The sequence below is a fragment of the Mycoplasma sp. 4463 genome, from assembly GCF_048381515.1.
Lineage (GTDB): Bacteria > Bacillota_I > Bacilli_A > Mycoplasmatales > Metamycoplasmataceae > Mycoplasmopsis.
The window spans coordinates 1-51,306 of record NZ_JBLWID010000002.1 but is presented as its reverse complement, the minus strand read 5'-3'; the positions used below and the strand labels follow the sequence as shown (position 1 = coordinate 51,306).

The following is a 51,306-nucleotide window of genomic DNA, read 5'->3' as shown; positions in this document are numbered from 1 at the left end:
AAAACACCCCAACATCATTGAGGTGTTATTATGTCTAATTAAACCTTCTGTCCATTTTTAGTGTCCCAGTTTATTTTCTGTCTACTTTTCTTGTCCTAGTTTAACTAAATTTGTGATAGTAATTTTTATTTTTCTGATAAAAGTGACTAAATCGAACAAAGAGTATACTTTGTTTGTTTCATATTAAAATATTTTTACGAAGGAATTAAAACTGAAGTAGCTGATAAACTTATTTCATAGATTTTCTTAGAAGACTCCTCAATTTCCTTTCTAGAAATTGCTTAAGAAGATTTTAACTTATTCAATAAAGTCTCACATATTGATTTGATTTCTCTAATTTTGCTTGCCATTTGTGAGGTAATGTGTCTATAACACTATTCTCAGGTAATTGAGAATAAGCCGATTGGAATACTCCAGTAAATTGTGTTCTTTCTTCATCTGTGATTTTATCTTCTGGTTCTGTTGAAGAACATGATACGGCAAATCCTGTGATAGTCATAGTAGGTGCTAAATTAAGTCTTGCAGACTATATTTTCAGCAATTTTAATATCCATTTTGTATGTTGTTCAATACTTTATTAGAGGGTAAAAAATATGTTTTAACTAAAAGTATTGATATTACATTTTTTATTTTATTTAATAAAATAAAAAAATATAATTACATTAATAAAGCAGGTAGAAATGATAGAAATAAAAGCAACATTAAATGATTCAGGAAGAACAATCTTAAAACTTATTCAAAAATATTTCCCTAATTTAAGTAAAGGATTTGTTGAAAAGTTATTTAGGAAAAATGAAATTAAAATAAATGGATTAAGAAAAATTCCAAAAAATCAAATTGTAAATGAGAATGACGCTATCACTGTTTATGGTTTAAGTGAATCTGATTTGCAACAAGAATATGAAGTTAAAAAATCAGCTCCAGTTAATTTGAAAGTTTTATATGAAGATGAAAATATTTTAGTTTTAAATAAAGCGACTGGAATTTCAGTTCACGATGAAGATGATTCATTAGATGAACAAGTTTTATCATATTTAAACTATGTACCTACTGATAGTTTTAAACCGACGCACGTTGGTCGTTTGGATAAAGAAACAAGTGGGATCATCACTTATGCTAAAACTTATGAGGCCGCTAGACAATTGAATGATAATAGTGAATTCATCATTAAAAAATATATTTTCATCAGTGATATTAAGTTAGATAACTTTTCTGAACATAAACCTTTTGTAGTTAACAATTGAATTTACAAAGATGAATCAAATAAAAAAATGAAAGTTGCAAAAAGTAATAAAAGAGACGCTAAGCAAGCGACAACTTTATTTTATTCAGAAAAAAATCGAAAAATTGCACAAATTAAAACAGGTAGAAAGCACCAAATTCGTGTGACTTTATCAAATTTAGGTTTTCCTATTCACGGTGACAAAAAGTATGGTGGTAAAAAAGAAACTAGATTAATGTTACATTCATATTATGTTAAATATAAAAATATGAAGAATAATTTAAGTTATTTAAATGATTTAGAGTTATATTGCTTACCTAATTGAAAGAAAGGTTAATTATGGAAAAATTAGATATTGAAAAATTAAACCAAATAGTTAAATCATTAATGTTTGAACCTACTAAAGAAGTTCAAGAACAAATTTTGTTAATTTGAAAAGATATTCAAGATGGAATTAAACTTCTTGACAAACTTGATTTATTAAATGTAAAACCAATGGAAAGAATTAATGAGCAGTCTATTTTAGAACTCCTACGTGAGGATATTGAAGATATGAGTTATTCAGTTTCAAAAGAAAACATTTTAGATAATGCAAAAGAAAAAGATAGTGACTTTATTTTACTTACAAAGGTGGTTAAATAATGAGTAGAGAATTTTTAAATAAAGGTAATTTCGAATCTGCGTACAATGAACTTCAAAATGATAAAAATAATGCAGTTAGCTGCTTATATGAAAAATCAGAACAAGTTTCAAATTCAAACAATCTACTCAATGGTGTTGTTTTAACTATCAAAGATGTTTTTGCAACAGAAGATAAAATCACTAGAGCTTCAAGTAAGATTTTAGAAAACTTCAAACCTTATTACAATGCTACTGTTGTTGAAAGACTTTTACAAAATGGTGCAATTCCGGTTGCTAAGGTTAATAATGATGAATTAGCTTTAGGAGGTACAGGAACTCATAGTGCTTATGGTTTAATAGTTAACCCCAAAGATACTAAACGTTATGTTGGTGGTTCTTCATCAGGTTCAGCTGCAACAATGACAAAAAATATAGGGATTGCCTTAGGTTCAGATACTGGAGATAGTGTTAGATTACCTGCTTCATTCAATGGTTTAGTAGGATTTAAACCATCATATGGTGCGATTAGTAGATATGGAATGTTTGCTTATGCTTCATCATTAGATACAGTTGCTTACTTTACTCATAATGTAAATGATGCAATCATTACTGCACAAGCTGCTTTTGGTAAAGATGACAAAGATATGACTTCAGTTGACGTTCAAATAAACAATGCAATCAAAACAAAACCAAAATCAGTAGTTGCTCTTGATTTTAGTTCATTAACAAAAGATTATGTGAATGCAAGATTTAACCAGTTACTCGAAAAATTAAGAGAGCAAGGGATAGAAGTCAAATTAGTTCAACCAAATTTTGATATTTTAAACACAATTTCTATTGTTTATAAAATCATTTCTTTCTCTGAAGCTAGTTCAAATTTATCTAACTTAAACGGAATAGCTTTTGGTTCAAGGGTTGATGGAAACTCTTGAGAAGAAGTTATGTTTAATACAAGAAGTCAAAAATTTGGAAAAATGGTTCAAGAGAGATTAAGTTTAGGAAGTTACTTTTTATATTCAGAAAATCAAGAAGAAATTTTTATTAAAGCTCAAAAAGCTAGAAGAGTTATTGCTAAATACTTTGAGGACTTGAAAACACAAGGCGATGTTTTAATCTTTCCGGCTTATGTAGGTATTGCTCCATTATTTGAAGATAAATCAAAAAATGGTGTTATGGACTTTATTTTAACTGGTGCAAATTTATCAGGTCACCCATCAATAACAATTCCATTAGGTGAATATGAAAATATGCCATATAACTTAGCTCTTGAAACAAAATTATATTCAGATGGAAAATTATTAGGTTATGCAGAATACTTTGAAGAACTTATAGGAGATTTAAATGAATAATTTTGAAACTATTATAGGAATTGAAATTCACGTTGAATTAAAAACTAAAACAAAAATGTTTTCACCAGCCGGAATCGACTTTAATGCAGAACCTAATACAAAAGCACACCAAATTGACTTAGCTTACCCCGGAACATTGCCTCAAGTTAATAAAAGAGCAGTTGAATATGGAATCAAACTTGCAAAAGCACTTAATATGCAAATTGATGATGAATTACATTTTGATAGAAAAAACTACTTTTATCCAGATTTACCAAAAGGTTATCAAATTACACAGTTTTTTAGACCAATTGGAAGCAATGGTTATGTAGAAATTCAAACTTCAGATGGATTAAAAGAAATCGGTATCGAAAGAATTCACCTTGAAGAGGATACTGCAAGACAACACCACGATGATTTAGTTACAAAATTAGATTATAATAGAGCAGGAATCCCTTTAATTGAAATTGTTACTTACCCAGTGATTAGAAGCAGTGAGGAAGCTGCATTATATGTTGATATGATTAGAAAAATTGTGCAATTTTTAGATATTTCTGAAGGTAAGTTAGAACAAGGAACCTTAAGAGCCGATATTAATATTTCGCTTAAACCTTATGGTGTAGATAAATTCGGAACAAAAGTTGAAATAAAAAATATGAACTCAATTTCTAACATCAAAAAAGCAATTGATAATGAAATTAAAATTCAAAAAGAAAAACTTCTTAAAGGCGAAGAAATATTACAACAAACAAAACGTTTTGATGATCAAACTAACACAAACGTGGTTATGAGAACTAAAACAGGTTCTGTTGATTACAAATATTTTGCAGATCCAAACATTCCAATCATCAAGTTATCTCAAGCATTTATTGATAATGTTAAATTAAATGAGCTTCCAAACCGAAAAGTAAAAAGATATAAAGATGCAAATATTGCAGATATTTACATTAACAGTTTAATTGATGATATACCATTATCTAATTACTTTGACTCTATTTATTATGATAACAAGGAAGCTTTATCAAAAATTTTCTTCTCAGAAGTAGTTTCATTAGCAAACGCACAAAATAAACACGTTATTGATCTTGATATTAAACCTGAATATTTAGTTCAAAGTTTACAATTATTAAATCAAGAAGTTATTTCAAGTAAGTCGCTTAAAAAACTTATAACACTATTACCAAGTTATAAAGGTGACATAAATGACTTATTAGATGCGCACAAATTGAAACAAATAACAGATAAAAATATTATTGCAAGTTATATAGACACAATTATTAAAAATAATATTTCAATGTTAGATGAATATGAAACTAGACCTGAAAGAGTTATTAAATTTATACTTGGTGCATTAATGAAAGAAACTAATGGACAAGTTAATCCACAGTTGTCAAATGATATTGTTTTAGAAAAAATCAATGAGTTTATTAAACAAAAAAACTAATACAAACACTGATTATAATAAGTTAATAAAACTTAAAAATGTAACTAAAAAAACTAAAAAAACCTTTCATCAAAACTTAATTTTTCCTGAAAGATTTACATTTTTCTCAAAGATTTATGAGTTTATAATCAAGAAATGCTTGATTAGATTTTTCGCAAGCATACTGATTTGAGTTAGAAATGAATCAGATCATAGAAAACGTTTAAAAGTCGTGGATAATGTATATAGTAAATTCACAAGTAGTGAATATAACTTTATTTGATTGTCCACTGCATTTTACTTATTAATATCATTTGTCCCTGTAATATATGTGGTTTTCTTGTTAAACATATTTTTCGGTTTTATTCCAGGGTATAACAATCTAGTTGGAAGTAATTTCCAAGATAACTTCATAACAATTATTATGTCAAGATTTATCCCTGGGTCACAAAACTACTTACAAAGCATTCAAATGAAAGATCAAGGTACATCTGCTTTCAATTTACAAGCATTGCTACCTAACATTTTCCTATTTTTATCATCACTATATATATCAAGCACAGGATATGGAAAGTTAATTTCAGCAAATAACTACATTTACAAACACAATAAAATTGGTTCATATTGAGGTAATAAAATAAAAGGATTATTCTTAGTTTTATTTGTATCAATATTATTCTGATTTTTCTCAACGATCGATATCATCATTGAAACAAAAATAACAGAAAAATATAATGGAACGATTTGATTAAACACATTTGTTTATATATTAATTTCATTTGTTTTTGTGTTTGTAATGTTAGTTGGTTTATTCAAACTTATTCCATCATTTAAGTTAACTATTAAATCCGTTTATAAAGGAGCTATCTTATCAACCACTCCAATTGTTTTATTAGTATTATTGTTTAAAACAATTAATCAACACATTAACTATGACAAATATGGTGGTCCTGTAGGGTTCTTCCTTACAATTGCATTCTTTATAAACTGAGTTGTTTATTTTATGTTCTTAGGTATTGCTTTCAATAATGCATACTATAAAAACTACATTAGTGAGAGAACAATCACAAAGAGAAATTGATTTATTTAACCAGTATACACTGGTTATTTTTATTACAAAAGAGTATAATTAAAATATGAGAAAAATGTTAAAGCTAACTAATGACTATAAAGATAGAATTTTAGAATTCCTTTATACACAAGATAAATACCTTAATATGATGTTAATTGCAGATATTGAAACATTTGGTCTAGAAGGCGAAAATATTGATAGTTACATTGATTATGTAAATGAAAGACCTGTTTTAATTTTTTATAGATTCCATGATACATTGTTAATTTTCGGAAGAAAATTAAGAGGTAAATATGAAGATTTAGAGAATATTGTTAAAAAATATAATATAAAGAACTTTGTCTATCAAAAAGAACTTTATAACGAATTAAATAATGCATTATCAGTAATTATTGGAAATAATATTGTCCCTACTTATCAATATGTTTTAACTTTAAATAAAAAAGATTTTAAGAAACCAAGCAATTTAAAATCAACAATGATTAAAATTTCAGATCTGGAAAATATCATTGAAAGTAGAAAATTAATTCCTGAATTTACAGGACTATCATCGCATACTCTTGATATTAAACACTTAAAAAGATCATTTGAAAAAGGTGCATATTGAGGATATGTGCTAAAAGATGAAAATGAGAAAGTTTTATCACATGCATCGATTAACTGTCAATCAAAAGATGCGGTTATGATCGGAGGTGTTTTCACAATTCCTGAAGCAAGAAAGAAAGGCTATGCAAAGGATTGTGTAATGAACATTTGCGAAAGAATACTATATATAGAAAAAACACCTGTTTTGTTTTTCAGCAACAAAATTGCAGGTGCTATGTATTATGGACTTGGCTTCAAAGATTATGATAAGATCGCATTAACAAAAGTTAAACCTACAATCAAACAAAAATAATTACTTTTATCCCTAAAAATTGTGGAAAAAAGTTTTTTTGTATTATAATATTGTTATTACAAGCTTTTAAAAGGAGACATTGAAATGACTAAAAAAGAATACATTTTAGAAGTTGCAGATCGTGCTGAAATGACACCAAGAGATGTTGAAAGAGTTTTCGATGCTATGGTTTTCGTTCTTAAAGAACAATTAATCATGGAAGATAAAGTTAGATTATCACATTTAGGAATTTTTTCAACAACAGTTAAACCACAAAGAAAAATGGTAAACAAATTCAAAAAATCAGAAAATGATGCTGATTTTATTGTGGTTCCACAAAGACGTGTTGTCAAATATACACCTTCAAAATACTTACGTGAATTAATAGATTTTAAAGCTTAATTTAAAAATGTTAAATATCCAGGAAATTCTAAAAATAACTTTTTAGAATTTCTTTTTATTTCTTCATATTTGACACTACTTTTATTTTTAAAATATTGTAATAATTCTGGAACAGTTATTTTGTAGAACTCATCATATAATGAAAAGTACACAATAGCAAAAGAAATGCCTTTATTGCTATGTATAAGGTTTAAATATTCTATTTGATGTTTCTTAAATAATTTTTTAGTGAGTGAATTATTATTTGTACTCTTGGCTTCGAAACAAATAAATTGACCATTATACATACCTATGTAATCCACTGTTGATTTCTTAATTCTAAATGAACCCAAGACATTATTTTTAGTCTTTGATTGGATATTTTTTATATCAAGAGGAGTGCTCTTTTTCTCAATGAATGCAATGTTCTCTTGTCATAAATAAGCTATAGTGTTGTTGATTATTTTTTCTAAAAACATCCCTCTATTTTTATTATTTGAACTCATTTGCATATTCTAATTTCTCCATTCTTAATTCAAGTTCAGCTATCCTATGTTTTATAAAGTCAGATGATCTAACTTTCTCTAATCTTTTCATTTTTAAGAACATTAATCTGGAAATATAAATGTATATAAATGGATAAATTATGTAGTATCAAAATTGATAATAAAACTTATATGTAACATTTGCTTTTGATAATAGCTGGATGAAAGATTGTGCTAACTCAGCAAATGGAACTGCTATAAAAGTTATTGGTAAAGTTAAGGTAAAGAAAATAATTAAAAACTGAAATATTGGTGTCAAAATAATTGAGTAAACATAAGATATTAAACTGATTTCTCTTATATATGCACTAATTATGGATATAGAAATGAATCAGGGTATGAAATAACCTACAAAAAAGTTTGCTGCTTTTTGCTTTCGTTTTTTAGGTTTTAAAAATTTATCCAAATCTACATTTAACATAACGATAGTCAAAATATATGATAGTCAATAACCTAAATTCATAACACTGTAAGGTCTAAAAGATAAGAATAAAAATGCTATTACGAATAATGGACAACCGACATTCAATTCTTGATCTTTTTTAAATATTTTTCAAAAATGAATGACAAGTATAAATAAATAAGTTCTTATGATTGACACTGATTTCTTGCAAAATAGAAAATAAATAGTAAGTACAAGAATTTGTAATATTCCATATTTATCAAATTTTGAAAATATCATTCTAACGAATATGTAAATAGTACCCAAATGTAGACCGCTAACAATCATTAAATGAACTACTCCCATTTCTTTTAAGGTAGTTAATGTTTCGTTATTTGTAGATGTGTTTATACCAAAAATTAATGGGAAAATAAAATCAGAATATGCTTTATTTTTGTTTAGAAAATGATTATAAAACATATGTCTTAAACTGGATCAATTATTAACAACAATAACTTTGTTAGGTTTAATTAAAAAATCAATTTCATTAGCCAGCAAGTAATTTGATTTTTCTTTAACTTCCTTCAATGTTCCTCAAATAAATATTTTTGAATAGATAGTTATTTGGTCTTTAGCAGATTTTAATTCAGACCTATTGAGTATGAATTTGTTCATAAATTTATCCTCAACATAAAGAGCTTTATCCGACATATCAATCACTGTGTAAGTTTCGGAGACACCTTTATTACTGTAAAATCAGGCATTTATAATAATATGTTTAAGATTAAAAAATATCAAAAATGTCAATAATATTGCTAACAAAATTACGAAGTCATTTCTTTTTAAAATAATGGAAAAAATAAAGAGTGGAATTAAATATACTAATAAAATTAAATCAGAAGTGACTAGCAATAAACAAAATACAGATAAAATTAAAAAGAAATTAAACCATCTTAAGTTAATTCTATAACCGTTTGTAAGTATTCTATAGTACGAGTAGAAATTCCTTTTATATCTAGCAATTCTCGTCATGAGTGTAAACTTTCATTCTTTTCGCGATGTTTATAAATTAACTTTGCAACTCTTGAGTTTAAACCTAATCATTTTAAAGTCTCAACATCTTTGATTTCTTCCCATTTTATTTTGTATTTTCTTAAACCGACATTAATGACACTAGATGTAGTTGCTAAATCATCTAAGTTGTAACTGCTTATATCTGAACTTGTTTTAAGCTTTACTTTATTAAAAACATCTCTATATGATAAAGGCTTATCTGATTCAAATGTAGCAGGAAATAATACATTACCAGCTACTGTATATTTATAAATTTTCTTTTGCTTATTTAGTTCGTCATCTATTTTCTTTGTTTGTTTTATTTCTGTAAATTTAACAACACTTATGAAAATACCTGAGCTTAAACAAATAATTACTAATAATATATTGAATCAACTAATCTTTTTCATACATATATTTAGTAAATTTCTTCAAAAATGTACAAAGTAGTAAAAAAGTGCATAAAAAAACACTCAAAGAGTGATTTGTTAACAATTGGCGGGGCAGAGAGGATTCGAACCTCCGCTGGTGTTGCCACCACTACAGTCTTAGCAGGACCGCCTCTTCAGCCTCTTGAGTACTACCCCAATAATTAAAAATATTATAATATAAAAAATAGATTTTCTTAATTCAATTAAAAAAATATTTCAACTTATCAATTATGCTTCTCTAATTCCGTTAAAATAAAAAAATCATGAAAAAAGAAATTACATTATTCGAAATGTTCGCAGGAATAGGTTCGCAATACAAAGCATTAAAAAATATATCTAAGAAATTGAATTTTACAGTTAAATCACTAGGAACATGTGATTTTTATATTGATGCGATTGTATCGTATTTAAGTATTCACTACGGTATATTAGAACCAGAAAATAAGTTGACTAAAGAAGAAATGCTTGATAAATTAAACAAGTATCTTTTTTCTGCCGACTCCAAAAAACCAGTTAATAAAAAATACTTTACGAGAATGCCAGAAAATAAATTAAGAAATTTATTCTCTTATCTTTATTCATATGTTGATAATGACTATATGAGTGAAAGATACGGCTTCAGAGAGAGAGAGAGAGAGAGAGAGAGAGAGCGGCACAGACATTACTGTTTATAATACTTTACCTAAGAGTATAGATATTTTTACTTATTCATTCCCTTGTCAAGATTTATCACAGCAAGGTAAACAAAGAGGAATTAACGAAAATACAAGATCAGGGTTATTGTATGAAATTGAAAGAATTCTTAAAAATAATTTAGATAGATTGCCTAAGGTCTTATTATTAGAAAACGTTAAAGCATTGGCTTCATCTAAATTCAAAAACGATTTTCTCAAATGAATAGATGCATTGGAAACATTGGGTTATAAAAGTTATTGAAAAGTTTTAAATGCAGTTGATTCAGGTTCGGCTCAAAACAGAGAAAGAGTTTTTATGGTTTCTATTTTGGATGGGAAGATTTTGAATTCATTCAAAAGAATGAAAAAAACTTAATGCTTAATCAAATCATCGATGAAAATGCTGTTCATATCGATCTGACAAAATTATTAACTTTATACAAAAAGACACCATTTACGTTAACCAAAAACAAAATCAATAAGTCTAGATTATTGGGGTACACTAATTTCAATAGCGAATCTTACATTTATAAAACAGATCACAAAGGTCCTACATTGACTGCTTCTGGTGCAAATGCAAGACTTAAATTTTTATTAGAAGAAGACAAATTAGTTTTAATGAATTCAGAAGAAGCATATCTATATATGGGATTCGACAAAGTTGATGCATTAAAGGTTCGTCAAACCGGTTTAGTTAATGAAAATAAAATGATTTTTACAGCCGGAAACAGCATATCCGTTGAAGTTTTAGAAGATATATTTAATGAAGTTATTAAAAAATATTTTTAATTATTATGAATTTTAAATCTAGTGAATTTGTAAATTTAAAAAAACAAATTAAAATTTATAGCATTTTAAACGTATTTTCTAAAGAAAACAGCAAAAATCATTTTGATGCAAAAATCTATTGTTTTTTTGATTCAAATGGACTATTAATTTATTGATACATAAAATTTCTTGCAGGTACATCCTTAGATTTAAAAACTACTGCAAGATGATTTAAGGATAAAACCACCACATTTAAATGTAGGGAAAAATTATTTTCACTTATCGGTAACAGTTTAAAACAAGAACCTAGAGAAAACAAAAATGATAAAAATATCTTATTTTTAAATAATCAGGAACTGGCCGCTTTGAATTATTATGTTAATTTTGATTATAAAGGAACTTTTAACAACTTAATTGGTATATTAAAAGGTAATAATCCAGCAGGTAGTTATTTAAAACCCAATAGTTCCGAAGTAAAGTCTAATTATGAAAATCTAAAGAATAATCCACTTATGTATTTGGACATTATTAAAGACAATTGATATTACAATAGTTTTAAAAGGTTTATAGCAAATGAAGATGATTTTAATAATCTACTTAGCACTTTAAAAAATGAAAATGATTTTATTAATTACTTCAAAAATAGTGGTAATAATTCATTTTTACCTATTCAAGATTTAATTCATACAATTGAATACGAAAATAAAACAAAAGGTCTTAATGATGATGAAACTAGAAAGGCATTTAGAAATAAAATCCAAAGAGTCAAAAAATCACTAGAAACATTATTTAAAATTCAAAATGAAATAGAAAATCAAATTTCAAGAACTAGATCAAAAGTCCAAAAAATCCCTACTGAATCAATTCAATCATTTAATTTAGAAGAAAATACAATAATTGAAAGAGCTCATATTTATCCTGTTTACAAAATAAGGGAAAGAATAAGAAATGAAACAGAAAAATTATTTTCCAAAAACATTGTTGATTCAAGAGATAAATTTAAAACAGATGCATTAACGATGATTTCTGATGTAAATAATTTGTTAAATTTATCACCTGATATTCACAAAATTTATGATAAACAGAATCTTATTTATTGAGACACAAGTGGAAAGTTGTGCTTTATTCGCAAGGATAAAATTTCGAATGATAGTCAAGAAAAGTTAAGTAAATCATTTAATCAAATTAGAAATTTAACACCTGAAATGAAGAAATATTTACAAATGTATTTTGATGAAATAGCAAGTACTTATATTCATAAAAAAGATTAGCTTATGTGTGGAATAAAAGCTAAAAATGTATAAAATTTATAACATCTATAAATATAAGGAGTTTGTATGGAAAAAAAATATGAAAAATTAGCTTCTAGATTAGAAAAATATATGTCAATTGAAGCTATTTCTAGATTTGAAGAACCAGTTGCAGATGAATTAAGAAAAAACATTAAACCAGGTTTTGAAATTTCACGTGATGCATTTGGTTCAATTATTTTCTTCAAAAAATCTAAAGTCGCTAATGCACCTAAAGTTATGTTAGCTGCTCACATGGATGAAGTTGGTTATATGGTTAAATCAATTGCTGAAAACGGAAACATATTAGTTACAACAATTGGTGGTGTTTGACCATCTGTAGTTATTGGAACAAAAGCAGTTGTAGTTTCATCAAAAACAAATGAAAGATTTTATGGTGTATTCGGACACACAAGTATTCACATTATGGATAGAGACAAAATCTCAGTCGCACTTAAAGAATCAGACTTATTTGTTGATTTAGGTTTCAAATCTAAAAAAGAAGTTGAAGAAGCACACATTCAAATTGGGGACAAAATTTTCTTATCTGGAGAAACAATTCATTTTGCAAATAACATTATTGGTGGAAAAGCAATGGACAATAGAGCAGGTGTGACTGCTTTAGAATTTATTGCAAATAATATTGCTGATTTAGAATTAGGATGTGATGTTTACTTAGTGGGAACAGTTCAAGAAGAAGTTGGAACAAGAGGTGCTAAAACATCAGTTTCAATCATTAATCCAGATGTTGCTTTCGCTGTTGACACAGGTGCTGCACACGATACAACAGGTGCAAAACCTGGGACACCAGTTTTAGGTAAAGGAGTAAGTCTTCTAGTTAAAGATGGTGGAACATTGCCAGATCCAAAATTAATTAATGTATTAACAAATATTGCTGCTACAAAAGAAATTCCAGCTTACAAATATGTTGCAGAGGGTGGAGGAACTGATGCGGCCGAATTACAATTTGCTCCTGGTGGTGCTGCAGTTATGACAATTTCAATTCCACAAAGATACTTACACAGTCCAATTGGATTAGCTTCACTTGTTGATATTCAAGCTACAATTGATTTAATGACTGAATTTATCAAAGCATTTGATAAAGAAATGTATGAAGAAAAATTAGCTTACAAATAGTATTGAATTTAGAAATTAAAAGTAGATAGAAAAGCTATCTGCTTTTTTGCTTTAAATTAGTTTTTAGACAGCTTGATAAGGCTATCATTTAGAGCTAAAAGTAATATAATATAGAAAATTTAATAATAGACTCAGGAGGTACGAGATTATGGCAAAAGTATTGTTCATACTTATAATAATTGTTTCAATTATTGTTCTTTTACTTTTAGTCTACTTGCTTTCTGTGAACTTATTTAAACAATCATTACAAAAATTTAGTATACGCTCAAAAGATGCGATAACTAAACAAAATCATCAAAATCAATCTTTATATTCAAAAGTTAAAACAACAACTTATTTTAATCACGAGCTTGAGAATATGCTTAATTCGTTGATCGAAGTGAAACAAAGTATCGAAACTATAAATCAAGAAATTTCAGTTAAACTTTCTGAACTTGATGAATTGCTAGTTGAAAAACAAAAAGTTAAATCTTACAAAAAATATAAAGCAATTAAACAACAACAAAAAGAAGTTTCTAGAAAACAAATAGAATTTAACAAAATTTCAGATGACTATTCAAAGAACTGAAACAACATTGATGAAATCACTTCAACAATCCTGGAGATTAGGGACTTTTTAAATGGCAAGCTTAAAAGTTATGAGAAAGCAATACCAAATCAATATGAAAATCTTCAAAACAAATTAGCTGAATTATCAATTCAAATTACATTAATTGACGATCTTAAAGTTAAAGCAGATTTCTTAAGAGCTCTTGAAAACATAACAAAGAGAAAAGAAGAATTGGAGAACTATACAAAAATCATTTTTGCATCAAAAAATATTGAGTATTCACTTTTTGAATCTCTACCAAAAGTGCTTGAGCAAGCTATAAAAGATAAAAATAACGAGCAAATTAAAGGTAAATTAATAGAGTTAAAGGATAAAACCACAGCACTTCAATCAGCTATTAAAGGTAAAAATACCGCTGAAACTTTAGATGCAAATATTAAGTCAGTTTATAGAACTTTTTACAAATTAGTCAACCTTGTTAATTCAATGTTTTCTATTAAAGATTTCATTGATCAAACAATTCCAATTATTCGTGATTTATATTCTAAATTGAATAAAACTCACAAAAACATACTTGCACCAAATAGTATTCAACAAAAAAAATATGAATCAGTAAAGAACGCATTTGACAAAATCAAACAATCTTTTGAAAATAAATCATTAAAAAACATCCAAACATTAGTTCAAGATTTAGTTGTTAAATATGAAAATTATGAAAAAACTAATGTAGTTATTGAATCAAAATCTAAAGAATTAAAAGAACTAAATGATAATTTCCAAATTCAAATTGATGAAGCTATTGATACCTATTTATCTTGCATTTACCATCCTGAAATCCCAAATGATCCAAAAATAAATAAATTAAGAACTGAATTAATTTATTTATATGAAAGAAATTTCAAAAAACAAAAGTCCTGAAATAAAATTAAGACAATTTGAGACGAATTCATTAGTAAATTAACTACTTTAATTAAAGTGATTTCGCTCAACGCAAAATACAAAGAAATCTATAACAATATAAGATTAGAACTTCAAAGAAATGACTCATTTATAAATAATCAAGAAACTTTTGCTAATTACATTGATATTAGCAAAAGTATTGAGAATGTAATTAAAGAAGAAAATAATTATAAAAATGCTTATTTAGCACTTAAAAAGTTTTTAATAAAGGAGAAATATGTACAGTAAAATTTTGATTCGTTACGGCGAGTTAGTGCTGAAAAAGAAAAACAGAAAACAGTTTATTAATCAACTTGCAATTAATATTAAACACATTGTTGGTGTAACTCCAGAAGTTGAATTTGACAGAATGTATTTACCTTATTCAGAGGAAAATATGAATAACTTAAATTATGTATTCGGAATCAGTTCATACTCACCGGTTATGGTAGTTGAAAATGATATGGAAGTTTTCGCAAATGCAGTTTTATCATCAATTAGACCTGATTCAAAAACTTTTAAAATTGCTGCTAGAAGAAATTACAAAAAGTTTGAATTCTCATCAGATCAAATTAATAATTACCTAGGTGGTGTAGTCTTAAAAAACACAAATCTTAAAGTTGATGTACATAACCCTGACCAAACTTTTTATGTTGAAGTTAGAAACGGAAAAACTTACATTTTCTCTGATTACACTAAAGGTTTAGGAGGTTTACCTGTAGGAGTGTCAGGCAAAGTTCTTCACCTTATTTCTGGTGGTTTTGATTCTCCAGTCGCTGCTTGACAAATGATGAAAAGAGGACTCAAAGTTGACTTTTTAACCTTTATCACACCTCCTCAAACAGATATTAGAACTGTAGAAAAAATTACAAATTTGGTTAAAGTTTTAAATAAATATCAAGTAACATCAAACTTATTGATCGCAGATTACTCACACTTAATGAACTACATTTCATTTGTTTCAAAAGAATCATACAAAATCACTTTAATGAGAAGAAGTTTTTACCGTATAGCTGAGCAAATAGCACAAAAATATAATCAACAAGCAATTTCAAATGGTGATAATTTAGGTCAAGTTGCATCTCAAACAATTGAATCATTATCAACAATTGGAGAAGCGACAAGAATGCAAATTTTACGTCCATTATTAACATACGACAAAAATGATATTATTGATATTGCTAGAAAAATCGGTACAGAAAATATTTCAATTATTAAAGCTAATGAAACTTGTGAACTATTTGCGCCTAAAGAACCAGTTACAAAGCCTACAATCCAGGAAGCTTTAAGACTTGAAAATGAACTTGAAAATATTAAAGAACTAGAGCAAGAATTGCTAAATTCAAAAATCGAATTAGTTAAATTCAAAAAAGAAATTTAAGCTGTATAGCTTATTTTTTTATGCAACTTAAAACTTTTTATTTCTATGCCATAGACCTTTTAGTTTCATACATAAAAAAATAAATTATTTATAATAATAAATAATTATGAATACACTACTTAACAAAAATATTAATAAGCAAAATTCAAAAGTTTCAAGAAAAGAAAATTCACAATCATTTTTAGGCTACAAAACTGGTGACGTTGCTTCAGCAAAAATAATTACATCAGGTTCAAAGTTTATAAAACTTCATGACAAATATGGTAATTCATTTTTGATTTACAGAAAAGACATTACAGATTTTACACATCATCAAATGTCGGATTTATTTTCAATTGGCGACATTATCAACTTTATTGTTTTAAATTTTGATAACAATAAAAAACAAGGTTTAGGTTCATTTAAGAAAAATCATCCAAACCATCAAGGGAAAGACTTTTACAAAAGAGAAAAATATTACAATGAACTAAAAGCGACAAAAAATGGATTTAGAAATTTAATTAATTACACAAATAGTTATTTTGTTGAAAATAAGAAATACGACAATAAAAATAATAATCACAAGAATAAGTAGTTAAATGCAAGTAATTTCAATTAAGAAAAATTATTTTCAATCTCAACACGAGTTGCAAATTCAACAAAAGCAAGCTTCAGAAGTAATTGATAAAATTAAATCTTTAAATTTTGACGGTTCATCATATTTAGGTTTTGATGATATTGCATTAAACTTTGGGCTCAACGGTGTAGATAAAATAATTCAATTTTGCAACAATATATATTCAACAAATATTTCTAAGTTAATTATTTGAACTTCTAAAACAATTGAACTTTCAATTAAAGCTGCAATGGAATTTATTTTTGGACAAATCGATATTAATAAGGATAAGAAAATTGAATTAATCTTTATTAATCCATCAATTCCAATTAATAAAATTGAACAGTTAATTCAAACTTTTAAAAATGGAATTGGTGATAATGTTGGTTTTATGTTTTTAAATGAAACCGGAAATAATGATTATGAAAATGAATGAATTTCATACATTACAAATATTTTTGAGCAACATTCAAATGAATTTATGATCAAAAATCATATGTTTTATGTAGGTAGCAAAACTAATTTTTCAAATTTAAGCAAATTTAAATTTGCAAGCAATAATATTTTATTTGTTTCAAATGATGTCCATCCAGAATATAGTGTATTAAGTGAAATTGGATTATTGATTATGTCACTTCAGGGAATTAATATTCAAAAAGTTATTCACGGTTATGTTGAAGCTTCAAAAAATATTCTTAATCCTGATGCTTATTTCAATAGAGCACTTGAATTGGCTTTATTAATCAATGAAAGTGTTCTTAAAAACAAAGAAGATGGATTTGCTAATATTTTTGTTTCATATGATTCATTTTTAAATAATTATTTCGCTTGATTTGCAAATCAATTCAATAATACAACTAAGCAAATTAAAACAATCAGCACATCAATAAACTTTCCACAGCAAATTGCAACTTATACTCAGCCATTGCTTTCAGGAAAGGGAAATAAATTTGTTACTTTTGGTTTAATTAAACAAAGATTCTTTGATTATCAGTTATCTTCAAACCTTGAAAATGATGACTTAATTGACAAGTTTCAAAACTTATCAATTAATCAAATTAAAGATGAAACTTATCAAACTTTTGTTAATTATTTATCAAGTTTTAATAACGAAGTTAACTCAATTACAATTGAAATTACAAACAATTTTGAAGAAACTTTAGGACAATTAATCTCATTATTGTACTGAAGTAGAATATTTTATTGTGTTTTAAATTCACTCAATCCATTTGCAAATTAAAACTTTTAATACTATGAGCAAGCTATAAAAGTTAAAAGCTTGCTCTTTTATTTTAGCTTTGTTAAAAATAGTTTAACAATTTTTGCAATTTGCTTGTTTACTCTTTAATTTGGTAAAATTTTATGAAATTAGTTTTATATACACTTATAGTGTATATAAGAGAGGTGATTATGAAAAAACAAAAAAAGTTAACGTTAATTTCATTAGCTGCAATCTTAACTTCAGCTAGTGTTGTTTCTGCGTCTTGTCAAGCGCCAGGTTCATCAAAACCAATCGGCAGATGAACTGATTTAAACGATGGTGATGCACCAATCATCATTAAACCTGAACCGGTTGATCCATCTGGTGAAATTAAAATTACTGAACCAGGAGCAAATAATGGTAACGGTTCTCAAAACGGAGGCAATGACTCAAATCAAAACCCTGATGGAAAAACTGATGTTGAACGTGCTAAAGAAAAATTATCTAAACGTCTTGTTTCAAATAACTTCATATCAAAAGATCAAAAAATTAGATATGTTGCATTAGGAGATTCAATCACTGCAGGATATGATGGAGCACTTCCGAAGGATTATCCAGGTAAATTAGAAGCTAACGGAGAAATCACCGGAGCTTCTTATGCTGCGTTTTTAGCAAGATTACTAAATCAAAATTCAAATAATAGACTTGAATATTTTGAAAACTTCGCAGCTTCTGGTGCTCGTATAGTTGACTGATTTAAAATTTTCGGAATCGACTATGATAACCCTTACAACGACACACCTGAATGACCTGCTGTTAACAAAACTTTCAAAAACAAAAATATGCAAGAAATGGGTCCAATCATCAAGGAGCAATTAAAAGAAGCAAACTTAGTAACTATGTCAATTAGTGCTAATGACTTTTTCTTCTTGTTAATTGATACAGTTTCAAAAAGTGGACCAATGGAAATTGTTAATGAATTCAGAAAAGAAAAACCTAACTATGGAAAGATTATTGAGTTTTTCAACAAAGTTCTTACAAACACACTTCCAGAAGTTAGAAAAAGAGCTTTACTTTTAGTTAATGAACTTAAAAAACTTGCTCCAAAAGCAAACATTAACTTAGTAGCTTACCCATTACCGCTTTCTGGTTTCAAAAGAGCGATTGATAAATTCTTCCAATCTAAATTAGGAAACATTCCAGTAGATCCGACTCAAATTTTATTAGAACAAATTAACAGCTCATTATATGATGTTGCGAAAATTACAGATGTTAATGTGCTAAATGCATACAATGTTGATTATTGATCTGCTCATTCAGATGAAATTTCTGATGTTTATATTGATATTCACCCTAACACAAGGGGTTACAAAAAAATGGCTATGGATATGTATATTAAACTTACATCTCCATCTTTTGACCTCGCAAATTTTGATCCAACTTATAACTTTAACCAAGATTATTTACTCACCGACTCTACAACACTAAAATACCAAATTGAACCTTTTGTAACTAACTTACAATTATTCGGACCTGATACAAATTCATATTTAGATTCTTCAATTCCATTCATTGACGAAATTAACAAACTTAGAACTCCATATAATTACCCTAATAGACTTTTAAGAATGTCAGCTACATTTAGAAATGTAACTGCTTCAGCAATTAATGGTCTTACAAATAATGAACTTTATAAACAACTCGATCCAGAAGGTAAATTAAAGGATTTAATTCTAGATACAGAAAACAATGGTGAAAATGGTTTTGTTACAATCATTGAATCTATTGTTAATTCAGGATTAATTCAACAAATTTACTTAGATTTTCAAAATGAATTATCAAGATTAAACAGAGAAGACAAACTTGAATTAATGGAAATTCCTCAAATTTTAATTAAATCGGTTCTTAAAGAAGAAAACTTATTCAAACTTATTAGAGCAATTGCTTCTTCAAAATTCATTACATATAAAAAACCTGAATTAATTTCAGCTCTTCAAGGTGTAATTACAAACTTATTTGCTCTAAAAAGTGAAATGATTTCAGATGCAATCACAGGTCTTGCTTACAAATATGTCGAACCTTTCAAAATTGAAAAAGATGATCTTAAATCATTAATAACTCAAATTGTAACTAATCCAAATATTTCAAAAGTTATAGGACTTGCACTTGAAAGTTTCATTAGTAACTCTGAACAATTTGCACAAGTAGAAAACTTACAACAATTAATCAAAGTTTTTCTATCAGATAAAGAAAACATTAAGAAAATTGCTAACTCAATTTCTGATTTTGCGTGAGACATTGTTTCAAATGACGTTACCAAAAATATCCTTAAAGACATTTTATGAAACTTACTTGAAAACAATGGATTATCAAACCAACTTATCAAAGCTCAATCAGATAATTTTGTTGATAGTTTATTAAACAGCTTAACAAGTGTAAAACCAGACTCAATTAAAGAGTTTATTTCAGATTTTATTTCTCAATTTGCTGACTTATTAAATCAAAACGAATCAGCTTCACTTGACAACATTAAACAAATTACAACTCAAGCAGGAAAAATTGCTATTGATAATTTTGTTGCTAAAATGAACAACTCAGATTCTGAAGAAGAAACAAACGAATTTAATGTTTTCAAAATTCTTAAATTCATTAATGATTCAAAATCAGTAACAAACAATCAAACATTTATTAAACAACTTATCAAGAATGTTTTAAACAATCTTGATCGTTTAAACATCCCCTCAATGGTTGCAAAAGCATTATCATCAACAAAAATTACTTCATTTGTAGGCGAAGAAAATGTCGATTCACTTGTTAATTCATTGCTTAAAAATCAAAACTTACATAACCTTGTAAATTACTTAGTTGAATCTTATGTAGATAATTTTGCAGAATTTGCTGATGTTGAAGATTTAAATGCATTAATTCAAAAATTATTAGTAATTCCTAACTTAGAAACTGTTAAAGAGCACCTTGAAAGATTAGTTGCTGACTTAACTGATGATCAACTTGCTTCTAACTTACTTGGTAATGTACTTAAATCGGTTGCTAAAAAATACAACCAAGCAGCTAGTGATGAACAAATCGCAGCATTTGTTAACGAATCAAAAGTTGAATTATTAAACTTTGTAAAATCATTAGACATTATTAATCCACTTATTGATTTTGTGTTTAGTGAACTTGAAACAATTAAATCAAGCAGCACACCTTATGCTGATTTAAGGGTATTACCTTCAAAAATTACTGATTTCTTAAAATCAAAATTAGCTTCTGACCCTATTGCTTTAATTAAAAAAGTTGCTAACTTAGAAACATTTAGTTCTCATGCACTTATCTGAAAAGAAATTATTAAAAATGTATTTGCTGAATTAAATGAAAACAATGCAGTTGTTTCAAAAATTAAAGACATTTTAATTTCTACAGTTTCTTCAAATGAAACTTTAGCTAAATATGCAGATATTGATGAAGTTAAAACAATTATTAACAAGATTTTTGATACAGAACAAATCAATTCATTAATTCCAAATGTGCTTGATTTAATTTTTAACAACATTGCAGAATTAAAAACAGTTGAAAACATTACTGACTTAATTAATTTAGTAATCAAAAAACCTGAATTCAAAACTATATTAACTTCAAACATCAAACCAATTCTTGATAATGTAGTTACTGATTTAACAATCAACAAAACTCTTACAAAAGTGTCTGCAGTTTTACTTGAAAAAGCAGGATTTACTTACGATGCTAAATTCAATTCAATGTTAAATACTGTATTTGCAAACTTAATTAATAACTTAAGTGCAGATAATAAACTTAACAATTTAATTGCTGATTTTATTGCGTTATTCGATAATGAAAACATTACATTAAACAGTTTAACTTCACAATTGCCAAATGTAATTCTTAAAAACTTGAAGGTGACAGAATTTGAGTTTATTAAAAATCTTTTAAATGCACCACTTAGTGACATTGAAAAAGCTTCATTAAAAGAATTTATTCAATCATTATTATCACAACTTAAAACAAATGATAAAGTTTCAGGATTTATTAATAATTTAAATCTTGATTCTGTTGCTACAAAACTTAATGTTTCAGCAGACGAACTTAAACAATTACTTAATGACATTGTTGTTTCAGAACCTCTTGTAAATATCGGAACAAGTTTAACTGACTTTATCTTAAATAACCAAGAACAAATTGCTAACTTATCTTCTTTAACTGATTTAGTGATTTTAGTTCTTAAGGATGCTAACTTTATTCACGATGTTAAGGGTTCACTTAAAACTGCATTTGATGCATTAAAATCAAATCCAACAATTAAGAAAATGGTTACTGGATTTATAAGCAGCCTTGTGAAAACAAATGAATCAATTAGTTGATTACTTCAAGATGTTCAAAACGTTGATGGATTAGTTTCTGATTTATTTGACTTATTACCAAACTACAGTGATACATTCAACATTTTTGCACATATCTACAGTGGTTTAGAAGAGTTTAATCAAAATGGAAACTACACAAAATTATCTGATTTAGGTACATTAATTTTCAAATCATTTGCAGAAGAATTTGGTGGAGAAAATCAAGAAACAAACATTATCAAAGCAATCAAGATTTTATGTGATAGCTTACTTTCAAAACACAATCAAGATATTAATCAAATTATCACAAATGTTTACAACAAGATTGCTACTGATTCACAAATGTTTGAATCGATTTTCGCCAAAGTTCCTACAAACTTAAAAGAAAAGATTGAAAATTATGTTTCATTTGATAACTTAAAAGAATTAGTTAAATTTGTTTTAAACAATGACTCATTCAAAGTTGTATTCTTAAATCAACTTACAAATGTTCTTAATTCAATTGCAACTACAGATCAATTTACAACTTACAATGATTTAATAATCACAGTTCTTAAAGGGCTTGATTATGAGCAAATGAAATCTAACTTAAGTAATTTCATTTCCGAATTATTTGAAAACGAAAATAACAAAGTTACATTAAAAGAGTTAATCAATAATGTTGTTAAATCAAACCTTCCTGACTTATATTCACAATTAAGCAAAGACTTTGTAAGCGATTTAGTGGATAATTTAATTCCATTATTAAATTCATTAAATATTTATCAACCTGCATTTGACAAGGCATTTGAAGTTCTTTCAAATGCTAAAAATGCAGATGAACCATTAAGTGTAATTAAAACATTACCAAATGAAATTGTTTCATTAATTGTTGCTGAATTTAACAAAGATAAGCAAGCATTTGTAAACAAAATCTTAGCTTCTCCTATTTATTCAGAAAACAAACAATTCATCAAAAACTTATTACACTACTTAGTCTCAACAATCTTAGTTAAAGATTCAACAATCACAAAATTAACTTCAATGATTAATGATGCAAATTTAGGTGAATTAGTTTCATCAGAAGGTGCATCACAAGTAGCTAACGATGTTTTAAGAAATAGTAATTTACCAACATTACTTAACTCATTAGTTGATGCAATTGTTGATAATGGTTTATTAGATTCAATTTTTACAAATCCTAAAGATGTTATTTTCAAAGCTCTTAAAAATTCAAATGTTACAACAGAGCACAAATATGAACTTGCAAGTGTTATTCATACAATTTTAAGCTCAAATGGTTTAGATAAACTAATGCATAAAGCATTAAATAAAATGCTTGCTGACCAAGCTTTATTGTCTTCAGAATTACCACTTGAATTCTATACAGCACTTAAACAAACATTAAATCAATTAATTAACTACAACCCTACAAACACAATGGTTGATCAACTAATTGAAATCGTTAATGCAGGTCTACTAGAGTCAAGTAGTTTAGATGAATTAATCAAGTACATTACTTCAAATGTAAAATCATTATTAAACATTAAAGAATTTGGATACATTAAAACATTATTAAATTCAAACATTTGAAATCACTCAGATCAAATCAAAGAATTAGTTTCTAATGTAATTTCTAAATACTATGTTGATGAAAATATCCAAAAAGTTGTTGCAATGATACCTGTTGCATCAATTGCTAATAAATTAGGAATTGATGCTCAAGTTTTATCAGACTTATTTGTCGATATTCTCAAGTCACAAAATACTAAAGACATTATTAATTTAGTAACAAACTTTATCATTGATAATAATTCAACACTAAGAGAAGCAAACTCATTTGACCAATTAGCTATTGCTATAGCTTCAAATGAAAACTTTGTTGCTTCAATCAAACCAAAAGTTCTAAATATAATTGACCAAGTAATGACTGGAACAAATGCACTTGAAAAACTTTCACAAGCTTTAGCAGCATTTATTAAGAACCCTGATTATGCAAAATATTTTGCAGGTGTTCAAGAACCTGAGCAATTAGCTAAAAACATTATTAACATTTACTCAATTATCGATAGAAACTTTGGTGTTTCAGAAATCGCTTTTGATGCTTTAATTAACTACATTAAAAAATCAGGAATCACAAACTTCTCAATTTCATCAGTTCTTTCTTCATTTACTAAAACAATTAAGGAAAGAATTTCAAAAGATCCATCAGCATTTGAAACAAAAGTTGTTTCAACATTTAAAGAAGTCATTACTTCTGACTTATTCACAAAGAGCAAGGATGATTTATTAAAAATTATTGACAATGTATTCAATGTAATTCCTGCTAATGAATTAGCTACAAGTATTGTTAATCAAATAATGTCAAAAGCAGGAAGTTCATTTGAAAACTACTTCTCTAAAGATGAATTAATTTCACTTCTTGAATTTGTCTTAAGTAATCAACACTTTAAGAACTTATTTGAAAAGATTGCATCTAATGCAATTCAAAGAGCAAACGAATTTGCTGATGTAACTTCTTACATTGATATTATCAAGAAAGCGTTTGTTTTAATTGATCCTCAATCAGTTAAAGAAGATACAACCGGATTATTAAACGGATTATTAACTAACCAAGTTACAAAAGATTTTGTTTATAAATCACTTGTGAAATTATTTGGAACTTTAAACATCGAAGTTACTCCTCAAGTTGATAAATTGTTCAGAGATTTATCAAATAACTTAAAATCAGTTATTGATTCGCTCGAACTTGTAAATCCTGCCTTGGATATCTTCTTTGATAAGTTAACAGAAGCCTCACAAGCTGAAAATGAACAAATCTTAGCTATATTAGGTCAAATTCCACAAGCATTATCAGATTTAATTAACAAACAAGTTCTTTCAGATATTAAAGGATTTGTTGACAGAATCATTAATCTCGACGTTGTTACTGATAACTATGAAACAATTATTAACTTAATTCCTAAAGTAATAATTGCGTTAAGAAATAATGGAACAATTACAAAACTTGTAAATTCACAAATCAAAAAGCTTTCTGATTCAAATACATTATTCAAATACACAACTAAAGAACATTTAGGAAACTTTGTAAATGAACTTATTTCAATTAGTGAGATAGATGATTTACTTATTGAGTTTGTTCCATGATTACTTGAGGATAAATCTTGAACAAATTACATCAATTTACCACTTGATGTAATTGAAAAATTCAAGACTAATACAGAAAAAACTGAATTACTTAAATCAAAAATTCAATCAATTATTGAAAAAACACTTAAGTTTAACTCAACTAAAGTTATTGTTTTAGATTTAATCAATACATTCGCTAGAAAATACAATATTCAATTAGCCGGAATTAATTTAGATAAAGTTGTAGGTGATTTATTACAAAACTTAAACTCATTTGCAATCTCTGCTAAATTATTACCTAATGTTGCAAATATCTTTGTTGACACATTTATTTCAACTAAAGATACAAACCAAACTATAAGTGCTGTAGTTGAATACATCAAAGGATTGCTAAAATCAGATGCGTTCAACATTGTTAAATCAGTGTTCAAGCATTTATCAACATTAGCAGTTAACCAAGACGAAGTTATTAAATTAGTTAATGCAATAATTGAAACTATTAAAGTTAATGATGAACTTAAAGAAACAATCATTTCTAAGTTACCATTAGACAAATTACTAGAAAGCTTCGGTATTACAAAAGACCAAATCAAACAAGCTTATGATTTAGTTGTAAAAATGCCTGAAGTTAAGGATTTAATCAACACAGTCTTAAGATTCTTATTCAAAAACTGATCAAGTTGAGCTAATGCAAACTCATTTGATGAATTAATTGTGATTATTTTAGAAACACCTGATCTTAAAGAATCAATTACAAACTTAGTTTCTAGAATTATTTACACAATCACAAGCGATCAAAACGTTCAAGATATGGTCGCAACTGCTGCTGTAAGATATCTTCAGTCATCACCTTACGCTTCAATTTTCAATGACATCAGCGATCCTACGCATTTAGTTAAATCACTTTTAGCTAACATTGAAGGATTCGATAATGAATTAAACATTATTGAGCAAGTTGCAAATTCTATAGTTAAATTATTATTGCAAAGACAAACTAATATCACAACTTCAGATATTACTTCAGCCATTACAAATGCACTTGGTGCAATTACTAAACAAGAAGGATTTGAACAAAAAGCAATCAGATTGCTTAACTTAGTAATCAACTCACTTAAACAAGCAAATCATCAACAAGATTTATATTCACTCATTACAAATGCACTTCACTTATTTGAGAACAGAATTAACTTAGGTGAAATTATTTGAAATATCTTTGATGATGAAACACATAGTTACCTAGAAGAAAAAGTTATTTCTCAAGATTCATTTGTACAGTTAGTTAACTCAGTTGTAACTTCTGATGAATTAAAAGCATTAATCACAGAAGTTTCAAGTTACATTGTTGAAAATAATCAATTCCTAGAAAGCACAACTACTTTCTACGATATTCTTAAGATTTACTTAAATGTAAATGAAAATGTTAAAAGATTTGGTGATTTAGTTGAGGGAATAATTGTTAAAACACTTAACAATGACATTAGTAAAGGTGTTGTTAAAAAATTACTTAATAGATTTATCAACTTCCTTGAAATTCCAAGAACAAGTGAACTTGAAGAATTTATTCCTACATTAATCGACAACTTACCAGTTATCTTACAACGTGCCGGAATTTATAGATCAGTTGTAGATAGCATTGTTTCAACATACAAAAAATCTGCTTCATTCAGTGAATTTGGTTCAAGTGTTGTAGGAGCAGTTGTTAAAGGAATTGACTTTACAACATTCAATACAGTTAAGAAGATTCTTCTTGATCCATTTATTCAAGATAATAAACAAAAAATTATCGACTTATTCAGAAGCATCATTACACAAATGCTTAATAATAAACAAAAATTAACAAGAGTTATTTCTCAATTTGGTTTAGGAAAAGCGTTATTAGGTACAAACGATTATGACACAGCAATTAACAATATGGCTGTTAATGCATTAGGAAACGAAAACTTAATTAACTTATTAGTTACAGTATTCACTGATGTACTTGATAGATCAGAAGATTATGCTAAACGTAATTCATTCTCATCTGTGCTTAATGAAATCTTTGTTTCACCTAAATCACCTCAAATTAAGCAATATATTGTTCAATGAGTTAACCACATTTTAGATAATGAAGATGCTGAAATTTCTCATGGTATAGGACTTATTATTTCAAATATGTTCAAAGGAATGGGATTTGCATTTAATGATTCAGATTCACAAATCTTTGACAACATGGTTTCAGGATTGTTCAAAACTCTTAGAGGTTCAGATGAACTTAGAACTATTGTTGACAATATTTATGAATTAATTCAAAAAACTGACTTTGAACAAATCGAAGACAGAATTAAAGCTCTTAAAGATATTGTTATTCATGGTATTATGTCAATCATCTTGAATAAAAATGGAAACATTTCAATGAATAAAATTCTCGAAAAAGGACCATTCGTTGGAAAAATTATCAAGAATATGGGTAATGGTACTTTTGTCAAATTTATCAACAGATTGTTTGAAAGCTCAACATTACAACCTGAAAAAACTGGTATTTACAAGATTATTGATGGTCTGATGAATCCAAATCAATCTTCATCATCCTCATCATCTTCATCTAACAATAATCAAGGAAGCTCATCATCACCAAAATACAAATTTGAGTTTGACGTAAGTATTTTTGAAATTGTGGGTAGAGTTAAAGAATTTATTAAAGAACTTTACATTCCTATCTGAGAATATATGTTTGAAGAAATTCAATCAGGTAGATATAACACAAGTCTTAGAAATAATGCTTACAAACAAAATGATGCATATAAAGCAGTTTTCAGATTTACGACATTTGCTTTATGAGCCGCTAAAGAAAAAGGAAATATTTCAGATTTCTTATTCTGAAACGGAACAACTCTTGAACTCGAAAACATCTTCCTTGATGGAACTGAAATGGCTTGAACAACAGTTAAAAATAGACACGCTCAAGAATTCAATAGATGAACAGAAGAGCAAAAACGTGCATTTGGTAAAGCAGAAAGAGGAAATGGTTACAACTATGAATTTATAGTTGGAAACAGATCTAACAGTACAAATAACTCGAACTATTGAAAAGATCAAGTTTTAGTTTACATCTACTATAGAAAAACAAAACCTATTGATAAATTCACAAGAAAAACTAAAACAGAAATTCTTTACGAAATGCTTAGAGATGGATACATTAATAAAAATTAATCTCTAGTTTCAAAGTGCTACACATCAGTTGTGTAGCGCTTTTTAATATAGATTTGACCCTAAAACTTTTAACTTTGAAATAATGAAAAATGTAATACAATAGATTACAAGAGTTTTAAAACTACTCTTACAAAAATTAACAAATATATCAGTAAGTATGGATTCACTTGGGTGTGCTAATCATAGTGCTAGGTGCTCGAAATATTTACGTAGCAAAACAAACTAAAAGGAAATTAAAATTATGAACAACGCAGAAAACAAAAAAGAAAATGTTAAAGTTGTTGAAAAACAACAAAGAACACCAATTGTTTCAAAAACAAAATTATTAGAAGCCGGAGCATACTTCGGACACAAAACTCACGCTTGAAACCCAAAAATGAAAGATTACATTGTTCCAAACAAAAAGAACAAAGGATCACACATTATTGACATTATCAAAACACAAAAATACTTAGAATACGCTTACTCATTAGTAAACACATTAGCATCTAAAAATGCACAATTTATTTTTGTTGGTACAAAAAAACAAGCTAGAGAAGCAGTTAAAGAAGCAGCTGAAAGAACAAACTCATTATACGTAACAGAAAGATGATTAGGTGGTACATTAACAAACAACCAAACAATCATGTCACGTGTAAACAAAATGAAAGAATTAGAAGCTAAAGCAGCTAACGGATTTGCTGGATACACAAAGAAAGAAGCTTTAGACTTACAAAAGAAATTAGATAAATTACACAAAAACTTAGATGGAATCAGAAACATGAACAGATTACCACAAGTAATGATTGTTGCTGATCCAAATGAAGATGCAATCGCAGTTAAAGAAGCTAAAAGAAAGAAAATCAAAGTTATTGGTATTTTAGATACAAATGCTAACCCAGATTTATTAGACTTCGGAATTCCTGCAAACGATGACTCTTCAAAATCAATCGCTTTAATTATGACAATTTTAGCTGACGCTATTGTTAAAGCACGTGGTGGACAAGTTAAATTTGCATACCAAGAAGACGATAAAGTTGTTTTACCTTCATTCCAAAAACAAGAAGAAAACTCAAACAACTAATTAATCACAAAATAATTTAATTAAGGAGTAATCATGGCAGACATGAAAATGGAAAAAATTAAAGAATTAAGAGCTAGAACAAATTCAGCCTTAATCGATGTTAAAAAAGCATTAGAAGCTACAGAATACGACATTGAAAAAGCTATTCAATGATTAAAAGAAAATGGAATTGTTAAAGCTGCTAAAAAAGCAGGTCGTATTACTGCTGAAGGTGCAGTTTCAGCTCATGGAACAGATAAAGAAGCTGTTATGGTTGAAATTAACTCAGAAACCGATTTCGTTGCTAAGAACGACAAGTTCCTTAACTTATTAAACGAAGTTACAAAATCAGTTTTTAAATCAAAGGCTAACACCTTAGAAGAAGCCTTAGCTACAAAAATGAATGACAACGAAACTGTTGAACAAGCTTTAATTCAAGCTACATCAGTTATTGGAGAAAAAATTTCTCTTCGTCGGATTCAAAGAGTAGTTGCTGAAGAAGACCAAGTTTTAGGTATATACGTTCATGTTAACCGTCAAGTTGCAGCAGTAGTTACAGTTAAAGGTAACAATGTAGAAGCTGCTAAAAACGTGGCAATGCATGTTTCAGCTATGAATCCTGAATTCACATTAGTTTCAGATATCCCTGCAGAAAAATTAGAAGAAATCAAAGCAGGATTTGAGAAACCAAATGGTTTTGACTCTAAACCAGAAAAAATACAACAACAAATTACAGAAGGTTGATTAAACAAACAATTATCAGAAATCGTTTTAGCTAAACAACCTGTTGTTGTTGACGATTCAGTATCAGTTGAAAAATACTTATCAAATCACAATGATGAGTTAGTTTCAGCTGTTAGATTTGAAGTTGGTGAAGGTATTGAAAAAGTTCAATCAAACTTTGCTGACGAAGTAGCTGGAATGGTTGTTAAGTAGTTCTTACTTAACTTCTATTTTGATATAACGCATATTCTAATCACTTGGAATGTGCGTTTTTCTTTATAAATTAATAAATTAATTTATAATAAAACTTATAAAATCAAATTAACTAAAAAAATCAATAAAACAAAGGATAAATCATATGAAAGCAAGATTAAAATCATTAGTTTTAGGTTTAAGTGGTGCAGCATTACTTTCACCAATGTTATTAGTATCATGTAATAACTCATCAAGCTCACAAAAAAGTCAAGCAGAACTTAAAGCAGAAAAAGCAAAATTAAACACAGATATTCAAGCTGAATTTAACAAATACAGTTCAGTTGCTAAATCTGGAGACAGCTTAGATCAATTAGTATCAAAAAAACAAAATGAATTATTTGCTTTAATTGCTGAATTAGATAAAAAAGAAGTTTTATCAGATTCAGACGTTAAGAAATTAGCTGACTTTTTACAAACATTAAAAGATCAAGCTGCAGACGTATTATTACGTGGATTTGTTGATAAAAACTTAGAAGTTGTTGCAATCGAAAAACAACTTGAAGCAGCTAAAAAGGAATTAGAAGATCTTAAAGCCGACACTGAAGGTGCAAACAAGGAAACATTAGCAGAAAAAGAAAGAGAAATTCAGGCTCTTAACGATCAATTAGAAATTGCTAAAAACGAATTAGAAGATGTTAAGTCAAAAATGGTAAAGAGAGCTCCTTCAGGTAAGCAATCATTACTTAAAATCACAAAAGCAATTCTTTTCTACTTAAGCTCATTTAAATCAAAATACCCTGAACTTTATAAATCAAACCAATCAATCATTGATGGTGCTGTTTCAACATGAGAAAAAAGTAGTAAAGAATATGAAGCTCAAGAAGATGACTACAATAACATTAACTATTTCTATGCTCAAACAATGTATGCTTTAAACTGATATACAATTATTAAAAATTACTTCCCTGAAGCTAAAGTTGAAATGCCGTTTCCTAAAGAAGAATTCATGAATTCATTATTCCAATGAAGAATTAAAGATTTAGAAAATGTTGCAGTTAACTTATCAAGTATGGATCGTTCAACTTTATCAGCTGAAGAAAGTGCAAAAGTTGATGAAAACATTCAATTAGTTAATGGTGTTAAAACAAACTATGAAGAAGCATTAAATACATCTACAAACTTAGACGAACAATTTATTAACTTCCAAGCATTAGAAATTCAATTCTGAAGCAAATACATTTACAACACAAATTCATTCAATGAATATAAACCTTCATTAATGGTTCCTTCATTAAGAATTTCTAAGTTCCCATTATCAAATGAAATAATTGATGCAGAAGTTTTAGAGCAATTAAAACCAGTTTCTAAAGAAATCGCAGACAAGTTCTCAGAATTCTACACAAACACAGGATTTAAATACTTACCTTCAGTTTACTACACAAATCTTTACAACCAATTCCGTGATGATCTTTTCAATGTTATTAGATACCAATTTATCCCTAAGCAAACCACATTAGAGGGGTTATTATACGTTCTTTCAAAATCGGAAAATGATTTATCAAAATACAATATTGATACAACACAAATTCTTGCTGATATTAACGCAAAAGCTAACGAAATGTATAACGGAGCCTACAGCGGTAGCACATACGCTCTATACAATAGAAAAGTTAAGGCAAAATGAAATGAACAAATGTATGATGGAGATGAAAATTCAGCAATTTACAAATCATATAAAAAATTCAATACATGAGCTGTTAAGCAAATGAACGAAATTAAAGCTCTTTCACAAGAACAATTTGTTTCAGCAGTTGATAGATATATGTTAATTAAAGCTTTTGACTTTAAATTACAGACATTAGTTAACTTATTTGAATACTGAAAACTTCAAGGGATTGATCCGAAATCAGAAGAAATGGAAGCTGTTTTACAACTTTCAAAATCAGCTTCAAAATATCAAGCAAGAATTAAATCTGCAGAAGATACAATCGCTGATTTAGAAGCTATCAAAGCAAAATTAAAAGAATTAGTAAGTTCATACAATTTAGATACAATTAACCATCCAGATTTCACAACAATTGAACAATACTCATCTACTCTAAATGAAGATAAAGCTAAAGTTCAAGCGGTTATTGATACATATTCAGCATTAACAGGAACTGATGGAATGTTTGAATTTACATTTAGCGAAATTACAGACTTTTTCAATAGTGCTGTAGACAATTTCAGAACAATTATTAATAAATGAGATCAATTTGTTGCTGATTCTAATACAGAAGGTTTTGCAGAAACTTACAAAGTTTTAGCTGACTTCAAAACAGTATTAGAACAAAAAGTTGGTGATGAAAACGACGGTAACATGGATATGCTTTACGTAAAATTTGCTGACATTTACCAAGACAACAGATCAGGTGATAAATACACAAATGGTTTAGCTTTATTAGATGAATATACAGCATTTGCTAACTCTTTAAAACACGGCGAATTCGCAAATGAAACAGATGCTAGAGCATATTTAAACGACAAATACTCACAATTTGAGCAATTAAATGCAAAAATGACAGCTGCTAGAGAAGAAGGTGGAGTATTTTATGCATTAGATGATTACCAAGGATTCACAAGCGAATTAGACTATGAATGAGCTGAATTTGCAACTACATTTAGAGATCACGCTTATGATTCAATGTCTCTTGATGACTTAAATTCTAAAGTTGCTTCACTTAATGAAAAATCCGTTGAATATTCAGCTAACTTTGGTAAATTACCAGCTACTGGTGAAACATTTATGAAACTTATTGCAGGTGATATTGAAAGAGAAAACTCAAACATTGAAAACTTTAGAAGACAAGATAAGAAAGCAAAACAAAGTTTATATATTGTTCCGGGTCAAGAAATTTATGCATTCATTAGACAAATGTATAAATCAGTTTCAGCCGAATTATCAGAAACTTCAATTAGCGAAGATCACCAAGATAAAGTTGTTTATGACGCAACACACAAAGCTATTGATAATTTAGTTAAAAAAGATTTAACATTTAGAAACATAATTTTTGCTAACGCTGATGGTTTTGAATACTTAACAGATGAACAAGAAGCATCAGGAAAACCTAAATCAGAGTTATACACAGAAATGATGAATTTAGAATCAGCTTACTATCAAGCAAACTTAGCGTACTTAAAAGCTGATGACAATTCAAAAGATGAGAAAAAACAACAATTACAACAAGCTAGAGTAGCTTACTACAACTTCTTAAATTCAGATAATTTCTCAATTTCAAGAAGTTCATACTTAAAATTCAATTTAAATGTTTACCGAACATATGACGATGACAGTGAATTTACACCATTTGATTTAGCATTATTATTTGCTCAATACGATGGTTCAATTGAATTATTAAGATTCGTTGAGAATACATACATTAAAAACAATCAATAATTTATTTAGTTAAAAACTGGTATCAAAAACCAGTTTTTAATTTTTTTAATTACTAAACTTGAACTTAATAAGGTTTAAATCCTCAGTTAATTTTTGATTATCAGAAATTTGTTTTTCTAATAACTTTTCAATGTTCGCAGGATCAGTCACATATCTTTTTATAGCAATGTCCAAGGCCTCTTTGTAACTTAGGTATCTTTTATACTCAGCATCATGGTAATCGATTGATATTAAATCTAATTCATATCTACCATCTTCTTTGTATTGTCTGAGTTTCTCAGGATCTTTTTCAGCTTCTTTAATGTCTCTCTTAGCTTTCTCTACACATTTAAAATTATCATCAACTAATTTATTGATTTCACTTATCTTGGTTGTTAAGAATGTTTTGATATTTTGTTTTCTATTTGAATCATTTTTCAGATTTGTAAGTATATTTGTTAGAAATTCATTTACTTTAGTGAATTTTGAAACATTAATTTGAAAATTGAATTGTAAGTTTGATTTTAAATTAGCTTTATATTCTTCTTTAAAATCATTAACCTGCTGTATGATTTCATCAGTGATTGAACTTTCATTATACTCAGCAAGGGTTAATTTGTTTTCTCAGAAAGTGTTAATTACAAAATTATTAATGCTTGAAAATGATTTAAGTAACATTTCTTGGTCTGATGTAATTTGACTATTATTGCTTTCAATTTTTGCAAAATCATAATTTGGTTCAGAACTGTTTATAGTTAATATTTCATTTTTAACAGTGTTCAATCTAAAATCTGAATTTTGCTTTAAACTTTCTAAAGTTTCTTTTGCTGTTTGCAATTGAGTAAATCAAAATTTAATTTTTTCTTCTTTATTAGTATTAAAGTAACTTGAATTAATGAATTCATTATGAGCAATATTTGCTTCTTTGGTTTTTTTAGTGATCATTCAAAGTTGTTCACCTAAAAAGAAATCCTGAAGTTCTAATTTTGCTTTTTCAATTAATAATGGTTCTAATCTGTCGAAATTATTGTTATAAAAGTCTTTGTAAGATTGATATGAACCTGTTGCTCTATTAAGCACGTTTATATTTGCAGTTTGCATTTCAAGAACTTTATTGTAGATAATTTGTAAACTATCGGCTACAAATGTTATTGTCTTATAAATTTGTTCAATAGGATCTTCATCAATAATTTGATTATATTTTGTGATAGTTTCATCTATTATATCTTTGAGCTCATTTGAATTGGTTTCATTAATATAACCTTTCATATAGTTGAAAAGTGTTATAAATTTGTTGTATTTCTGAGTTAAATATTCGATAAATTTATTCCTAATTTCACTATTTGCTAGGTGTTTTAGTCTTGAAAGTAATTCTGTATCTGTTTTGAAATGAGCACTTAAATAGTTGTTAGTTTGAATTAAATTTGATTGAATTTGTCAATTTAGACTCATCAATTTTATACTTGATAAATTCAAACTAATTAATTCATTATCTAACTTATCTAAATATTGATAATTACTTTTAATACCTTCTAATTCAGCGTGATAGTTATTTCATAACTGGTCATTTTTAAAACATAAATCCTCAATTAATGGAACAAACTCTTCTACATTTGCTTTTGTTAATATGTGATTTTCAAGGAAGTTTATGATTTTTTCACATTCTAAAATATGACTTTCCACAATATTATTTATTTTATTCAACACTTCTTGTTCTGTTGTGTTTAAATTGTGAAATTCAAAATTAGTTCATAAATTTTTAAATTCTTTAAGCCACTTAATTGATGATTTCATATTTCCTACAACAAATTCTCTATATTGTTTTATGTTTTCTAAAAATTTATTCATATTTTGAGGTTCATGAATAAAAAAGTCTTTGTAAACATTTCTACCATGCAATAAGGTTGAATTATGTCATTTAAGGTCAGGGAAATCTAATAAATGCATTTTTGCTTGAGCACTTAAAATACTTGCTACATAATTTATTCAAGTATTTGAATTAGCATTAGTAAATGAACTAAGGTTTGATTGATTTAGTTCTGTTAATGCATTAAATTTGCTAAAAATTGCATCTTCATAATTTACAGTGTTTGACAATACTCTCGATTCATTTACACCTACAGGAGTATTAAAAATAGGTGCAGGTTGCACAATGGGTACATTGATTTTGCTTTTATTTTCTTTCTTTTCAATTGGTTCACTAGATACTGGTGCAGACTGAATATTTCTTACAATTAATCAAGTTCCTACACCGATTGAACCTGCGACCATTAGTGAACCCAAAATTGTTAGTCATTTATTTTTAAATATTTTCATTTTCTTCATTTTTCTCCTCACTTTATTAGTAAAAATGATCAAAAAAGAACTAAAAAAGAACATAATAAGCTTTTGAAAAATCTACATTTAATGTAAAATTAAATTTATTTATATATTTATATATAAATAACTATTTTTAATCAAAATTTGAAATTCAATAAAGGAGTACTATATGAAAAATTTAGCTTTAAAATACAAAGTTTTATTAGCATTAGGTATATTAGCAGGAGCGTCCGGTATTGCTGTTGGTTCAATTTACGGATATGCAAATAATTCTGACGAAAAGAATGGACCAACAAATCCAGTTGATCAAAAATTGTTTGTAAACAACTTTAAAAAATTCTATGATGAAAATGATCAAATTAAACCTGAAGTTTCTGTTTTAGATCCACTTAAATCAAAAATTGTTGCTAATGTAGTTTCAAACAATGAAACTTACAATGAATACAACTTTGTTGGTGAAACAGAAAAATATTCATTTGACGAATTTTTCAAAGAATATTACAAAAGATACAATGAATCATTCATATTAGAAGTTAAATACGGCTCATTCAGTTTTTACAATGAGTACGTTTTAGCTGTTAGACCAAAACAATTTATTGAATTTTCAAATTGATTTATGTCAAACGTATCTTGAGGTCCTGACCTCTTAACTTTAGACTCATTTAGAATTGTTCCAGGAGTTGAGCAAAACGGTAATGCTATTACTTTAGGGTCTCACTCAACATTGCACAAAGAATACAGTGAAATTAAATTCTTCCCTGATGCATTCTTTGGCTCATTACCTTACTACTCAACGGTTGGTGGTAGAGGAAATGCACAAGATGCGTTAACTTATTCAACATTTAATTATGAAGTTCCTAAAGCTGATGTTGATATGTTCTTAAACAACATTCCTTTAGCAACTGCAATTAAAAACTCTTCAATGCTACCTAACAATACAGCATTTAGAGAAATTACTATTCCAAGAAAATTAATTAATAAAGAATTCTTAGTTTACATTCCAGGTTCAGCGCCACAACTTGATGTTGAAAAAATTCAAACAGTTTACTTGCCAAGTAACATTAGTTCTGAAGAATTTGCAAAAGTTGCAGAGGAACTCAAACCTAACTTTGGTACAGTTTCATTAAGTGACTTCAAACCAGTTATTATTAAAGACGTTAATAGTAACTACAATACAGAAAAAAAGAAAACAACTTTTGAAGTCTTCTTTGATTACAAAAATAAAACTGACTCAGACGCGGTTAAAAACTTTGATAGAGATTCACTTTCAGAAACTGATAAAGCAAAACTTGATCAAGTTATTGCTGCTAGAGGTGACTTTAATGTTAGAACAAGTTTAGACTTTACAAGAATTTCTGAAGCTTCAGCAATTACATACAGAAACTTCGTAAAAGCTATAAATGAAGATATTATTCACTTCTTAGATTTTTATGACATTAATTCATATGTTGGAACAAAACTTTTTGTTTATAAAGAAGGAGATAAAACTTACTACTTTGATTCATTTGTTAAAGCAATCAATGAAGTTCCTGCTTTAAAAGATAAAACTTATGAAGAACAAAAAGCATCAGTTAAAGAATGTGAAATTAAAGAGTTTACAATTCAAAACTCTGGTTCAACACATATGCTTTCAGTTAAACTTGAAGACTCAAACAGATTTATCTTACGTGAACAATTTGTTGCAAGTGCTTCAAATAATTATTCACCAGCTGGATTTGCTCAATTTAAGGAAGCTGCTGGATATTTAGGTTCAATTACTCCTCTTATTTTAGGTTACACAAGTGAAGAAAAAGATGCTAATGGACAAACATTAAGAGGCCTTGATTCAAGAAAATACCAAGTTTATACAGAAGTTTATAATGGACTTGCTGAAAAAGTTCTAGAAAAATACCCACACTTACTTAAATCATTAAACGGACCACACTTAGAAAAATCTGTAAATGATAAAGGGGTATATGAATACAAAATTGTTGAAGGTGAATACAAAGGTGTTTCAGAATCAGATAGAATTGGACTTCCACTTGTTTTAGGAACTCTTATTGAAGACTTTGAAGGTATTTCAACAGACTTCTTAAAATATGTTGCAACTCACGAATATGGACATCACTACACACTTGATCAAGGTCAATCTTGAATCGATTCTAAAAACCCTATTTTAGTTGGTGGTCTTTCAACTCGTGGTGGAGCTAGCGACTCTTCATTCTACTCATACAAATCTCTTAAAAACTATTTAGAAGCTAGAACAAACCTTACAGTTATTAGAACAAACAGTTTAGGTGCTCCAACTGAAAATGGTAAATTCATCAAATTCCAGTTTGGTATCCTTGATGAAAACGGAAACGTTGTTTCTCAAGAAGTTGAAACTAAAAATCAAATGTGAGGTGCTGTAGGTGTAGCTGGACAAGATATCTACACAGTGTTAGCTAACCCACAAAGACGTTTCTTACAAGATTATGAAGGAATGATTGAAGCAGCAAAACTTAGAAAAGTTGCTCCAGGAGACTTATTTATTGCAAACTCATTTGATGAACAATCAGGAACACTTAACCCAGCAATTTCTGGAAAATCTAAAGTATTCAAAAAATTCGAAAATGGTGAAATTAAATTTGCACAAGTAACTGCTAAAAACGTTATTGAACAATTAACAGATGGTTCTGGACAACCTATTGCGCAATTTGTTGACTTTATCAATGATGATGAATTCAAAGTTAGAGTTTATGAAACTGAAACTGTAAATGACAAAACAGTTATTACAAAAGTTAACTTCAAAAAACCAGATGGTTCACCAGCTATTAATGTTCCTTTAAATGTTGAACTTGATACAGAAAGCTGAAACTACATTCGTTCACAAGAAAGATTAATTGTTCAATCACTTCAAGAAGTTATCAAAGCTGACTTATTTGATTCAGGATGAAACACTAATGCAACAAGATTAGGTGGTTCACTTGCAATTTACCTTAAAGACTTATTTAATGCAGTTGATTTAAATGACTACTTTAAATTATTTAAAAACAGAGGAAACCAAATTGAATACGATCCACAATACAACTCTGTTTTAGCAAACTTTGCTCAACCAGGTAAAGATGCACCTGAACAACACAGAGAAGCATTACAATACTTATCACTTCGTTCAAGTTTACAAGGTTCACTTAGAGATATTGTTAACACATTCTATGGTTATATAGATACAAAATACAGAATGCAAAATAGAGCAAACATTAACCCTGTTTTAACATTTGCAAACTACAGAGACTTACAAAACTCAACTAAGTATACATTCCCATATGTTTCAAGCTCAGCATTCTTAAGTACATACACATACTCAAAAGACAGACTGAGTCAAACAATGAATGAGTACGCTACTGAATTGGGTCTTGAATCAATTGATGGAAGATGACAAAATAACTTTTCTATTGCATTTTCATATGCTCTTGGAATTGCTAGATTAGGTAACAACTCATCAGACTTGTTTACTTACTTAGACAAAGACCAAAATATGTTAACTTTAGAAAACTTACGTGAGTTACTTACAAGTGGTCCAGATGCTTTTGATAAAACTGTGAAATATGTTGGACTTAATCCATTCTCATCAGCTTACAAAAAATCTGATTCAAACTTAATTGAAGCTTTTGTTGCTAACTACAAAGTTAATGCAACAAGATTAGATACAAACAAAAATGCAAAATCACTTGCTTTTGCTTCGCTTGATAAAATGATGGAATTATTATCAATCGATTATTCAAAAGCTTCATTTGATGTTGCTTCTAAATCATTCAATTGAGATTTAGATTATGTAAAATCAAAATTTGATTTAAGCAAAATTAAATCAGTTGTATTAGCAGGTGACTTCACAGTTTCAACAGATAAAAAAGTTGAAATCGGTGCATCACAACAACTTTTAGCTAACTATGCAATGAAAGCGTTTAAAAACTCAAACTTACTTCTTGCAGTTAAAGACTTTAATGTTGCTACTGATTTAGTTGCAAACCAAGCATTCTTCTCAAAAGAATATGGAATTAGAATTGAAAGTCCTGAATTTAGAGAAAACTATGTTGAAGACGCTTCATTAATTAACCCAGAATCAAAATTACAATTTGATGCAGCTAAATTACAAGAATTCCTTAATGAACTTCTTTCAAAATACGGTGTAAGTGATTACAAACAATATTTTGATACTCAAGACTTAATCCTTTTATTAGGAAACATTACATTCATTAGAAACTTTGGTGTTATTGGAGAAAATCTTCTTATCGGTGATATTTACTACGGTGGATTCTCTTCAGGTAAACCATCAAGTGATGTATTCAACTACAATGAAACAAGAGTTGAGCCATTATTAAATGACAAATTCACAGATTATATTTACTCAATTGCTGAAACGTTAACAAGAGATTATGTTCAAACAACTTACTTACCAAGTTTTGAAAACTTTGGTAACTTACCAAAATTCTTAGGTGGAGTAAATGAATCAGTTACTGGACTTGATTACATTGTTGATGGAACTAAATTAGCCTACTTAAACGATATCAAAAATAGTCAATCAGATATGGTGCAAGGTATTTATGCAGCTATTCAATCACATAAATACAAAGAATATATTGCACAAACTTTAGATTTCCAAATTCAAACAAATATTAAGATTGCTGAATTCAAATCTAAAGTTGATAACTTAAAATTAAATTTAATTCCAGCTGCTGAAGCTGCGATTGCTGATCATAAAGAACAAATTAAATCTGAAGAACAAAAATTAGCTTCAATGCAACAAGGTAGCGACGAATACAATCAAACAGAACAAAAAATAGCTGACCTTAAAGCACAATTATCTGCTAAAGAGCAAGAATTAAATAACTTACAAGCAGAACTTTCAAGAACTAATATCGATTTAGCTAACGAATCAATTGAAAAGAATAAAAAACTTGTAACTGAATTCAAGGAACCGATTTTTGGAATCTGAAATGACACATCAATGCTTCAAAGAAATGAAGATGGAAGAAGAAATTCAAACTACTTTGGAAGCTTCATCTCAAATAACAATGGATTCTTTAAAGATAGATTTGAAAAAGAAAAAATTGGTATGGAACTTTATGATGAAAATAGAAATGCCATCCAAGACAACAACATTAGATTAAAAGACTTTGAAGGAAACAAAATTACTTCAAGACCTAAAGCATTCTTTGTTTCACAACTTCTTAACTATGGAGTTTCAGAAAGAACAATTTCAGGTATGTTCAGAAATAAAAAACTTGATGCAGTTGCTATGTATGGATACATTCCAAATCAATTAGCAGAGCAAGTTAAATACATTAAGTTCACTGACATTGATACAAATGAAATGCACTACTTACCTGTCAACATTGATAAAACAAACAACATTTTCTATTATGAAAAACAAGGTGATGCAGATTCTAAAGTTACACTTGAACAATTAGGTTACCAATCTTGAATTTCCGATTATGCACTTATGTCTAAATACAGAAACTCATTATTAAAACCAAAACACAGATTCTATATTGATTTTGCTAATGAAAACAAAGATACAATAGGTGGATTTACAATCGGTGACCTTGACGCAATGATTGAAAACGGTAAAGCTGATGAACAATCACCAATCAAGATAATGCCTGAAAAAGATGAAAACAACAATAACACAGGAAAAACAATTATTTACGTAGATTACCAATTTAACATTTCAGGATAATAAAAGGAGAAGAAGATGAAATTAAAAAATAAATTATTATTGACATTAACAGCAGCTTCTGCTCCTGTTGTCTCGTCAATTGCATTACTATCTTGTCAATCAGGTGGATTATTCTCTAAATCAATTGATTATGATTTAGGATTAGCAACTGAACCGATTAACAACTTAAACTATGTTAGATATAAATCAATGGACAAAATTGTTCCATCATTAGTGGACTCATATTTAAAAACAGGTCCTACAGCTCAACTTAAATCATTACTTAACAAAGCTTCATACAACTTTGTTGTTATGGAAAATAGTACAGTTAAAGATTCAGCTAAATTCACTGACTACTTAAATGCATCTAGAAGTGAACTTTTAGATAATGATGGTAAAGGTAAAATTTCAAATGCATTCTATGGAATTGATAACTTCCAAACAGTGGGTGGATTAGCTGACTTATCAGATGGAAATATCCAAGAAAAAAGTACTATTTATGCTTACAGAAACCCTAGAAACCCTAATAACTATATGGCTATTACAGGGTACACTAGAAAAAAACAAAATATGTGATCTAACGGTGACTTTGTAACTTCAAATGACATTAGAGATTACTTAGAATACATTTTAGACCTTAACACAGGGTCTCAAAAATTAGACACAGTTAGAAAATACGGAATTAGAGCAGTTGATAAATTTATTGACGCTCAAAAAGAGTATCAACAAAAATTCAAACAATCATATAAAAACCCATTTGGACGTAGAGATTATGTTTGATCAGAAGTATTGAACAGATACATTCAAAATCCAAACCAAGAAGTGTTTGCTTCACAAATCAAAGATGAAAATGGAAATCCACTTGATACTGTGGAAGTTGAAGCAATTAAGCAAGCTGCATTAGAATTTGGTTTCTATACAGGTCAATTATTCTTAGATTACGATAACGATTACATTGCAGAACACTTATCATTACCTGAAAACTCTTCTTTTGCTTTAGATAAAGAAGTTCAAGACTTTACAGTTTTAGTTAATGGTGAGAAAAAGCAAATTAAGATTGTTAAAAATATGTATGTAAACCCATACCAAGAGTTTAATAAAACAAACAAAGACTTACAAGGTACAATCAAAGCACTTTCAAGTAGCGAAAACTCATTCACAATGATTTTTGATGACACTAAAACACCTGATTTATCATATTTATTATTCACAATCCTTTACAACTTATTCCCAATCAATAGAAAACACGTTGAAACTGTTGCTGGTGGAATTGATAAATATGGTTCAGAGCCTAAAACATTCTTAACATCAGGTCCATTTAAAATTGCACAAAATGGTGAAGGTATTCTTTTAGGAGATAACGGTTACATTATTCTAGAAAAAGATAAAGATTACTTTGATGCTGAAAACACGATTTCAAACAAAATCAAAATTATGTTCTCAACTAACAAGAACACAAACTCATTATTCTTTGAAGATGGTTTAATTTCACAAACATATATTCCTGCTTCAAAAATGAACCTTTATTGATCTGATCCTAAAATGAAAAAATACCTTAACAAAAACACAGGGTATGGAACAATTGCTTTTGCTTTCAACTTAGATAGCGAAACAAATGGAAATTCATATTTACAAGATCAAGATTTAAGAAATGCAATGTATTTTGCAGTTAACAGAGAAAAAGCTCTTAAATTTGTTGGATGAGATTTCTCATTCCCTGTTAACACTTGAACATCTTATGGACAATACAAAACATTCGATGGTAAAAACATTGAAATGTTCTTTGAAGGTCAAAAATCCACAACTAAAAATGGTAAAGAATTTGACTTACAAAACTACGAATTCGTTGTTCACTTAGCTAAATCATTCACATTTGAAAAAACTGAACGTAAAGATTTAACTTACGATATTCAAACAGCAAAATACTATTTAGATAGATTCAAAGCAAAACATCCAGAATTACAATCAGTTAAATTTGAATTCTTAAACAATGGTTCAGAAGAACAAAAGAACGCTGGTTTATTCTTAAAAGGTGCTCTTGAAACTATGTCAAATGGTTACATTTCAATTGAAACAAAAACATTACCTGAAAACATCTATGCAAGCTTTATTGAAAAAGGTGCATACCAAATTATTTATCAAAACTACGATAGATTAGGTGGTAATGGAGCACAGGACTATGTATCTGCATTCTTCAAACGTGATGAAGTTGATACAATCAACCAAAAATCAATTGCTTTCAAAGATAACCCTGTTGGTTCATACATTTATGGTGACTACATAGGTGAATTAGTTATTGAACAACTTCAAAAACAAGATGCTAGTGTTTCAAAACTTTCATTAATGCAATCTGACATTAATTGAATTAATACGCTTATTAATTCAAACTCATTATCAGGTGACTATGTAAACATTGCATCAGATTTTAATTCAGCAAAAGTTTCACAAAGTAGCAGTGAAATAGCAGCATTTGTTAAAAAATACGCAAAACCTGTATCACTTGCGCTTGCAAGTTTAAATGAAGCTAAAAAAGCAAGATATTCAGAGCAATATGTTGAAAACTTGCTTGGGTATATTATTATTAATAACAAAAACATTAAAACAAACAGAATCAACAATGCATTTATTACATATTTAGCTACTGAGTTTACAACAGAACAAATAGCTAACTTAACAAACGAAACACAACAAAGATTACAATTTAACCAAGAAGAATTATTAAGAAGCGAAAGCGCAAAACCAGATGATGCAATTCCAGTATTCTGAAATAAATTCATTGAGTTATCACTTCAACATCCAGATGAATCGATTTCACAATACACTTCAAGAATTAACTCATTCTTCTCAGGAAACTTCACAGATGAGGAACTTTTAGAAAACTGATCTCAAACAAGAGTTTACTTATTTATCGCTGGACTTGAAAAAGTTATCAGAGATACAGCGGTTGTAATTCCACTTATGGAAGTTGATACAAACTGAGAAATTACAAAAGTTGGAGGGGTTGATAGTTTATTCAGATTCTCACTTCAATATGCATACGATATGACAAGACCACCAATGGCAAAATTACCAAGAACTAAAGAAGGGAACTAATGAAAAAAGTACAAGTAGATAATAAAACTTATGAACTGAACGATAACAAAGTTATCTTTAGAAGTAAAAGAAATGTTGAATTAAAACTTAAAGATAAACTTCTTTCAATTGATTCACCATTCTTAAAAACATCTTGAAAATTCTTAAAAATTATTGCTGAATTTATTGTTATCGGATTTATTGTTATATCAATTACATTCTTCTTAATTAACTCAGTTCCAGGTGAAAACCCACTTACACAAGGTAAGGATGAAACTGCAAGAAAAATTATTGAAGCAAAATATGGATTGGATCAACCTTTACTTACAAGATACTTTAAGTACTTAAATGGTCTATTCCACGGTGACTTTGGTATTTCTTATTCACTTTTCCCTGAGCGCCCTATTACTGAATTTATTTGAGATAGATTTTACAAATCATTCTTAGTTGGAATTTTCTCAGTATTCTTAACAGTTACAATCGGTATTTCACTTGGTATTTGAGTTGGTAAAAATCCAGGAGGACTTGTAGATAACGTTTCAACTGTTATTGTTTCAATTTTCTCATCTGTTCCTTCTATTATTTTCGCTTTACTTCTTGTGTTTATCGGACGTGTTGTCGGAATACCTTATGTATTTGACCAATATAATTTTGCAACCTATATACTGCCTGGTCTAGCTCTTTCATTAGGAAGCATTATTGTTTATATTAAATACATTAGAACAGAGCTTAACAGAGAGCTTAACTCAGTCCACGCTAAGTTTGCTTACTTAAAAGGTGTGTCAAGAAACAGATTTGTTTGAAGACACGCGCTTAAACCTGCACTATTCCCAATTGCTACATTCTTCCCTGCTGTTATTTTTGGATCATTCATTGGAAGTATCTTCATTGAACAAATTTTCTTAATTCCTGGTTCAGGAGGTATGTTACTTAATGCTATTACTTCAAAAGACTACAATGTTATCTTATTTTTAATTGTTATGTTCTCACTTCTTACAGTTCTATCATATGCATTCAGAGATATTCTTTATGAAGCAATTGACCCAAGAATTAGAAGGAGAGGTGCTTAATGAAATTTAAAGAACATTTACACAAATTTAATTCATCAATTAAGAAATTCTTCGAAAAGACAGCAAGCAAAATTAAAGGACGTGAAGCAACTGCTTCAATGTCAAAAGAAGAATTAGCAACAGCACCAAACCCAATTACACAACCATTTGTGTATCAGTCTTGAAAAATTGTTGGAAAAATTGTAGACTTCCAAACTGATATGCATATGCAAGCTCAACCAAGAGTTTTCAAAGAATTTATTAACAGATTCTCAAGAAGTTTTGCTGGAGTTTTTGGTTTTGTTACATTAGTTTCATTAATCTTATTAGCAATCGTTATTCCATTTACAACACAAGATCCAAACGTTACAAGTGTTGATGATTCAAAACTTATTTTCAATACAGTAGATAGCAAGGGTGTATTCCACATTCTTGGAACAGATCATTTAGGAAGAGATTTTTGAGCTAGATTATGATGAGGACTTAGGTATTCAATTGCACTTGCATTTGTTGTAACAGCAATTGAGGTTGCTATTGGACTTACAATCGGAATTATGATGGGTCAATTTGAATTCTTTGACAAAATTATGACTTTCATCATCAAAGTTATTTCAATTGTTCCTACAATTATCATCCTTATCTTAATGACTATTATTATCAAACCTAGTTTCTGAGTTGTTGTATTCTCACTTTCACTTACATCTTGAACAGGTATGGCTAACCAAATTAGAGCTCAAGTTAAACGTGCTAAATACTTTGAATGAGTATCTGCATCAAAAATCTTAGGTACACCAACTTGAAAAATTCTTAAAAACTATGTACCTGTTATATTACCTATTTTAATTACTCAATTAGTATTCACAATTCCTGGTGTTGTTTTATCAGAAACATCACTTGCATTCATCGGTCTTGCTATCGATGATGTTCCTACATTAGGGAACTTAATTTCTGAAGGTCAAAAATTATTCCCTGACTACTTAAGATACGTATTTGTTCCTTCAACATTCTTAATCTTAATTACAACAAGTGTTCAATTAATTGGTGCATCAGTTCAAGATGCATTAAGAAGACAAAGATAGGAGAGTTTTATGAAAAAAGATAATAACTTATCTAATCAATCAGAAAAACAATCATTCAAGTCTAAATGAGAACACTTTAAAAGAAAAATAAATGTTGCAATCACAAACGCTTTTTCTGGTCTTGGATTAGGAAACAGAAAAAATATGTTTGATTGAGAAACATTTATGGAAAATGTTGAGTACAAAGAATTTTCAGATGGAACAAAACTTAAAATTGCTGCAGAAATTAAAGACATTCACTTATCATTCTTAAACCCATCTGTACCAGGTCAAAAGAATAAAGTTCTCCGTGGACCATCTATTCAAATTTACGAAGGAAAAGTTCACGCAATTATCGGTGAATCTGGTTCAGGTAAATCAGTTATTACATCTCTTCTTTATGGACTTACAGGAGATAATGCTGTAATTGATAGTGGTGAAATTAAACTTTACAATAATCACGTTGAGAAGTTCTCAATGCGTGATTGAGAACGTTCACACTATAGAGGAAGAGTTGTTTCAGCTGTCTTCCAAAACCCTATGTCTACATTAAACCCAACTATGAAAGTTGGAGCACAAATTATGGAAGGTATGCTTGTTAATAAAGTTGTTAAAAACAAAAAAGAAGCATATGAACGTGCTGTAGAATTCCTTAAATTAACAAAAATTAATGACCCTGAAGCTGTTATGAAATTATACCCACACGAAATGTCAGGAGGTATGATTCAACGTGTTGTTATAGCTGCTATTGTTGCGCTTGAACCAAAAATTTTAGTAATGGACGAACCTACAACAGCGCTTGATCCAACAGTTCAAGCTTTAGTTCTTGAAGTTGTTAAAGAATTACAAGAAAAACTTAAATTATCAATCGTGTTTATTACTCACGACCTTGGAGTTGTTGCTTCGATAGCTGACTACATTTCAATTATGTATGCAGGTCAAATTATTGAAGAAGGAACTACAAGAGAAATCTTAAAGTATCCACAACACCCATATACTTGAGGTTTAATCTTAAGTATGCCTGACGTTAATAATGGTAAAAGACTTTCAACAATTAGAGGTTCAGTTCCATCTAACTTAAATAATATTGTCGGAGATGCTTTTGCAGTTAGAAATGATTATGCACTTGGTAGAGATTTTGAAGTTGAACCTGACTTTTACTATGTTTCAGAAACACATAGAGTTAAATCAGCGCTTTTAGATAAAAGAGCACCTAAATATACACCACCTGCACACATTGCAAAATTATGAAAGGAGTTTTTAGCAAGTTCTAAAAAATAATTTATGAAAAAAGACTATTACATAGAAACACAAAAAAAATTCCTTTTCTGAAAAAAAGAATTCATAAGATACAACATTAAAGGTGTAGATGAAATGTTAAAAGTTCCTCAAGGTAAGGAAGTCTTAGCAACATTAAGAAACGTGGATGTTACATATGGTTCTCGCTCAAAAGCATTTAGAGCTGTAGTAGACTTTAACTTAAACATTTACAAAGGTGAAGTTTTAGGTATTGTTGGTGAATCTGGTTCAGGTAAAAGTACAATTGGACGTGCAATTATCGGACTTACACCACACAGCTTTGGACAAATTAAAATTCTTGATAAATTATTACCTAAGAAAATGGTTAGAGGATTTAAGTTTGGTAAATCACTTAAAGAATATAAAGAAATCGTTAACTTTATGGTTAATAAAGTGCAAATGATTTTCCAAGATCCAGCTAACTCACTTAATCCACATGTTAATATTGAAACAGTTGTTTCTGAAGGTTTAACAAATACAAAGAACTCTAAAGAAATTTACTTATTTAACTACGACCAAGAGGTTGTTAAACATTTATACTCAATGATTGATAAAAAAGAATATCGTTCTTTATTTGGAAAGTTCAAAGATGAATTAGATCACAAAATTTCAATCAATGAGAACGTTGCATATGATGCTTTATATGTTGACTTTGAAAAAACGATTAATCAAACTTGAGGTTTATCAGAAGTCGCAACTAAATTAGCTGAATACAAAGCAAAACGTGATGAATTAAATAAATTAACTGAAAATGAATGTAAAACAATTTTAGTTAAAGACATTCTTAAGAGTGTAGGACTTGATGAATCAGTTTTAAAACGTTATCCACTTGAATTCTCAGGAGGACAACAACAACGTATCGGGATTTCTAGAGCCGTTGTGCTTAGACCTACATTACTTATTGCTGACGAACCAATTTCAGCGCTTGACGTTTCTATCCAAGCACAAGTTGTAAACATCTTTAATGAACTTAAAGAAAAATATAATCTTACAATTGTGTTCATTGCTCACGACTTACGTATGGTTGAATATATTTCAGACAGAATTGCTGTTATGAATAAAGGTAGATTACTTGAAGTTGGTACAACTGAAGAAATTATGAGGCACTCACTTCATCCATATACAAAATCATTGCTTGAGTCAGTTCCATCAATCGATTCTGACAAAGGTAGCTTGCTAGGATACGAATATAATCCTGCAATGCATAATTACACAGAAGATTATCAACCTGAATGAATAAAAATCAATGATAATCACTTTGTGTTAGCTACACCTAAAGAAGTTCAAGATTGAAAAAATAATAAATATTAATTTAAATTCAAATAACCTAATAAAACAAATATAGAAAGGAGGCTATATGAAAAAAATTAATAAAAGAATTTTATTTGGTAGTTTTTCATTAGTTTCAATGTCATTACCAATCGTTGCTCTTTCTTGCAATAATACAAACAACCCACAACCGAACCCGGGAGATAATAAAACAAATCCAAATCCTGAAATTACATTCGAGCAAAGCAAAGCAATTGCTATTTCTCAAGTTGAATCATCATATTCAAACTTAACAGAGGAGCAAAGAACTAAGATTAAAGAATTAATCCAAGCATCAGAAAACCAAGAACAACTTAAAAACATTCAAACAAATGCTAATTACTTAAATGAATTAGTTCCAAGTTTAAAAGAAGCTGTTGCAGATTATTCAGATGTTAAAGCTAGCTATAAATATGCAAATGATGATCAGCAAGCTAGAAAAGATGCATTCGATACTGCTTACAATAATGTTAATAATGTTGTAAATTACTTAGATTTTTCAAATAATGGTACTGCATTAAACTTTGATGTTGACGCACTTAAAGCAGCCTACAATGATGCTAAAAATGCATTAGCTGGTCAAGAAGTTCAAAAAGATCCTAAACCAGCTATGTATACAGATGCAGCTAAAAGATTCGGTAAATGATTCTCACTTCCTGAAAGTCAAGAAGTTGCTTACACAATAGTTAATACAGCTAAACAATTTGAAGAAAGCACATATGAAGTTCATACATTAGGACAAAAAGTCGATGGAAAAACAACATATCCAATTAAAAACTACAAAGCTGATACACCGGAATTACCTAATAATATTCAATTTTCTATAAGTGATTTCCAAACATATCAAAAAATGATTAAACTTAGACAAAAGGTTCTAGACACTTTCTTTAGATTAATTGTTAAATCAGATGGTAAGAAAGTTTATGAATTCTTCAACCATGATACAGCTTATGCACCTACTAGATATTCAATTAGTAAATTAATGTTAATCATTGATAAATTAATTATCACAGGTAACATTTATGAAGAGTACTTAATTGAATTAGAGGGTACAAAGGATGATTCAACAGTTAAAATGTTCCAAGATCCAGCGCACAAATATTCATATTATGCAATCTTACCTAGAGTAGAGCAAATGAAAAACGCTGTGTAGTGAGTTTAAAAGTCAAAATTAAGTAGCTTATGCTACTTTTTTTATTACAAAAAAGCACATTAAAGTTTATTCAATGCACTTAAATTATGTGTGATTAAATATATTTGAAAAGTAGAAATTGAACAAATAAGAAAGCTTTGTATTCTTTTCTTAATTAATGCTATAAAGCGGAAAACGTGGGATAACCAGAGATAATAAAAAATAATAATCTCTGGTTTTTATATTCTTTAGTTTATTAAATTATTAAAAAGTTAATTTTTAAAGAGTTTTTTTATAAAAATTAGCATTTTTTGTAACTTATATATAACTAAAAAATTAGCAAAATATTTTTTTTAAACATCTTAAATTAACAATTAAAAGCTTATAAAATAAGCGATATTTGTTTCAACAATTTGACTAAACTGGGACACTAAAAATGGACAGAAGGTTTAATTAGACATAATAACACCTCAATGATGTTGGGGTGTTTTTC

General features: G+C 28.3%; 32 protein-coding genes and 1 tRNA gene. 27 read left to right on the top strand and 6 right to left on the bottom strand.

Annotation, left to right across the window (positions count from 1 at the left end; translation table 4 throughout):
• Nucleotides 1-292: 292 nt before the first annotated feature.
• The gene (locus tag ACNF36_RS00510) at nucleotides 293-499 is read right to left on the bottom strand and encodes a hypothetical protein (RefSeq protein ID WP_418303356.1); all 207 of its coding nucleotides are present in this window, start codon (nucleotides 497-499) and stop codon (nucleotides 293-295) included.
• 181 nt (nucleotides 500-680) lie between these two features.
• Between ACNF36_RS00510 and ACNF36_RS00505 the strand changes: the two genes are divergently transcribed.
• The 7 genes from ACNF36_RS00505 (at nucleotide 681) to ACNF36_RS00475 (ending at nucleotide 6,945) form a co-directional block, all read left to right on the top strand.
• On the top strand, nucleotides 681-1,559 hold the full coding sequence (locus ACNF36_RS00505) for a pseudouridine synthase (protein WP_418303355.1): 879 nt from the start codon (nucleotides 681-683) through the stop codon (nucleotides 1,557-1,559).
• Between the two features lie 2 nt (nucleotides 1,560-1,561).
• Complete coding sequence (locus tag ACNF36_RS00500) at nucleotides 1,562-1,864, top strand: glutamyl-tRNA amidotransferase (protein WP_418303354.1); 303 nt, start codon at nucleotides 1,562-1,564, stop codon at nucleotides 1,862-1,864.
• Entirely contained in the window at nucleotides 1,864-3,192 is a 1,329-nt protein-coding gene (locus ACNF36_RS00495) for an amidase family protein (RefSeq protein ID WP_418303353.1), read from the top strand. The genes ACNF36_RS00500 and ACNF36_RS00495 overlap by 1 nt, the downstream gene beginning before the upstream one ends.
• The gene (gene gatB, locus ACNF36_RS00490; RefSeq protein ID WP_418303352.1) at nucleotides 3,185-4,615 is read left to right on the top strand and encodes an Asp-tRNA(Asn)/Glu-tRNA(Gln) amidotransferase subunit GatB; all 1,431 of its coding nucleotides are present in this window, start codon (nucleotides 3,185-3,187) and stop codon (nucleotides 4,613-4,615) included. Before ACNF36_RS00495 ends, gatB begins: the two co-directional genes overlap by 8 nt.
• Complete coding sequence (locus ACNF36_RS00485; RefSeq protein ID WP_418303351.1) at nucleotides 4,590-5,684, top strand: YihY/virulence factor BrkB family protein; 1,095 nt, start codon at nucleotides 4,590-4,592, stop codon at nucleotides 5,682-5,684. Before gatB ends, ACNF36_RS00485 begins: the two co-directional genes overlap by 26 nt.
• Before the next feature lie 46 nt (nucleotides 5,685-5,730).
• On the top strand, nucleotides 5,731-6,564 hold the full coding sequence (locus tag ACNF36_RS00480) for a GNAT family N-acetyltransferase (RefSeq protein WP_418303350.1): 834 nt from the start codon (nucleotides 5,731-5,733) through the stop codon (nucleotides 6,562-6,564).
• An 84-nt stretch (nucleotides 6,565-6,648) separates the two neighbouring features.
• Nucleotides 6,649-6,945 (top strand): HU family DNA-binding protein, encoded by a 297-nt coding sequence (locus ACNF36_RS00475; protein ID WP_257089537.1) that lies wholly within the window; start codon nucleotides 6,649-6,651, stop codon nucleotides 6,943-6,945.
• Here ACNF36_RS00475 and recU read toward each other — a convergent pair.
• From recU to ACNF36_RS00455, 4 genes are all read right to left on the bottom strand, one after another.
• A complete protein-coding gene (gene recU / locus ACNF36_RS00470) occupies nucleotides 6,942-7,403 on the bottom strand; it encodes a Holliday junction resolvase RecU (protein ID WP_418303349.1) in 462 nt (153 codons plus the stop codon). The two genes, ACNF36_RS00475 and recU, sit on opposite strands and share 4 nt — an antisense overlap.
• A 13-nt stretch (nucleotides 7,404-7,416) precedes the next feature.
• The gene (locus ACNF36_RS00465; protein WP_418303348.1) at nucleotides 7,417-8,562 is read right to left on the bottom strand and encodes a ComEC/Rec2 family competence protein; all 1,146 of its coding nucleotides are present in this window, start codon (nucleotides 8,560-8,562) and stop codon (nucleotides 7,417-7,419) included.
• A 242-nt stretch (nucleotides 8,563-8,804) separates the two neighbouring features.
• A complete protein-coding gene (locus tag ACNF36_RS00460) occupies nucleotides 8,805-9,314 on the bottom strand; it encodes an MAG0490 family ComEA-like DNA-binding protein (protein WP_418303347.1) in 510 nt (169 codons plus the stop codon).
• A gap of 86 nt (nucleotides 9,315-9,400) precedes the next feature.
• A tRNA-Ser gene (locus ACNF36_RS00455) sits at nucleotides 9,401-9,491 on the bottom strand.
• Nucleotides 9,492-9,598: 107 nt separating this feature from the next.
• Here ACNF36_RS00455 and dcm_N point away from each other — a divergent pair.
• The 13 genes from dcm_N to ACNF36_RS00390 all read left to right on the top strand — a co-directional run bounded on the left by dcm_N (nucleotide 9,599) and on the right by ACNF36_RS00390 (nucleotide 33,920).
• Nucleotides 9,599-10,009 carry a DNA (cytosine-5-)-methyltransferase N-terminal subunit gene (gene dcm_N / locus ACNF36_RS00450; RefSeq protein WP_418303346.1) on the top strand — a complete coding sequence of 137 codons (411 nt, stop codon included), beginning with the start codon at nucleotides 9,599-9,601 and terminating at the stop codon, nucleotides 10,007-10,009.
• Nucleotides 9,939-10,385 (top strand): DNA cytosine methyltransferase, encoded by a 447-nt coding sequence (locus ACNF36_RS00445; protein WP_418303345.1) that lies wholly within the window; start codon nucleotides 9,939-9,941, stop codon nucleotides 10,383-10,385. Before dcm_N ends, ACNF36_RS00445 begins: the two co-directional genes overlap by 71 nt.
• Entirely contained in the window at nucleotides 10,385-10,798 is a 414-nt protein-coding gene (locus tag ACNF36_RS00440; protein WP_418303344.1) for a DNA methyltransferase, read from the top strand. The genes ACNF36_RS00445 and ACNF36_RS00440 overlap by 1 nt, the downstream gene beginning before the upstream one ends.
• A 5-nt stretch (nucleotides 10,799-10,803) precedes the next feature.
• Nucleotides 10,804-12,048 (top strand): MAG4270 family putative restriction endonuclease, encoded by a 1,245-nt coding sequence (locus ACNF36_RS00435; protein ID WP_418303343.1) that lies wholly within the window; start codon nucleotides 10,804-10,806, stop codon nucleotides 12,046-12,048.
• Between the two features lie 66 nt (nucleotides 12,049-12,114).
• On the top strand, nucleotides 12,115-13,203 hold the full coding sequence (locus ACNF36_RS00430) for a M42 family peptidase (protein WP_418303342.1): 1,089 nt from the start codon (nucleotides 12,115-12,117) through the stop codon (nucleotides 13,201-13,203).
• Nucleotides 13,204-13,351: 148 nt separating this feature from the next.
• A complete protein-coding gene (locus ACNF36_RS00425) occupies nucleotides 13,352-14,941 on the top strand; it encodes a hypothetical protein (RefSeq protein ID WP_418303341.1) in 1,590 nt (529 codons plus the stop codon).
• Complete coding sequence (thiI, locus tag ACNF36_RS00420) at nucleotides 14,931-16,073, top strand: tRNA uracil 4-sulfurtransferase ThiI (protein ID WP_418303340.1); 1,143 nt, start codon at nucleotides 14,931-14,933, stop codon at nucleotides 16,071-16,073. The genes ACNF36_RS00425 and thiI overlap by 11 nt, the downstream gene beginning before the upstream one ends.
• Nucleotides 16,074-16,179: 106 nt before the next feature.
• On the top strand, nucleotides 16,180-16,647 hold the full coding sequence (locus tag ACNF36_RS00415; RefSeq protein ID WP_323176471.1) for a hypothetical protein: 468 nt from the start codon (nucleotides 16,180-16,182) through the stop codon (nucleotides 16,645-16,647).
• Nucleotides 16,648-16,651: 4 nt separating this feature from the next.
• Nucleotides 16,652-17,908: a hypothetical protein gene (locus tag ACNF36_RS00410; protein WP_418303339.1), complete on the top strand. Its 1,257-nt coding sequence runs from the start codon at nucleotides 16,652-16,654 to the stop codon at nucleotides 17,906-17,908.
• Nucleotides 17,909-18,078: 170 nt separating this feature from the next.
• Nucleotides 18,079-28,524, top strand: coding sequence for an SGNH/GDSL hydrolase family protein (locus tag ACNF36_RS00405; RefSeq protein WP_418303338.1), 10,446 nt, complete (start codon nucleotides 18,079-18,081; stop codon nucleotides 28,522-28,524).
• 241 nt (nucleotides 28,525-28,765) lie between these two features.
• Nucleotides 28,766-29,587, top strand: a complete 822-nt coding sequence (rpsB, locus tag ACNF36_RS00400) for a 30S ribosomal protein S2 (RefSeq protein WP_323176468.1) — start codon at nucleotides 28,766-28,768, stop codon at nucleotides 29,585-29,587.
• A gap of 33 nt (nucleotides 29,588-29,620) precedes the next feature.
• Nucleotides 29,621-30,502, top strand: coding sequence for a translation elongation factor Ts (gene tsf, locus ACNF36_RS00395; RefSeq protein WP_323177577.1), 882 nt, complete (start codon nucleotides 29,621-29,623; stop codon nucleotides 30,500-30,502).
• A gap of 145 nt (nucleotides 30,503-30,647) precedes the next feature.
• A complete protein-coding gene (locus ACNF36_RS00390; RefSeq protein WP_418303337.1) occupies nucleotides 30,648-33,920 on the top strand; it encodes a coiled-coil domain-containing protein in 3,273 nt (1,090 codons plus the stop codon).
• Between the two features lie 45 nt (nucleotides 33,921-33,965).
• On the opposite strand, the gene ACNF36_RS00385 is transcribed toward ACNF36_RS00390, so the two are convergent.
• Nucleotides 33,966-36,224 (bottom strand): hypothetical protein, encoded by a 2,259-nt coding sequence (locus tag ACNF36_RS00385; RefSeq protein WP_418303336.1) that lies wholly within the window; start codon nucleotides 36,222-36,224, stop codon nucleotides 33,966-33,968.
• Nucleotides 36,225-36,387: 163 nt separating this feature from the next.
• Here ACNF36_RS00385 and ACNF36_RS00380 point away from each other — a divergent pair, with 163 nt between their 5' ends.
• Genes ACNF36_RS00380 through ACNF36_RS00350 form a run of 7 tightly spaced genes read left to right on the top strand, consistent with a single transcriptional unit; the run spans nucleotide 36,388 to nucleotide 50,834 of the window.
• The gene (locus ACNF36_RS00380; protein ID WP_418303335.1) at nucleotides 36,388-41,916 is read left to right on the top strand and encodes a PDxFFG protein; all 5,529 of its coding nucleotides are present in this window, start codon (nucleotides 36,388-36,390) and stop codon (nucleotides 41,914-41,916) included.
• A gap of 15 nt (nucleotides 41,917-41,931) precedes the next feature.
• The gene (locus ACNF36_RS00375; RefSeq protein ID WP_418303334.1) at nucleotides 41,932-44,988 is read left to right on the top strand and encodes a hypothetical protein; all 3,057 of its coding nucleotides are present in this window, start codon (nucleotides 41,932-41,934) and stop codon (nucleotides 44,986-44,988) included.
• Complete coding sequence (locus tag ACNF36_RS00370) at nucleotides 44,988-46,037, top strand: ABC transporter permease (protein ID WP_323177572.1); 1,050 nt, start codon at nucleotides 44,988-44,990, stop codon at nucleotides 46,035-46,037. Before ACNF36_RS00375 ends, ACNF36_RS00370 begins: the two co-directional genes overlap by 1 nt.
• The gene (locus ACNF36_RS00365) at nucleotides 46,037-47,095 is read left to right on the top strand and encodes an ABC transporter permease (RefSeq protein ID WP_418303333.1); all 1,059 of its coding nucleotides are present in this window, start codon (nucleotides 46,037-46,039) and stop codon (nucleotides 47,093-47,095) included. Before ACNF36_RS00370 ends, ACNF36_RS00365 begins: the two co-directional genes overlap by 1 nt.
• Before the next feature lie 9 nt (nucleotides 47,096-47,104).
• On the top strand, nucleotides 47,105-48,355 hold the full coding sequence (locus ACNF36_RS00360) for an ABC transporter ATP-binding protein (RefSeq protein WP_257089576.1): 1,251 nt from the start codon (nucleotides 47,105-47,107) through the stop codon (nucleotides 48,353-48,355).
• A gap of 3 nt (nucleotides 48,356-48,358) precedes the next feature.
• Nucleotides 48,359-49,684, top strand: a complete 1,326-nt coding sequence (locus ACNF36_RS00355; protein WP_257089578.1) for an ABC transporter ATP-binding protein — start codon at nucleotides 48,359-48,361, stop codon at nucleotides 49,682-49,684.
• Between the two features lie 46 nt (nucleotides 49,685-49,730).
• A complete protein-coding gene (locus ACNF36_RS00350; RefSeq protein ID WP_257089580.1) occupies nucleotides 49,731-50,834 on the top strand; it encodes a variable surface lipoprotein in 1,104 nt (367 codons plus the stop codon).
• Nucleotides 50,835-51,306: the final 472 nt, after the last annotated feature.